The 56,752-nt window shown below is 72.5% G+C and carries 52 protein-coding genes, 1 tRNA gene and 2 riboswitches (1 of these 55 cut by a window edge); of the genes, 26 read left to right on the top strand and 27 right to left on the bottom strand.

Annotated elements, in window-relative coordinates; all coding sequences use genetic code 11:
- Positions 1-84, bottom strand: an 84-nt coding sequence (locus tag ACWDBB_RS15085; RefSeq protein ID WP_449790089.1) for a chitinase C-terminal domain-containing protein, incomplete at its 3' end; no start/stop codon positions are given.
- 113 nt (positions 85-197) lie between these two features.
- Between ACWDBB_RS15085 and ACWDBB_RS15090 the strand changes: the two genes are divergently transcribed.
- Positions 198-779: a CGNR zinc finger domain-containing protein gene (locus tag ACWDBB_RS15090; protein ID WP_449789993.1), complete on the top strand. Its 582-nt coding sequence runs from the start codon at positions 198-200 to the stop codon at positions 777-779.
- Positions 780-837: 58 nt separating this feature from the next.
- Here ACWDBB_RS15090 and sodX read toward each other — a convergent pair whose 3' ends face one another.
- The gene (gene sodX / locus ACWDBB_RS15095; RefSeq protein WP_449790090.1) at positions 838-1,200 is read right to left on the bottom strand and encodes a nickel-type superoxide dismutase maturation protease; all 363 of its coding nucleotides are present in this window, start codon (positions 1,198-1,200) and stop codon (positions 838-840) included.
- Between the two features lie 269 nt (positions 1,201-1,469).
- Here sodX and sodN point away from each other — a divergent pair, with 269 nt between their 5' ends.
- The 8 genes from sodN (at position 1,470) to ACWDBB_RS15135 (ending at position 7,854) form a co-directional block, all read left to right on the top strand.
- On the top strand, positions 1,470-1,865 hold the full coding sequence (gene sodN, locus ACWDBB_RS15100) for a superoxide dismutase, Ni (RefSeq protein WP_045699892.1): 396 nt from the start codon (positions 1,470-1,472) through the stop codon (positions 1,863-1,865).
- An 88-nt stretch (positions 1,866-1,953) separates the two neighbouring features.
- A riboswitch (cobalamin riboswitch) is annotated at positions 1,954-2,102 on the top strand.
- Positions 2,103-2,194: 92 nt separating this feature from the next.
- On the top strand, positions 2,195-3,274 hold the full coding sequence (locus tag ACWDBB_RS15105) for a FecCD family ABC transporter permease (RefSeq protein WP_449789994.1): 1,080 nt from the start codon (positions 2,195-2,197) through the stop codon (positions 3,272-3,274).
- Between the two features lie 5 nt (positions 3,275-3,279).
- The gene (locus ACWDBB_RS15110; RefSeq protein WP_449790091.1) at positions 3,280-4,089 is read left to right on the top strand and encodes an ABC transporter ATP-binding protein; all 810 of its coding nucleotides are present in this window, start codon (positions 3,280-3,282) and stop codon (positions 4,087-4,089) included.
- A 29-nt stretch (positions 4,090-4,118) separates the two neighbouring features.
- Positions 4,119-5,111, top strand: coding sequence for an ABC transporter substrate-binding protein (locus ACWDBB_RS15115; RefSeq protein WP_449789995.1), 993 nt, complete (start codon positions 4,119-4,121; stop codon positions 5,109-5,111).
- 88 nt (positions 5,112-5,199) lie between these two features.
- Positions 5,200-5,583 carry a nuclear transport factor 2 family protein gene (locus ACWDBB_RS15120; RefSeq protein WP_449789996.1) on the top strand — a complete coding sequence of 128 codons (384 nt, stop codon included), beginning with the start codon at positions 5,200-5,202 and terminating at the stop codon, positions 5,581-5,583.
- Positions 5,584-5,593: 10 nt separating this feature from the next.
- Positions 5,594-6,070 (top strand): GNAT family N-acetyltransferase, encoded by a 477-nt coding sequence (locus tag ACWDBB_RS15125; protein WP_392873255.1) that lies wholly within the window; start codon positions 5,594-5,596, stop codon positions 6,068-6,070.
- Positions 6,071-6,260: 190 nt separating this feature from the next.
- Positions 6,261-6,671, top strand: a complete 411-nt coding sequence (locus ACWDBB_RS15130) for an anti-sigma regulatory factor (protein ID WP_449789997.1) — start codon at positions 6,261-6,263, stop codon at positions 6,669-6,671.
- A 169-nt stretch (positions 6,672-6,840) separates the two neighbouring features.
- Positions 6,841-7,854, top strand: a complete 1,014-nt coding sequence (locus ACWDBB_RS15135) for an RNA polymerase sigma factor SigF (RefSeq protein ID WP_449789998.1) — start codon at positions 6,841-6,843, stop codon at positions 7,852-7,854.
- Between the two features lie 71 nt (positions 7,855-7,925).
- On the opposite strand, the gene ACWDBB_RS15140 is transcribed toward ACWDBB_RS15135, so the two are convergent.
- Positions 7,926-8,354, bottom strand: coding sequence for a hypothetical protein (locus tag ACWDBB_RS15140; protein WP_449789999.1), 429 nt, complete (start codon positions 8,352-8,354; stop codon positions 7,926-7,928).
- A 50-nt stretch (positions 8,355-8,404) separates the two neighbouring features.
- Here ACWDBB_RS15140 and ACWDBB_RS15145 point away from each other — a divergent pair, with 50 nt between their 5' ends.
- Together ACWDBB_RS15145 and ACWDBB_RS15150 are read left to right on the top strand one after the other, a co-directional pair.
- On the top strand, positions 8,405-9,376 hold the full coding sequence (locus ACWDBB_RS15145) for a diacylglycerol/lipid kinase family protein (protein WP_449790000.1): 972 nt from the start codon (positions 8,405-8,407) through the stop codon (positions 9,374-9,376).
- A 368-nt stretch (positions 9,377-9,744) separates the two neighbouring features.
- A complete protein-coding gene (locus ACWDBB_RS15150) occupies positions 9,745-9,996 on the top strand; it encodes a WhiB family transcriptional regulator (RefSeq protein WP_014138019.1) in 252 nt (83 codons plus the stop codon).
- 485 nt (positions 9,997-10,481) lie between these two features.
- Here the strand turns inward: ACWDBB_RS15150 and ACWDBB_RS15155 are convergent, their stop codons facing one another.
- From ACWDBB_RS15155 to ACWDBB_RS15185, 7 genes are all read right to left on the bottom strand, one after another.
- Positions 10,482-12,002: a sensor histidine kinase gene (locus tag ACWDBB_RS15155; RefSeq protein WP_449790001.1), complete on the bottom strand. Its 1,521-nt coding sequence runs from the start codon at positions 12,000-12,002 to the stop codon at positions 10,482-10,484.
- Positions 12,003-12,519: 517 nt separating this feature from the next.
- Positions 12,520-13,605 (bottom strand): SIS domain-containing protein, encoded by a 1,086-nt coding sequence (locus ACWDBB_RS15160; RefSeq protein ID WP_449790002.1) that lies wholly within the window; start codon positions 13,603-13,605, stop codon positions 12,520-12,522.
- A gap of 238 nt (positions 13,606-13,843) precedes the next feature.
- A complete protein-coding gene (locus ACWDBB_RS15165) occupies positions 13,844-15,124 on the bottom strand; it encodes an extracellular solute-binding protein (RefSeq protein ID WP_449790092.1) in 1,281 nt (426 codons plus the stop codon).
- 459 nt (positions 15,125-15,583) lie between these two features.
- Entirely contained in the window at positions 15,584-17,137 is a 1,554-nt protein-coding gene (locus tag ACWDBB_RS15170; protein ID WP_449790003.1) for a glycoside hydrolase family 3 protein, read from the bottom strand.
- A gap of 6 nt (positions 17,138-17,143) precedes the next feature.
- Positions 17,144-17,974 carry a carbohydrate ABC transporter permease gene (locus ACWDBB_RS15175; protein WP_392873278.1) on the bottom strand — a complete coding sequence of 277 codons (831 nt, stop codon included), beginning with the start codon at positions 17,972-17,974 and terminating at the stop codon, positions 17,144-17,146.
- Positions 17,971-18,990 carry a carbohydrate ABC transporter permease gene (locus ACWDBB_RS15180; protein WP_449790004.1) on the bottom strand — a complete coding sequence of 340 codons (1,020 nt, stop codon included), beginning with the start codon at positions 18,988-18,990 and terminating at the stop codon, positions 17,971-17,973. The genes ACWDBB_RS15175 and ACWDBB_RS15180 overlap by 4 nt, the downstream gene beginning before the upstream one ends.
- Before the next feature lie 91 nt (positions 18,991-19,081).
- Positions 19,082-20,353: an extracellular solute-binding protein gene (locus ACWDBB_RS15185; protein ID WP_449790005.1), complete on the bottom strand. Its 1,272-nt coding sequence runs from the start codon at positions 20,351-20,353 to the stop codon at positions 19,082-19,084.
- A 335-nt stretch (positions 20,354-20,688) separates the two neighbouring features.
- Here ACWDBB_RS15185 and ACWDBB_RS15190 point away from each other — a divergent pair, with 335 nt between their 5' ends.
- From ACWDBB_RS15190 to ACWDBB_RS15215, 6 genes are all read left to right on the top strand, one after another.
- Positions 20,689-21,480 (top strand): GntR family transcriptional regulator, encoded by a 792-nt coding sequence (locus tag ACWDBB_RS15190; protein ID WP_449790006.1) that lies wholly within the window; start codon positions 20,689-20,691, stop codon positions 21,478-21,480.
- 402 nt (positions 21,481-21,882) lie between these two features.
- Entirely contained in the window at positions 21,883-22,146 is a 264-nt protein-coding gene (locus ACWDBB_RS15195) for a DUF3311 domain-containing protein (RefSeq protein ID WP_392873290.1), read from the top strand.
- Positions 22,143-23,753, top strand: coding sequence for a monocarboxylate uptake permease MctP (gene mctP, locus ACWDBB_RS15200; RefSeq protein ID WP_449790007.1), 1,611 nt, complete (start codon positions 22,143-22,145; stop codon positions 23,751-23,753). Before ACWDBB_RS15195 ends, mctP begins: the two co-directional genes overlap by 4 nt.
- A 154-nt stretch (positions 23,754-23,907) precedes the next feature.
- Complete coding sequence (locus ACWDBB_RS15205) at positions 23,908-24,786, top strand: histidine phosphatase family protein (protein WP_449790008.1); 879 nt, start codon at positions 23,908-23,910, stop codon at positions 24,784-24,786.
- A 128-nt stretch (positions 24,787-24,914) separates the two neighbouring features.
- Entirely contained in the window at positions 24,915-25,409 is a 495-nt protein-coding gene (locus ACWDBB_RS15210; protein ID WP_449790009.1) for a GNAT family N-acetyltransferase, read from the top strand.
- Between the two features lie 151 nt (positions 25,410-25,560).
- Entirely contained in the window at positions 25,561-27,735 is a 2,175-nt protein-coding gene (locus ACWDBB_RS15215; RefSeq protein ID WP_449790010.1) for an acyltransferase family protein, read from the top strand.
- A 36-nt stretch (positions 27,736-27,771) separates the two neighbouring features.
- Here the strand turns inward: ACWDBB_RS15215 and ACWDBB_RS15220 are convergent, their stop codons facing one another.
- From ACWDBB_RS15220 to ACWDBB_RS15240, 5 genes are all read right to left on the bottom strand, one after another.
- Positions 27,772-28,968 (bottom strand): glycoside hydrolase family 113, encoded by a 1,197-nt coding sequence (locus ACWDBB_RS15220; RefSeq protein ID WP_449790011.1) that lies wholly within the window; start codon positions 28,966-28,968, stop codon positions 27,772-27,774.
- A 15-nt stretch (positions 28,969-28,983) separates the two neighbouring features.
- The gene (locus ACWDBB_RS15225) at positions 28,984-30,435 is read right to left on the bottom strand and encodes a glycosyltransferase family 2 protein (RefSeq protein ID WP_449790012.1); all 1,452 of its coding nucleotides are present in this window, start codon (positions 30,433-30,435) and stop codon (positions 28,984-28,986) included.
- 111 nt (positions 30,436-30,546) lie between these two features.
- On the bottom strand, positions 30,547-31,329 hold the full coding sequence (locus ACWDBB_RS15230) for a hypothetical protein (RefSeq protein ID WP_449790013.1): 783 nt from the start codon (positions 31,327-31,329) through the stop codon (positions 30,547-30,549).
- A 169-nt stretch (positions 31,330-31,498) separates the two neighbouring features.
- Positions 31,499-32,953, bottom strand: a complete 1,455-nt coding sequence (locus tag ACWDBB_RS15235; RefSeq protein ID WP_449790014.1) for a glycoside hydrolase family 26 protein — start codon at positions 32,951-32,953, stop codon at positions 31,499-31,501.
- Between the two features lie 180 nt (positions 32,954-33,133).
- Positions 33,134-34,147, bottom strand: coding sequence for a hypothetical protein (locus ACWDBB_RS15240; RefSeq protein WP_449790015.1), 1,014 nt, complete (start codon positions 34,145-34,147; stop codon positions 33,134-33,136).
- Between the two features lie 350 nt (positions 34,148-34,497).
- Positions 34,498-34,623: riboswitch (cobalamin riboswitch) on the top strand.
- Positions 34,624-34,815: 192 nt separating this feature from the next.
- Between ACWDBB_RS15240 and ACWDBB_RS15245 the strand changes: the two genes are divergently transcribed.
- The 3 genes from ACWDBB_RS15245 (at position 34,816) to ACWDBB_RS15255 (ending at position 38,906) form a co-directional block, all read left to right on the top strand.
- Positions 34,816-37,221, top strand: coding sequence for a ribonucleoside-diphosphate reductase subunit alpha (locus tag ACWDBB_RS15245; RefSeq protein ID WP_449790093.1), 2,406 nt, complete (start codon positions 34,816-34,818; stop codon positions 37,219-37,221).
- Positions 37,222-37,241: 20 nt separating this feature from the next.
- Positions 37,242-38,237, top strand: coding sequence for a ribonucleotide-diphosphate reductase subunit beta (locus tag ACWDBB_RS15250; protein WP_392874237.1), 996 nt, complete (start codon positions 37,242-37,244; stop codon positions 38,235-38,237).
- 414 nt (positions 38,238-38,651) lie between these two features.
- Complete coding sequence (locus ACWDBB_RS15255; RefSeq protein WP_449790016.1) at positions 38,652-38,906, top strand: hypothetical protein; 255 nt, start codon at positions 38,652-38,654, stop codon at positions 38,904-38,906.
- A gap of 142 nt (positions 38,907-39,048) precedes the next feature.
- Here the strand turns inward: ACWDBB_RS15255 and def are convergent, their stop codons facing one another.
- From def to ACWDBB_RS15295, 8 genes are all read right to left on the bottom strand, one after another.
- Positions 39,049-39,690, bottom strand: a complete 642-nt coding sequence (gene def / locus ACWDBB_RS15260; RefSeq protein WP_449790017.1) for a peptide deformylase — start codon at positions 39,688-39,690, stop codon at positions 39,049-39,051.
- A 43-nt stretch (positions 39,691-39,733) separates the two neighbouring features.
- Positions 39,734-40,726 carry a tetratricopeptide repeat protein gene (locus tag ACWDBB_RS15265; RefSeq protein WP_392873328.1) on the bottom strand — a complete coding sequence of 331 codons (993 nt, stop codon included), beginning with the start codon at positions 40,724-40,726 and terminating at the stop codon, positions 39,734-39,736.
- Between the two features lie 274 nt (positions 40,727-41,000).
- Positions 41,001-42,263: an HD-GYP domain-containing protein gene (locus tag ACWDBB_RS15270; RefSeq protein WP_449790018.1), complete on the bottom strand. Its 1,263-nt coding sequence runs from the start codon at positions 42,261-42,263 to the stop codon at positions 41,001-41,003.
- A 146-nt stretch (positions 42,264-42,409) separates the two neighbouring features.
- Positions 42,410-43,825 carry an HD-GYP domain-containing protein gene (locus tag ACWDBB_RS15275; RefSeq protein ID WP_449790019.1) on the bottom strand — a complete coding sequence of 472 codons (1,416 nt, stop codon included), beginning with the start codon at positions 43,823-43,825 and terminating at the stop codon, positions 42,410-42,412.
- 414 nt (positions 43,826-44,239) lie between these two features.
- The gene (rsrA, locus tag ACWDBB_RS15280; RefSeq protein ID WP_449790020.1) at positions 44,240-44,644 is read right to left on the bottom strand and encodes a mycothiol system anti-sigma-R factor; all 405 of its coding nucleotides are present in this window, start codon (positions 44,642-44,644) and stop codon (positions 44,240-44,242) included.
- Positions 44,641-45,546 carry a sigma-70 family RNA polymerase sigma factor gene (locus ACWDBB_RS15285; RefSeq protein WP_449790021.1) on the bottom strand — a complete coding sequence of 302 codons (906 nt, stop codon included), beginning with the start codon at positions 45,544-45,546 and terminating at the stop codon, positions 44,641-44,643. Before ACWDBB_RS15285 ends, rsrA begins: the two co-directional genes overlap by 4 nt.
- A gap of 152 nt (positions 45,547-45,698) precedes the next feature.
- Positions 45,699-46,337 carry an alpha/beta hydrolase family protein gene (locus tag ACWDBB_RS15290; protein ID WP_449790022.1) on the bottom strand — a complete coding sequence of 213 codons (639 nt, stop codon included), beginning with the start codon at positions 46,335-46,337 and terminating at the stop codon, positions 45,699-45,701.
- A 20-nt stretch (positions 46,338-46,357) separates the two neighbouring features.
- The gene (locus ACWDBB_RS15295) at positions 46,358-47,110 is read right to left on the bottom strand and encodes an SOS response-associated peptidase (RefSeq protein ID WP_449790023.1); all 753 of its coding nucleotides are present in this window, start codon (positions 47,108-47,110) and stop codon (positions 46,358-46,360) included.
- A gap of 151 nt (positions 47,111-47,261) precedes the next feature.
- Here ACWDBB_RS15295 and ACWDBB_RS15300 point away from each other — a divergent pair, with 151 nt between their 5' ends.
- The 5 genes from ACWDBB_RS15300 to hisN all read left to right on the top strand — a co-directional run bounded on the left by ACWDBB_RS15300 (position 47,262) and on the right by hisN (position 51,798).
- Entirely contained in the window at positions 47,262-47,987 is a 726-nt protein-coding gene (locus ACWDBB_RS15300) for a M50 family metallopeptidase (RefSeq protein ID WP_449790024.1), read from the top strand.
- 90 nt (positions 47,988-48,077) lie between these two features.
- Entirely contained in the window at positions 48,078-49,409 is a 1,332-nt protein-coding gene (aroA, locus tag ACWDBB_RS15305) for a 3-phosphoshikimate 1-carboxyvinyltransferase (RefSeq protein WP_392873350.1), read from the top strand.
- Between the two features lie 15 nt (positions 49,410-49,424).
- Complete coding sequence (rsgA, locus tag ACWDBB_RS15310; protein ID WP_449790025.1) at positions 49,425-50,477, top strand: ribosome small subunit-dependent GTPase A; 1,053 nt, start codon at positions 49,425-49,427, stop codon at positions 50,475-50,477.
- Between the two features lie 152 nt (positions 50,478-50,629).
- Complete coding sequence (locus ACWDBB_RS15315; RefSeq protein ID WP_449790026.1) at positions 50,630-50,953, top strand: DMT family transporter; 324 nt, start codon at positions 50,630-50,632, stop codon at positions 50,951-50,953.
- 47 nt (positions 50,954-51,000) lie between these two features.
- Complete coding sequence (gene hisN / locus ACWDBB_RS15320) at positions 51,001-51,798, top strand: histidinol-phosphatase (protein ID WP_449790027.1); 798 nt, start codon at positions 51,001-51,003, stop codon at positions 51,796-51,798.
- A 99-nt stretch (positions 51,799-51,897) separates the two neighbouring features.
- On the opposite strand, the gene ACWDBB_RS15325 is transcribed toward hisN, so the two are convergent.
- Complete coding sequence (locus tag ACWDBB_RS15325) at positions 51,898-53,373, bottom strand: catalase (protein WP_449790028.1); 1,476 nt, start codon at positions 53,371-53,373, stop codon at positions 51,898-51,900.
- Between the two features lie 104 nt (positions 53,374-53,477).
- Between ACWDBB_RS15325 and ACWDBB_RS15330 the strand changes: the two genes are divergently transcribed.
- On the top strand, positions 53,478-53,891 hold the full coding sequence (locus ACWDBB_RS15330; protein ID WP_449790029.1) for a Fur family transcriptional regulator: 414 nt from the start codon (positions 53,478-53,480) through the stop codon (positions 53,889-53,891).
- A 78-nt stretch (positions 53,892-53,969) separates the two neighbouring features.
- Here the strand turns inward: ACWDBB_RS15330 and ACWDBB_RS15335 are convergent, their stop codons facing one another.
- The 3 genes from ACWDBB_RS15335 to ACWDBB_RS15345 all read right to left on the bottom strand — a co-directional run.
- A complete protein-coding gene (locus ACWDBB_RS15335; RefSeq protein ID WP_449790030.1) occupies positions 53,970-55,946 on the bottom strand; it encodes a tetratricopeptide repeat protein in 1,977 nt (658 codons plus the stop codon).
- A 368-nt stretch (positions 55,947-56,314) separates the two neighbouring features.
- Positions 56,315-56,388 (bottom strand) — tRNA-Met (locus ACWDBB_RS15340).
- A 64-nt stretch (positions 56,389-56,452) separates the two neighbouring features.
- Positions 56,453-56,752 carry the end of a UPF0182 family membrane protein gene (locus ACWDBB_RS15345; RefSeq protein ID WP_449790094.1) on the bottom strand. 2,649 nt of this gene lie beyond the right edge of the window, so only the last 300 of its 2,949 coding nucleotides appear in the window; its start codon lies beyond the right edge, outside the window; its stop codon occupies positions 56,453-56,455.

The raw sequence follows: 56,752 nt of genomic DNA on the forward strand, positions 1-56,752 counted from the left end.
GCCCTTGATCCCGTACAGCGTGCCGCCCACGTTGACCGTCCAGTTCGACGGCGTGGACACCGGCAGGTAGTAGACGAAGTCCATGTCGATCAAGGGCCGGGCGCCGCCTCCTTTCCCGCCGGGGAAAGGAGGCCGGAACGCCGTACGAGTAATAGGCTGGAAGCAGTCAGCCCGTTACCGAATCTGGAAGGACCCCTGTGGAGCTCGCCGCCTACGCCGATCTCGCCGTTCGGCTGGTGAACACCGAGGAGCCCGAGCGCGGCACCGACGCGCTGACCTCCGTGGAGGCGGTGCGCGGCCTGTTCTCCGACTCCTCGCGGGCCGCCGCCCTCGCCGACGAGTCCGACCTGCCCCGGCTGCGGGCGGTGCGGACCAGGCTGCGCGGCGTCTTCGAGGCCGCCGCCGAGGGCGACGAGGTCCGCGGCGTCGACCTGCTGAACAGCCTGCTGATGGAGTACCCCGTCAGCCCGCTGGTCTCCGGACACGACTACCCGGACGACGCCGGGCGGCCGCGCTGGCACCTGCACCTGGCCGACAACTCCCCCACCGCCACCGCGCACTACACCGCGGTCGCCTGCATGGGCCTGGCCGTCCACCTGACCGAGCTGGGCGCCGACCGGCTCGGCATCTGCCAGGCCGCGCCCTGCCGCAACGCCTACCTGGACACCTCGACCAACCGCTCCCGCCGCTACTGCTCGGACCGCTGCGCGACCCGCGCCAACGTGGCCGCCTACCGGGCCCGCAAGCGCCAGGAGGCGGAGGCCGCGGGCCGGGCCTAGGCCCTCGCGAACCCAGGCCCCGGGAGGTCGAGGCCCCGGGAGTCCGGGCCCCAGGGCCTCAGACCTCCTCCACCCAGGCGCCGAGCCGGTGGGCCAGGCCCGGCACCCGGGCCAGCCGCGGGGTGAGCAGCAGCCGCTCCAGCCGGCGCCCCGGCGCCAGCCAGGCCGGGCTCGGGCTCAGCCGCAGCAGCACCCGGCCGAGCACCAGCTCGTCCGGGACGGCGCCGTAACTGCGGCTGTCGCTGTCCACCGGGCGGTTGTCCGACAGCAGCCACCAGCCCTTGGGCCGGCGCTCGGCGGCCCGCTTCACCACCAGCAGGTCCTGCTGGAACGGGTGCCGGAAGACCACCACCGCGCCCGGCCGGATCGGCGCGCCGTACCGGACCAGCAGCCGGTCGCCCTCGCGCAGGGTCGGGACCATCGACGGCCCCGCCACGTCGACCAGCCCGAACGGCAGCACGCCGCCCCGGTCCCCGGCTCCGACGTCCTCCGGTCGCGTGCTCCGCGCCACGACTCCTCCTCCCGCTCCGCCCGTACCCCCAGTCTGCCGTACGGGCCGTCAGCGCTCCGATGTCCGGAATACCCCGGTTCCGGGTCCGTCTTTCGCCCTAGGCCCGCCGCCCGATCGCGAAACCGGGCGGGCGGAAGGGTAATCTCGGGCGCGGGAAGACGATCTAAGGAAGGACTCCCATGTTCTCTCGTCTGTTTGCACCGCGTGCCACCGCCCACGCCCACTGCGATCTGCCCTGCGGCGTGTACGACCCCGCGCAGGCCAAGCTCGAGGCCGAGTCCGTCAAGGCCACCCAGGAGAAGTACCAGGCCAACGAGGACCCGCACTTCCGCGCCCGCGCCATCATCATCAAGGAGCAGCGCGCCGAGGCCGTCAAGCACCACATCTCGGTGCTGTGGAGCGACTACTTCAAGGCCCCGCACTTCGAGAAGTACCCGCAGCTGCACCAGCTGATCAACGACACCCTGAAGGCCGCCTCGGCCGCCAAGGCGTCCACCGACCCGGCCACCGGCCAGGCCCTGCTGGACCTGATCGCCGAGGTCGACAAGATCTTCTGGGAGACCAAGCAGGCCTGAGCCTGACGCGTCGCCACCCGACCGCCCCCGTCCGGACCACCGGACGGGGGCGGTCGTGCGTTCACGCCCGATCCTCGAACGGTAAGGGTTGCCTGCCCTGAGTGGCTGTTATGCTGCCAGGGCGTCCGAGGGGGAAGTCCGGTGTGAATCCGGCGCTGACCCGCAACGGTGAGCACGGCCCGTACCAGCCCGTACGGCCGCGCCAGCCCGATCACCCTCGGCCGCCGAACTCCCGACAACTCGCCGTGGACTGCGAGGGGAACGGCGCCCCGGCACGCCCCGGCCCGCGCCCGCCCCGGCGCACCCCCGGCCCGAGGCAAGGCGCACCCGTGAACCGCGCACCCGCAGACCGTGCAGTCGGCCCGCCCACTCGTCGCACACCCGTCGTCCCGCTCGCCGCCGGCCTCGGCGCCGCCCTCCTGCTCTCGCTGGTCTGCGGGGTCGCCCTCGGCTCCTCCGGGCTCGGCCTGCCCCGGGTGCTGCGGCTGCTGGGCGCCGGGCTGACGGGCGGTCGACTGGAGGCGGACGAGGCGGCCGCGTACGCGATCGTCTGGGAGATCCGGCTGCCGCGCACCGTACTGGCCGCCGTGGTCGGCGCCGGACTGGCCGCCTGCGGCGTCGCCGTCCAGGCCCTGGTGCGCAACGCGCTGGCCGACCCCTTCGTCCTCGGCATCTCCTCCGGCGCGGCCGTCGGCGCCAACGCCGTCCTGCTGTTCGGCGCCTTCGCCTCGCTCGGCGTGTGGGCGATCTCCGCCTCCGCCTTCGGCTCCGCCCTGGCCGCCATGACGCTGGTCTACCTCGCCGCCCGCACCGCGTTCGGGCTCACCCCGCTGCGCCTGGTGCTCACCGGCACGGCCCTGTCCTACGGGTTCTCCGCCGCCACCACCCTGATGGTCTTCGCCGCCGACCGCGGCGAGGCCGCCCGGGACGCCATGATGTGGCTGCTCGGCAGCCTCGGCGGCGCCACCTGGGGCTCGGTGCCGATCGCCGCCGTCACCGTCCTGGCCGGCCTCGCCCACCTGGCCTGCGCCGCCGGACGGCTGGACGCGCTCGCGATGGGCGACGAGACCTCCGCCTCGCTCGGCGTGGACCCGGACCGGCTGCGCCGCGAGCTGTTCGTGGTGACCGCCGCCGTCACCGGCACCGTGGTCGCGGTCAGCGGGGCGATCGGCTTCGTCGGGCTGCTGATGCCGCACCTGGCCCGGATGCTGGTCGGCGCCGGGCACCGCCGGGTGCTGGTGATCGCCCCGCTCGCCGGGGCCCTGCTGCTGGTCTGGGTGGACATCGCCTCGCGCACCCTGCTGGCGCCCGCCGAACTGCCCGTCGGGGTGTTCACCGCGGTGCTCGGCGTGCCCGCCTTCCTGCTGATGATGCGCCGCCGCGGCCAGTCCTTCGGAGGCACCCGGTGACCGACGTGACCGAGGCGGCCGCCGTGGCCGCGCACGCCCAGGACCTCGCCGTCGACGCCGTCTCGGTAGAGCCGGCCGGCACCCGACTGGTCCACGAGGTGAGCCTGGCGGCCGCCGCCGGACAGGTGGTCGGGCTCATCGGCCCGAACGGCAGCGGGAAGTCGACGCTGCTGCGCTGCGTCTACCGGGTGCTGAAGCCGGCCGGCGGCGCGGTCCGGCTGGCCGGCGACGACCTGCACGCCCTCACCGCCCGCGAGACGGCCCGCCGAGTGGCCGCACTGACCCAGGAGCACTCCGCCGAGTTCGACTTCACCGTCGCCGAGGTGGTCGCGATGGGCCGGCTGCCGCACCGCCGCGGCTTCGGCGCCCCCACCGACGGGGACGCGGAGCGCTGCGCCGAGGCGCTGCGCAAGGTCCGGGCCGGGCACCTGGCCGAGCGCGGCTTCCTGAGCCTGTCCGGGGGCGAGAAGCAGCGGGTGCTGTTCGCCCGCGCCCTGGTCCAGGAGCCGCGCCTGCTGGTGCTGGACGAACCCACCAACCACCTCGACATCGCCCACCAGTTGGAGGTGCTGGCGCTCGCCCGCGAGGCCGGCCCGACGGTGCTCACCGCGCTGCACGACCTCAACCTGGCGGCGGGTCACTGCGACCTGCTGTACGTGCTGCGGGCCGGCCGGATCGTCGCCTCCGGCACGCCCGAGGAGGTGCTCCGACCCGCCCTGCTGGCCGAGGTGTTCGGCGTCCGGGCCACCCCGGTGCGGCACCCGGAGAGCGGTGCCCTCCAGCTGCTGTTCGACCGTCTCGACCACCCCGTCTGATCCGCCCTCCCCTGCCCAGAGGAACCACCGTGCGCACCAAGGCCGTTGCCGCCACCGCCCTGCTCACCCTCGGACTCACCGCCTGCGGCGCCGAGATCGCCCCCAAGGAGACCGCCACCGCCTCCGCCCACTACCCGGTGGCGGTGGACAACTGTGGCGAGAAGCTCACCTTCGACCGGAAGCCCGCCCGGGTGGTGACCAACGACGTCAACATCACCGAGCTGATGCTCTCCCTGGGCCTCGCCGACCGGATGGCCGGCTACGTGATGCCCGACGACAAGGGGCAGATCGACAAGGTCGCCTGGAAGGACGGCTACCAGCAGACCACCTGGCTCTCCAAGAAGGTGCTCACCAAGGAGATCGCCCTGGACGCCAAGGCCGACCTGGTCTTCGCCGGCTGGCACTACGGCTTCGACGAGGGCAGCGGCGTCACCCCGCAGGCCTTCAAGGCGCTCGGCGTCGACTCGTACGTGCTCAGCGAGTCCTGCCGCACCGGCAGGGGCACCGTGCGCGGCGTGATGGACCCGCTGGAGGCGCTCTACACCGACCTGGCCAACCTCGGCGAGATCTTCGACGTCAAGGACCGCGCCGACAAGCTGATCGCCGACTTCAAGGCGCAGATCGCCGCCGTCCCGCAGCCCGAGCGCCACCCGTCCGTCTTCCTGTACGACAGCGGGCAGGACAAGCCGTACACCGCCGGGAAGTTCGCCGCCGCCAACGAGATCATCGCCAAGGCCGGCGGGACCAACATCATGGGCGACCTCGCCGACACCTGGGTCACGGCCGGCTGGGAGAGCGTGGTGGAGCGCGACCCCGAGGTGATCGTGATCAACGACTACGCGACGCCCGGGGCCGAGGAGAAGCGGCAGTTCCTCAAGTCCTTCCCGCCGCTGGCCGACGTCGCCGCGATCAGGAACGACCGGATCTTCGTCATGGACTACGTCGACCTGGTGGAGAGCCCGCGCAACCCGGCCGCGGTCGGCGCGCTGGCCGGGTACCTGAGCACCGTCCCGGCCCGCTGACCGGTCCCGCTCCCGCTCCTCCGGCCCCGGGCGGCCGGGCGTACGCTCAAGGTACGAGCCGACGGAACCCGACCGGAGGAGCGAGATCATGACCACCACGGCGACCCCCGCCGCCTTCGACACCCGCGCACTGCGCCAGGGCATCGAGCGCCGCGACGCCGAGACCCTCCTCGCGCTCTACGCGGAGGACGCCGAACTGCGCATGGTCGATCGCAAGACCCAGCCCAGCCACCCCCTGGTGATGCACGGGCGGGAGGAGATCGGCGCCATGCTGGACGACATCTACAGCCGCGAGATGACCCACAAGCTGGAACAGGTGGTGGTCCAGGGCGACCACGTCGCCTTCCTGGAGTCCTGCCGGTACCCGGACGGCGTCCGGGTGCTGATGTCCTCGATGGCCGGGCTGCGGGACGGGCGGATCGTCGACCAGACCTCCGTCCAGGCCTGGGACGAGACCGGTCCCGAGCAGTAGGCTCACTGGCATGATCCGCACCGCTGTCGCCACCGACGTCCCCGTCATCCACGCCATGATCCGCGAACTCGCGGACTACGAGCAGGCACTGCACGAGGCGAAGGCCACCGAGGAGCAGCTGCACCAGGCCCTGTTCGGCGAGAACCCGGCCCTGTTCGGGCTGATCGCCGAGGACGACACCACCGGTGAGCCGGTCGGCTTCGCGGTCTGGTTCCGCAACTTCTCGACCTGGCGCGGCACCCACGGGATCTACCTGGAGGACCTGTACGTCCGCCCGCAGTCCCGCGGCGGCGGCCACGGCAAGGCGCTGCTGCTGGAACTGGCCCGGATCGCCGTCGAGCGCGGCTACTCCCGGGTCGAGTGGTCGGTCCTGGACTGGAACCAGCCCTCGATCGACTTCTACAAGTCCATCGGCGCGGTGCCGATGGACGAGTGGACGGTGTACCGGCTCACCGACGAGGCGCTGGCCGACGCCGGACGGCGCTGAACGGCCCTCCGGAGTCCGGGGAAAGGGTCTGCCACCCTGCGTCGCAATGCCTTACCATGAGTAACTCCCGAACCGGGGTTGCGGAAGGCAGAGCGATGGCGGATCCGCCGCGCCGGCCCCCCTTCGGGGGTAGCAAGCGGTAACAAGCGGGGTACCAAAGAAGGCACGGCGCGTCGCCCAGGAGGCAAGGGTGTCCCAGATCGACGGCGATCTCGGTGTTCAGGACTTCGTGGAGGTCCGGCTGCCCGCAGCGGGGGCCTACCTCTCCGTCCTGCGAACAGCGACGGCCGGGTTGGCGGCCCGGCTGGACTTCACGCTCGACGAGATCGAGGACCTGCGGATCGCGGTCGACGAGGCCTGCGCCATCCTGCTCCAGCAGGCGGTGCCCGGCTCCGTCCTGTCCTGCGAGTTCCGGCTGGTCGGCGACTCGCTGAAGGTCACCGTCTCCGCCCCGACCACCGACGGCAAGGCCCCCGAGCGGGACACCTTCGCCTGGACGGTGCTCTCCGCCCTGGCCGGCGAGGTCGACTCCTCGGTCGGCGAGGACAACACCGTGTCGATCAGCCTGCACAAGAAGCGCGGCGGCTCCGCCGCCCACTAGCCGGGCGCCGAGCCGAACCGCACGACCGAGCAGCACCCGCGCAAGGGCCGTCCGCCGATCCCCGCCCCGGGGCCCGACGGACGGCTCCCGGTACCGCCGCCCACGCGGTACGACCAACGAGACGATTCCGGGGCCGCCGGCCCCGGTGCTCCCGGAACGGAACGGGGGAATGGCCGTGAGTGATCTGGACCGTACCGGCCTCGCGACGGCGGGACCTGCCGTACCGACCCAGGCGAGCGTTCCCGGCCTCGCCGCCAACGACGAAGCGCACCCGAAGGACGCCCAGCGGATGAGCCACCCCACCGAGCCGACGTCCGAGCCGACGCCTGCCGCCGTGCCCCCGCCGGACCCGGCGGACGGGACGGACCCGGCGGACGAGGCCGAGCTGCACGGCACCGTCCCCACCCAGGGCTCGCACCGCACCGGCGCCCCGGACCGGGAGGCCGCCCGCGCGCTGTTCGTCCGGCTGTCCGCGCTGCCCGAGGGCTCCCCGGAGCGAGTCGAGCTGCGCAACCAGCTGGTGCGGATGCACATCCCGCTGGTCGAGCACCTGGCCCGGCGCTTCCGCAACCGGGGCGAGCCGCTGGACGACCTGACCCAGGTCGCCACCATCGGCCTGATCAAGTCGGTGGACCGCTTCGACCACGAGCGCGGGGTCGAGTTCTCCACCTACGCGACGCCGACCATCGTCGGGGAGATCAAGCGGCACTTCCGCGACAAGGGCTGGGCGGTGCGCGTCCCGCGCAGGCTCCAGGAGCTGCGGCTGTCGCTCACCACGGCGACCAGCGAGCTCTCCCAGCGGCACGGCCGCTCCCCCACGGTGCACGAGCTGGCCGAGCACCTGGGGATCTCCGAGGAGGACGTCCTGGAGGGCCTGGAGTCCGCCAACGCGTACTCCACGCTGTCCCTGGACGTGCCGGACAGCGACGACGAGTCGCCGGCCGTCGCGGACACCCTGGGCGCCACCGACGAGGCGCTGGAGGGCGTCGAGTACCGCGAGTCGCTCAAGCCGCTGCTGGCCCAACTGCCGCCCCGGGAACAGAAGATCCTGGTGCTGCGGTTCTTCCGGAACATGACCCAGTCGCAGATCGCCGCCGAGGTGGGGATCTCCCAGATGCACGTGTCCCGGCTGCTCGCCCGGACCTTGGCACAGCTGCGGGAGAAGCTCCTGGTGGAGGAGTAGGACTGACGGCCGCTCAGCTCGGGCGGCCGCGCGTACGACTCCCGGCCCCGCGTGCCCCGGCCCTGTGTGCCCTAGTCCTCGGACGGGGCGTACAGGGCCGCCGTCGACTTCGGGTTCAGCAGGCAGCCGATGCCCACCAGGCCGAGCACGCCGACCAGCGCGCCGACCGCGATCATCGCGCCGCCGCTCTCGACCATGTAGTAGGCGACCGGCAGGCAGATCGAGTTGGTCAGCACGGCCGGGCTGCGGCCCCAGCGGCGCTCCCTGAGCAGCGCGCGGGCGGCCAGCACCGGCAGCACACCGAGCAGCACGATGACCGCTCCGCCGAACTCGTTCAGGGCGAGCTGCTTGGCCTGGCCGGCCAGCGCGGACACCATGTCCGAGACGCCGACGAGGGCCAGCGCGACGCCCTCCAGGGCGGTGATGGCGGCGCCCAGCGTCAGGGAGGCCGGGCGCCCGGAGCCGGCCGAGGGTGCGGGGGCGGAGGTTTCTGCGGTCACTCCAGCAGGGTAGCCGCCGGTTGGTCCGTACCGACCCGTAGGCTTTCCCCATGCGCGCTCTCCTGGTCGTGAACCACAAGGCCACCACCACCAGTGGCCGGACCAGGGACGTCCTGATCCACGCCCTGCGCAGTGATCTCAAGCTGGAGGTCGCCGAGACCCAGTACCGGGGCCACGCGCGCGACCTGGCCCGCGAGGCGGCGGAGGACGGCACGGTCGACCTGGTGGTGGCGCTGGGCGGGGACGGCACCGTCAACGAGGTGGTGAACGGGCTGCTGGCGCACGGCCCGGGCGAGAAGGTCCCGCGACTGGCCGTGGTGCCGGGCGGTTCGACCAATGTGTTCGCCCGCGCGCTGGGCCTGCCCAACGACCCGGTGGAGGCCACCGGCGTCCTGTTGGACGCGCTGGAGCACGGCCGGGAGCGGCCGATCGGGCTGGGCAAGGCGATGACGGAGGGGCTGCCGGACCGCTGGTTCACCTTCACCGCCGGCCTCGGCTTCGACGCCGGGGTGGTCGGCCGGGTCGAGGCACAGCGACGGGCCGGGCGCAAGTCCACCCACGCCCTGTACGTCGGCCAGGCCCTGCGGCACTACTTCACCCAGCGTGAGCAGCGCCGTTCCGGCCCGGTCTCCCTTGAGCTGCCTGGCCGCGAGCGGGTTTCGGGTCTGGTCCTGTCGATAGTCAGCAACACCTCGCCGTGGACCTTCCTCGGCAACCGTCCGGTCTACCCCTCACCGCTCGCCTCCTTCGACACGGATCTGGACGTCTTCGGCATCACCCGGATGACGGCGTTCGGCACGGCTCGAACGGTCCGTCAGATCCTGCGGTCGTACGCGCCTTCGAGCGACGGCGCCCCTCCGGCCGGTCCCTCCGGGAAGCACGTCGTCTCCTATCACGACGTCAGACACTTCACCTTGGTTTCGGAGGAAGCGGCCCCGTTCCAGGTCGACGGGGACCATCTTGGAGACAGGAGTCGCGTCAGTTTCACAGGCGTACGGCGGGCACTGCGTGTGATTGTGTGACTGGAAGGGGGGTTCCTCCTTCTTCTCGAACGCACAAGCCCCCTTCACTCCATAGAAGTACTGGCTGTGAGCTAGGCGACACCGAAGAATCCAAAATTCCTCCCCGAAGGGGGTTGTATCCGAGCCCGAGGTTTGCGAACCTCTACATGGCGATCGGGACACATCGCAGCGACGGCAACTCCGGAACCACAGGAGCGCCGACCGCGGTTCGTCCCTCGAATCGCCGAATCCCCTCAGCACAGACCACCCGGGCCCGGCGGGCCTTTGGTCTCTTTTGCTGTTGCGGGATTCGTGAAAGCGTTCACATTCACAAGCCATTCGATTATGCCGATCGGGCCACCCCCCGCGGCAGGAGGAGTTGGACGACCATGGACTGGCGCCACCGCGCTGTCTGCCGCGAAGAGGACCCGGAGCTGTTCTTCCCGATCGGGAACACCGGTCCTGCTCTGCTGCAGATCGAGGAAGCCAAGGCCGTGTGCCGCCGCTGTCCGGTGATGGAGCAGTGCCTCCAGTGGGCGCTCGAGACCGGCCAGGACGCCGGCGTCTGGGGCGGCATGAGCGAGGACGAGCGTCGCGCGATGAAGCGCCGCGCCGCCCGCAACCGCGCCCGCACCGCCTGATCGCCCGCGATCACACGCCGTAGCACCAGCAGCAACGCAGTACCGATCGACACATGATCAAAGGCTTCCCTGCACCTCCTGGTGAAGCCTTCCGTACAAAGGACCTCGCCCAGCCAGGTCCCGCGACACCGGACCCGCCCAGGCACTTGATACTGTTCACTTAGAGCAATATCGTGGAGCCGTGGCGCTCACCGTGTGCAACGCACCGGCGAGGTGTCGCACCACCCAGAGCCCCCGCTCCGGCCGACTCCCCCCGACGGCCGGAACGGGTTGAGAGGCCCTGTCGACCCACCCCCCCCCGGTCGACAGGGCCTCGTTTCTGTTTCCGCCTCCCGGTTGCGCACCCAGTTGCGCGCCTGCTTCCGCACGCCGGTGCGTGGAGCGTGCACCCGGCGCTTCCGCCGCGTACACGCCCCCGCCACGCACCTTCGCGCACGTCCCACACTTTCGTGCACGCCGCACACCTTCGCGCACTTCGCGCGGCCTCAGCGGACCGGGATCTCCAGGACCACCTTGGTCCCGCCGTTCGGGCCGGCCACCATGTCGAAGGTGCCGCCGAGCTCACCGGTGGCCAGCGTCCGGACGATCTGCAGCCCGAGGTTGCCCGCCGTCTTCGGGTCGAACCCCTCAGGCATGCCGCGGCCGTCGTCCTGCACCGTGATCAGCAGGTACTCCTCCGGCCGGGCGCCGCCGTTCCAGCTGTCCGACCAGCCCTTCCCGGTCGCCGGGGCCCGGCCGCGCAGCGCGCTGACCTCCAGGTTCCCGGAGGCGGTCGGGCCGAACGCGTGCTCCAGGGCGTTCTGGAGCAGTTCGGTCAGCACCATCGACAGGGGGGTCGCCACCTCGGCGGACAGGATGCCGAAGCTGCCGGTGCGGCGGGTCGCCACCCGGCCGTCCTGGGACAGCTCCATCACCATCGCCAGCACCCGGTCGGCGATCTCGTCGAAGGCCACCTGCTCGTCCAGCGCCTGGGAGAGCGTCTCGTGCACGATCGCGATCGAGCCGACCCGGCGCACCGCCTCGTCCAGCGCGGCCCGGCCGGACTCCGAGTCCATCCGGCGGGACTGCAGCCGCAGCAGGGCCGCGACGGTCTGGAGGTTGTTCTTCACCCGGTGGTGGATCTCCCGGATGGTGGCGTCCTTGGTCATCAGCTCGCGGTCCCGGCGGCGCAGCTCGGTGACGTCCCGGCACAGCACCAGCGAACCCGTCAGAGTGCCCTTGGGCTTGAGCGGGATCGCCCGCAGGGTCACCACTCCGCCCTGCGCCTCGACCTCGGTCTGCCGGGGCGCCCAGCCGCTCGCCAGCTTCACCAGCGCCTCGTGGACGGCCGAGCGGGACGGCGGGGCGAGGTCGGCGGTGGCCCGGCCGAGGTGGCTGCCGACCAGGTCGGTGGTGAGGCCGAGCCGGTGGTAGGCGGAGAGGGCGTTGGGGCTGGCGTAGGTGACGATGCCGTCCGCGTCCAGCCGGATCAGGCCGTCGCCGACCCGGGGCGCGGCGTCCATGTCGGCCTGCTCGACGTCGGGGAACGGGAAGGAGCCGGCCGCGATCATCTGGGCCAGGTCGGAGGCGCTCTGGAGGTAGGTGAGCTCCAGCCGGCTCGGGGTGCGGACGGTCAGCAGGTTGGTGTTGCGGGCGATCACGCCCAGCACCTTGCCCTCGCGCCGGACCGGGATCGACTCGACCCGGACCGGGACCTCCTCGCGCCACTCCGGGTCGCCCTCGCGCACGATCCGGCCCTCGTCGAAGGCGGCGTCCAGCAGCGGGCGGCGACCGCGCGGGACGAGGTGGCCGACCATGTCGTCCTGGTAGGAGGTGGGCCCGGTGTTGGGCCGCATCTGCGCCACCGAGACGTAGCGGATGCCGTCCCAGGTGGGGATCCACAGCACCAGGTCGGCGAAGGAGAGGTCGGAGAGCAGCTGCCACTCCGAGACCAGGTGGTGGAGCCATTCCACGTCGGCCCCGGTGAGGGTGGTGTGGCGGCGGACGAGTTCGTTCAGCGAGGGCACATGGCGAGCGTATCGCCGCCGGTCCCGGCGGGGCGCGGCGGACCTGTGAGCGGGCCTGCGGGTACGCCTGCGGGAGGGCCAGGGCGAGTCCGGCGGGAGGCCCGGCGCCGGGCCCTGCCACCCCCGGAGTTGTTTAGACCAATTTTCCGAGAGGCCTGGACAACCGAGATTGGTCTAGTCCACAATGAAAGAGCACCAAGGAGAGGCCCCCGCGCAACTGCCCTGACCGCGCGCGACCCCTCCTCGGTCGGACGCCGCAGATCGAGGACCCCGCACAGTTCTCGATCGACTCCGGCGCCCGACGACAGCTCCGGGCTGCGGTGCCGCACGGGTTGAGGGTCCCGTGTCGGCGCCGTGGCCCGTAGTGCTTTCCACCCCCGGAACCACCTGTCCGCCGCTCAGGAAGTCGGCCCCCGGTCCACAGACCTGTGGACCGGGGGCCGACTCCTCGCCCGGGGTGGGGTCAGGGCCCGTCTCCCGGATCCTTTCCGGGGCCGACGGGATCCAAGAGACGGGCCTACCGCGTCTCGGTGACCTTGGCCAGGGCGCGCGGGGCGTCCGGGTCCTGGCCGCGGGCGATGGTGACCTCGTAGGCCAGCAGCTGCAGCGGCAGGATCTCCAGGATCGGCTGCACCTCCTCGGGCACGCCGGCCGGCAGCGCGAAGCCCGCCGAGGCCGCGTCCACCTGCGCCTGCCGGCCGACCACCACCAGGTCCGCGCCGCGCCCGCGCAGGCGGTCCAGCACCGGCTGGAGGGCCTCGCCGCCCTTGCCGTCCGGGACGATCGCGATGACCGGCGAGACGTTGTCCACCATGGCCAGCGGACCGTGCAGCAGGTCCGCGCCGGAGAACGGGGTGGCCGGGATGTAGGTGGTCTCCATCAGCTTGAGCGCCGCCTCGCGGGCGGTCGGGTAGCCGTAGCCGCGCGAGGTGATCACCAGGCGCTGGGCGAAGCGGTAGCGCTCCGCCAGCGCCTTCACCTCGGCCCCGCGCGCCAGCACCCCGGCGGCCAGCGCCGGCAGCCCCTCGGCGGCCGAGCCTCCCCCAGCCTTCGGCAGGGGGTACCCCCATGCCCCCGCGAGGCCCTCGACCAGCAGGTAGAGCGCCAGCAGCTCGGCGGTGTAGGTCTTGGTGGCCGGCAGCGCCTTCTCCGGGCCGGCCAGCACGTCGATGTGGAACTCGGAGACCTCGGCCAGCGGCGAGGCGGCGTTGTTGGTCACCGCGAGGGTGATGGCGCCGGCCTCGCGGGCGGCCTTGGTGGAGGCCACCAGGTCGGGCGAGCCGCCGGACTGGCTGACGGTGACGACCAGGACGTCGGTGAGGTCCGGCTTGGCCCCGTACGCGGTGGTGGTGGACATCGAGGTCAGTCCGGCCGGCTTGCCCAGCAGGATCTCGATCAGGTACTTGGCGTACAGCGCGGCGTTGTCGGACGTGCCGCGCGCGGTGAGCAGGACGAACCGCGGCTTGCGGGCGGCGATCTGCGCGGCGACCTCGCGGATCTTCGGGGCACCCTCGTCGAGGATGCGCTGGAGGACGGCCGGCTGCTCGGCCATCTCCGCCGCCATGATCCGGCCGGGGACGGGAACAGTCTGCGGGTCGGACATCTGGGTCTGCCTCCGATGAGACGCTTCGACCCCGCCCGGGCGGCTGCCCGGCGGGGACCTCCACGGCGGCGAGTCCGCACACTCGCTGCGGTACTTCGTGCGGCAATCCTACGGTCGCACCTGCCGCCGGGCACTCCGTCCGCGCACCCCGCGCGGACGGACGCGCCCCTCCGGAGGCCGGACGGACGTGCCCCTCCGGAGGCCGGAGGGGCACACCGCGACGGGCCGCGACGGAAGGTCAGGACGCCTTGTTGATCAGCTGGTCGATCGCGGCGTCCGCCTCCTTGGTGGCCTGGTCCACCGACTTGCCCTTGAGGATCGAGGCCAGCATGTCCGGGATGATCTTCTGCTTCTCGATCGCGCCCCAGCCGGGTGCCAGCGGGGTGAACCAGGCGTCCGGGACGGCGTTGGCCGCGGCGGCGGTGGTCGGCTTGTTCTTCAACGGGTTCAGCTGGGTCAGGTTGTTCGGCAGGATGTCCTTGTCGGCCAGCGCCTGCTGGGACTTGGTGCCGGTGAACATCCGGATCCAGTCGGTGGCCGCCGCCGCCTGCTGGGACTTGGCGGTGAGGGCGAGGTCGGAGCCGCCGATGAAGGTCGGCAGCGGCTTGCCGTCCGGGCCGGGCATGGTGGCCACCTTGACGGCGTCCTTGAGGCTCGGGTCGCCGGTGACCGGCGCGGTGACGCTGGCCGCCTCGTAGCCGTTGCCGTAGAAGGACGCGGCGTGCCCGCGGGCCATCGACTCGAACTGGTTCTGCTCGTTGACCGTCAGGTCGCCCTTGTTGTACTTGCGCACCAGGTCGACGAAGTGGGCTATGCCCTGCTGGGACTTGGGGTCGTGCAGGGTGCCGTGCCAGTTGCCGGAGCCGTCGAACTTGGCGATGGCGCCGCCGTACGCGGCCACGTAGCTCATCGCGGCGTACCAGTACGGGCCGGGCAGGTACAGCGGGGAGAAGGTCTTGTCGGCCTTGTTCCGTTCCGCGATCTTGTCCAGCGCGGTCAGCAGCTCCGTCTCCGTCTTCGGGAAGTCGGCGCTGCCGGTGGCCTGCTGGAAGGCGGTGGAGTTGTAGATGGCGACCCGGGAGCCGGCGTAGTAGGGCACGCACCAGAGCTTGTCCTGGTACGTGCAGGTGTTGGCGAGCGCCTTGATCCAGCTGTCGGAGTTGTCGAAGGTGCCGCGGTCCACCGGGGCCAGCGCGCCGGAGAGCACGTACTTCATGGTCTCGGTGTTGCCCAGCTCGACCACGTCGGGGGCGCTGCCGTCGGCGATGGCCTTGTCGAGCTTGCCGACCTTGTCGGCCCAACCCTGGTAGACGAGCTTGAGGCTGATGTTCGGGTACTTCGCCGCGAACTCGTCGTTGACCCGCTGGACCAGGTCCGGCCAGTTCTTCTGGGCGTCGTCCATCAGCCAGACGGTGACGGTGCCGGCGGCGCCCTTCGCGTCCGCGGAGCCGGCGGGAACGCCGCCGCCCGCGGGCTTCGCGGTCGAGGAACAGGCCGTCAGACCGACCGCCAGTGCCATGGTCCCGAGCGTCGAGATGAGCTGACGCTTCTTCACGCCATCCTCCGAGGGTTGTAGAGCCGTGTTGCCCGCCGGCAGCGTGATTGGCGTCGCCCGTGGCGGAGGGTCCGGACAGGGGGCGGCGAAGAGCTTCGGGGAGGGCCGATACCACATCCGGCGAGGTTGAATCTCGAACCGGATGACTGGACTCTGGCCTAGACCATAGGTGGTGTCAACGACCAAAAGCCCTACTCGGGGCGGCCGTTGCAGAGCTGTTGTACCGCGTGGCGGCCAGTCGCCGTTCCGTCACCCCAAGTGAATCTTAAGGTGGATTTAAGGCCTGCTTGAGGGAACACGGTCACCCGGAGGATCCGCAGGTCGACGCCGGGGAAACGGAACGGGCCCGCCATGCGACATGCGCATGGCGGGCCCGTGGGCCGACGCCCACCGGACACGGCCGGTGACGCCTCGTCGGTCGGTTCAGCCGACCGCTCCCGGCTGTCCGGTGAGGACCTCCACGGCCGCCAGTCCGCAGACCCGGGCGGCGCCGTGGGTGGCGATGTGGAGGGCGCCGACCGGTTCGGACTGGGGCAGGCCCATCTCGACCACGGCGGCGTCCGGCCTGGCCGCCACCAGGCGGCCCAGCGCGGCGGACATCCAGGCGTGCCGGTGCGCGTCCCGGACCACCAGCACCAGGCGGCGGCCCTCGGCGCCGGCCACCAGCTCGCCGACCAGGGCGTCCAGCAGCTCCGGCGCGGCCTCGGCCGCCGACACCTCGCGGGTGCGGGTGCCGGGGAAGCGGTCGGCCAGCATGCCGGCCACGCCCCACGGGGTGACGTCGCCGACCGCGATGTTCGGCTCGTCCGAGAACGAGGCCACGTACGGGCGCTCGCTCACCGGGGGCACCGCCAGGCCCGGCGCCCGGACCACCCGGAGCGCCCGGCGCGCGGCCCGCAGGCCGACCGCCAGGTCCGGCTCGATCCGCTCGCCCTGGGCCGCGATCCGGCCCCAACTGCCCAGCGCCCGGACCCGCTCGGCGGCGTCCGCCAGTCGCTCCTCGGCCAGTCGGCCGGAGCGCACGCCCGCCACGATGGCGTCGCGCAGCATCAGCACGGTCTCCTCGTCGGCGAGCCCGCCGCCGACGCAGATCGCGTCCGCGCCGGCCGCCAGGGCCAGCACGGTGCCCTCGCCCATCCCGAAGGTGTCGGCGATGGCGCCCATCTCGATGGCGTCGCTGACGATCAGGCCCTGGTAGCCCAGGCCGCCGTCGGCCGGGGCCGCCCGCAGCAGGTCGCGCAGCACGGCCGGGCTCAGGGTGGCGGGCAGCTTCGGGTCCAGCGCCGGGATCATGATGTGGGCGGTCATCACGGCCTTGGTGCCGGCCGCGATCGCCGCCTGGAAGGGGATCAGGTCGCGGGCCCGTAGCACGTCCAGGTCGACGTCGATGACCGGCAGACCGTGGTGCGAGTCCACCGCGGTGTCGCCGTGGCCCGGGAAGTGCTTGGAGCAGGCGGCCACGCCGGCCGACTGCAGGCCCTCGACCCAGGCGGCGGTGTGCCGGGCGCACAGCTCGGGGTCGGCGCCGAAGGAGCGGACCCCGATGACCGGGTTGCGCGGGTTGGAGTTGACGTCCGCGGTGGGCGCCCAGTTGTAGTTGACGCCGGCCGCGGCCAGCGCCCGGCCCAGCTCGCGGGCGACGTCCCGGGTCAGCACCGGGTCGTCGATCGCGCCGAGCGCGAGGTTGCCGGGCCAGGACGAGCCGGAGCCCGCCTCCAGCCGGGTGACGTCACCGCTCTCCTCGTCGATGGCGATCAGCAGGTCGGGGTTCTCGGCGCGCAGCGCCCCGGTGAGCGCGGACAGCTGGCCGAGGTCGACCACGTTGCGGTCGAACAGCGCGACCGAGCCGAGGCCCGCGGCGAGGTGGCGGCGCAGCCACTCCGGCGGCTCGGTGCCGACGAAGCCGGGCTGGAGGACGGTCAGGGCGTCGCGGTGCAGCTGGTCGCTGTCCGGCACGGTGGGAACGAGGATGCTCACGTGGACTCAGCCCTTCACGGCGCCGTCGGTCAGTCCGTTGACCGCCTTGCGCTGCAGGAAGATGAACAGGATCAGGATCGGTACGGCGAACAGGGTCGACGCGGCCATGGTCGCGCCCCAGTCGGTGCCGAACGCGGTCTGGAACGAGGACAGCCAGAGCGGGAGGGTCTGCGCCGCCTCCTTCTTGTTCAGCATGTTGACCAGCGGGAACTCGTTCCACGCGGTGATGAAGCCGAACAGCGAGGTCGACATCAGGCCGGGGGCGAGCAGCGGGAAGATCACCTTCACGAAGGCCTGGGTGCGGGTGCAGCCGTCCACCATGGCCGACTCCTCCAGTTCCTTCGGCACGGCGGCGATGAAGCCGCGCAGCGTCCAGATCGTGAAGGGCAGCACCATCATCAGGTAGAAGGCGGTCAGCGGCACCAGGCTGTTGAGCATGTCGTTGTCGCGGACGATCAGGTACGCCGCGATGACCATGACCTCCCAGGGCGCCATCTGGGCGGCCATCACGACCAGGACGAAGCCCTTGCGGCCGCGGAAGCGCATCCGGGCGATCGCGAAGGCGGCCAGGGTGGCGATCACCAGCGAGCCGAGCACCGCGCCGACGGTGACGATCAGGCTGTTGGTGACGTACGTCCAGAAGTGCGGGACGTGCACGGCGCGGTCGAAGTGCTCGAACGTGCCGTTCAGCGGCAGGAAGACGGGGTCCCGGCTGACGATGTCCTTGTTCTGCTTGAACGCCGTCGTGAACATCCAGTAGACGGGGAACAGGAAGAAGACGAAGAGGACGACCGCGATCAGGTTCGGCCAGGTGCGTCCGATGAGCGAGCGCCTCACAGCTCGTCCTCCTGCTTGAGAATGATGCGGAAGTAGTAGGCCATCAGCGCGGCCAGCATCAGGATGGTGAGCACCGCGATCGCGGAGCCGACGCCGAAGCGCTGGGAGCCGATGCCCTCGAGGAAGGCGTGCACCGGCAGGGTGCGGGTCAGGCCGTCCGGCCCGCCCTTGTTGATCAGGTAGACCTGGGTGAAGGCCTTGAACACCCAGATGACCTCCAGGAAGGTCGTGGCCAGGAGGAAGGGCTTCATGATCGGGAAGATCACCGCGCTCCAGATCTTGCCCGAGCCGGCGCCGTCCATCCGGGCGGCCTCGTAGAGCTCCTTGGGGATCGTGGTCAGGCCCGCGTACATGTTGAACGCCACGAACGGGACCGACTGCCACACGATCAGCAGGATGATCACGAAGAAGGTGGAGTACTGGCCGCCGGTCCAGTTGAAGTGGGCCATGGAGTGCCAGCCCAGCTTGTCCAGGAACCAGTTGACGACGCCGAAGTTCTGGTCGAAGAGCCAGGTGTAGACGGTGGTCGCGGCGACCACCGGCATCGCCCAGGCCAGCAGCAGGGCGACCGAGAGCGCCAGCCGCATCCACTTGCCGAGGGTGTTGAGCAGCAGGCCGATCAGCGTGCCGAACACCATGATCAGCACGACGTTGACCGCCGTGAAGACCACCGTGCGCAGGGTGATCGTCCAGAACTCCGAGCCGGAGAGCTGGTCCGTGTAGTTGCCGAAGCCGTTCCACTCGGTCAGGTGCTGGATGAACTGCCGCTTGTTGAGGTTCTGGAACGACACCACGGCCGTCTCGACCAACGGCCAGAGCAGCAGGACGAGGGTCACCGCGATGGCCGGCAGCAGCAGCAGGTACGGGGCGAACCTGGACGCCACGCCGGGCCCGTCCGACGGTCTGCCGCCCCTGCTCGGGGTGCGCTCGGCACCGGGGGTGGTGGGCGTGGACGCCACCACGGACTTCGTTGGCTCCGGGGACTGTGTCTGCACCCGTTCCGACTGCGCAGCCATCGCTCTCTCTTCCTTGCAAACCCGACCACGACGGAAGGCGCCGCCCACCGGCCCCCCGCCGGGAGCCGGTGAGCGACGCCGCTCGACTGCCTTACTGCTTCTGGTTGAGACGCTTCGCGATCTCGTCGTCGGCCTTCTTGGCCGCGGCGGCGTAGTCGCCGGTCAGCGCCGAGGTCAGGAAGTCCTTGATCGGGTTCGGCTCGTTCTCGACGTTGGTCCAGGTCGGGACGTTCGGGGTGGTCGCACCGTTGGCGGAGGCCGGCAGGGCGGCCTTGGCGAAGTCGCCGGTGACCTTGTCGTTGAGCGCGACCTTGTTCGGGATGAGGCCGGACGAGGCGATCATGCCCTCGTTCTTGTCGCTCATGGCGATCTTCAGGAAGCCCTTGGCGAGCTCGGGGTTCTTGCTCTGCTGGGCGATCGCCAGGTTCGAGCCGCCGAGGAAGACGCTGGACGGCTTGTCCGCGGTCTTGCCGGGGAGGGCGAAGTAACCGATCTTGTCGGCCGCCAGCTCCTCGGGCTTCGGGACCTCCCAGCCGAGGCCGATGATGGTGCCGATGTCACCCTTGGCGAAGACGTCCTTCTGCTGCGGGGTGGCCTCGTCCTTGTCCTTCGGGGCGGTGGCCGAGTAGCTCTGCAGCTTCTTGTAGGTCTCGAACGCCTTCTGGCCCTCGGGGCTCGACAGGCCGCCGACCCACTTGTCGCCGTCCTTCTTGGCGAGCTTGCCGCCCTCGCTCTGCAGCAGGCCGAAGTAGACGTACCACTCCTGGCCCGGCATGTAGAGGGCGTCGTTGACGCCGGGGACGGCCTTGACCTTGTCCAGGTCCTGGTACAGCTCGTCCAGGGTCTTCGGCGGGGCGGCGATGCCGGCCTTGGTCCAGATGTCCTTGTTGTAGGTCACCACGCGGTTGGTGAAGTACCACGGGGCGGCGTACTGCTTGCCCTCGATGATCGAGGACTCGCTCAGGTTGGCGGCCCAGTCGGCGCCGCCCAGGTCGGCCTTGTCCTTGGTGATGTCGAGCAGACCACCGGTGGCCGCGTAACCCGCGGTCTGGGTGTTGCCGATCTCCAGGACGTCCACCGAACCCTCGGAGAGGGCGGCGGTGACCTTCTGGCCGATGCCGTTCCACTTCTGGGTCTGGATCTCCAGCTTGGCACCCGGGTAGGCGGCGGCGAAGTCCGCCTTGACGCTGTCCTCCCAGCCCTTGGGGGCCGAGCCGTCCATCAGCCACACGGTGAGGGTCTTGCCGTCGTAGTTCTTGGCCGCCGAGGAGGAACCGCCCTCCTTCTTGTCGTCCGAGCCGCAAGCCGCCACACCGACGACCATTGCTGCGACGCCGACCGCCGCGATGAGCTGACGCTTCACGCCATCCTCCTGAGGGATGCCTGGGTTGCCCCCGTCGGGCGGCAGCGGCAGACCCACACAAAGCGGGGGGAATGGTGCCGCGGACCCTTCGAACGGGTGGGGGATTCATAGTTACCGGCCTAGTGGTGTAGACCAGCTGCCTGGAGCTTGGCCTAGACCAATGGGCCTGTCAACGGCTGTTCGACCGTTCTCGACCACCCGTTATCAAGCCGACACCGCACATCGTTCATCGCGTGATGAGGTATTCGTTCCGTAGCCATACATGCAACGATGTGAGCCGTTAACGATGAGGCGGGGTCAGCGAGGACCTCGCGAGAAGCGGGAGAACAGGTCCGATGAGCAGCGACGGGGGATCCACCGCCCAGGTCAACGACCCCGAGGTGAACAACCTCCCGACGCAGGCCGGAACCGATCCGACCGCGCGCGTCCCCAAGTACTACGGCCTGAAGCGGCACCTGCTGCAGCTCACCGAGACCCAGCCCGCCGGCACCCCGGTGCCGCCCGAGCGGGCGCTGGCCGCCCAGTTCGACACCTCGCGCACCACCGTGCGCCAGGCCCTCCAGGAGCTGGTCGTCGAGGGCCGTCTGGAGCGCATCCAGGGCAAGGGCACCTTCGTCGCCAAGCCCAAGGTCGCCCAGGCCCTCCAGCTGACCTCCTACACCGAGGACATGCGCGCCCAGGGCCTGGAGCCCGCGTCCCGGCTGATCGAGATCGGCTACATCACCGCCGACGACCGGCTCGCTCCGCTGCTCGACATCAAGCCGGGCGGCCGGGTGCTGCGGATCGAGCGCCTGCGGCTGGCCAACGGCGACCCGATGGCCATCGAGGTCGCCCACCTGTCCGCCAAGCGCTTCCCGGCCCTGCGCCGCAACCTGGCCAAGCACAACTCGCTCTACGCGGCGCTGCGCGAGGTGTACGGGGTCACCGTGGCCGAGGCCGAGGAGACCATCGAGACCACCCTGGCCAACCCGCGCGAGGCCGGCCTGCTCGGCTCCGACCTCGGCCTGCCGATGCTCCAGCTCTCCCGGCACTCCTTCGACGCCGAGGGCGAGCCGGTCGAGTGGGTCCGCTCGATCTACCGCGGCGACCGCTACAAGTTCATCACCCGGCTGAAGCGTCCGGAGTAGCCGCACCCCCACCGCACTTCGGGCACCGGCGCGCGCGACCCGCGCGCCGGTGCCCTTCGCGTTCCGTGACGGCCCCTCCGGGTCCCGCGCCGGCTGCGCCTCTCCGCCGCACCTCCGCCGCGCTCCCGCCGTGCCTCCGCCGCGCTCCCGCCGCATTTCCGCCGCCCCGACGGCGGACATCGGCCGCTCGCGTCCGACTGGTGGGAAGTTGCGTCAATTCCGGTGACATGGATCACCCCATGCTCTAGATTGCGCAGCCGTACAGACCTGACTGCCGATCACCGATGGTGCTGCTCGGCGGGCCCGTACGGCGCTCGGCGCCGACCGGGCTGCGGCGCCGACGGGGAACCCTCCGGAGCGGAGCCGAAGATGCCGTCTGATCCCCTCACCGTCGAAGATGTCATGCCCGAGCCAGCCGGGAGGCCCGTCCCGGCGGTGACGCCCGAACGGGTGCTGGCCGGCCTGGCCCTGCTCGTGCCGATCGTCGCGATGCTCTGGGTGTCCTCGTACGACAAGAGCGACCCGGCGGCGGCCGGCATGCCGTTCTTCTACTGGTACCAGCTGCTCTGGGTGCCGGTGTCGGCCGTGTTCACCGTCGCCGCCTACCTGCTGATCAACCGGGACGAGAAGGCCCGCAAGGCGGCCCGGAAGGGCGGTGCGCGATGAAGGACGTCAACGTGCCGGCCCTCGTGGTCTTCGTGCTGTTCTTCGCCCTGGTCACGGTGATGGGCTTCCTCGCCTCGCGCTGGCGCCGCGCGGACAACGCGGCGCACCTGGACGAGTGGGGCCTGGGCGGGCGCAGCTTCGGCACCTGGGTGACCTGGTTCCTGCTCGGCGGCGACCTCTACACCGCGTACACCTTCGTCGCCGTCCCGGCGGCGGTGTACGCGACCGGCGCGGCCGGCTTCTTCGCGGTGCCGTACACGATCATCGCCTACCCGCTGGTCTTCCTCTTCCTGCCCCGGCTCTGGTCGGTCTCCCGGGTGCACGGCTACGTGACCCCGGCCGACTTCGTGCGCGGCCGGTACGGCTCGCGGCCGCTGTCGCTGGTGGTCGCGCTCACCGGCATCCTGGCCACCATGCCGTACATCGCCCTGCAACTCGTGGGCATCCAGGCCGTGTTGGACGTGCTGGGGGTCGGCGGTGGGGAGAACGCCAACTGGTTCGTCAAGGACCTGCCGCTGTTCATCGCCTTCGGCGTGCTGGCCGCCTACACCTACTCCTCCGGCCTGCGCGCCCCGGCGCTGATCGCCTTCGTCAAGGACGCCCTGGTCTACATCGTGATCATCGTCGCGGTGATCTACATCCCGATCCGGCTCGGCGGCTACGGGCACATCTTCGAAGCCACCGCCCAGCACTTCAAGGAGGCCAAGGCCGGCTCGCTGACCATCCCCGAGAACAAGCAGTGGACGTACGCCACGCTCGCCCTCGGCTCGGCGATGGCGCTGTTCATGTACCCGCACTCGGTGACCGGCGTGCTGGCCTCCAAGTCCCGCAACACCGTGCGCCGCAACATGGCGATCATGCCCGCCTACTCGCTGATGCTGGGCCTGCTGGCGCTGCTCGGCTTCATGGCGGTCGCGGCGGGCGTCGGCAAGGGCGTCAAGGGCTACAACTCCCAGCTGTCGGTGCCCCAGCTGTTCGCGAACATGTTCCCGGACTGGTTCACCGGCGTGGCCTTCGCCGCGATCGGCATCGGCGCGCTGGTGCCGGCCGCCATCATGTCCATCGCGGCGGCCAACCTGTTCACCCGCAACGTCTACAAGGAGTGGCTCAAGCCCGCCGCCACCCCCGCCGACGAGACCCGGGTCGCCAAGCTGGTCTCGCTGCTGGTGAAGGTCGGCGCGCTGGTCTTCGTGCTCGGCATGGACAAGCAGGCCGCGATCAACCTCCAGCTGCTGGGCGGCCTGTGGATCCTGCAGACCTTCGTGTCGATCGTCGGCGGCCTGTTCACCCGCTGGTTCCACCACTGGGCGCTGTTCGCCGGCTGGGCGGCCGGCATGGTGTACGGCACCTGGAAGGCGTACGGGATCGCCAGCCCCGCCACCAAGCACTTCGGCGGCAACTCGGCCGAGATCCCCGGCATCGGCGAGATCGGCTACATCGGCCTGACCGCCTTCGCGCTCAACCTGATCGTCTCCGTGGTGCTCACCCTGGTGCTGCGGGCGGCCAAGGCGCCGGAGCTCCCGGACGAGACCAAGCCGTCCGACTACAGCGCCGAAGCCGGCGACGACGAGCTGAAGAACGCGCCGGAGCCCGTAGCGGCGCACTGATTGGCGCGGTACGCGCCCTGTGATCGCGCCGCCTTCTCCGTGAACACTGGAGAAGGCGGCGCGATCATATGTATGAACAGGCGTGCACGCCGGGCACCACCAGACCGGACCGGCATCCGGCCGGGACCTGATCGACCACGGGGAGCTCGCGGCCATGGCAGAACTCGGCACCACCCTCAACGGCCAGCACCAGTCCACCCAGAGCCAGCACCACCACGCCACCACGCAGGGCCAGCACGGCACCGCCCCGGGCCAGCACGGCGCCGGCCACGGCCAGCACACCGGCGTTCACGGGCAGCACGCCGCCGCCCACCGCCCGCCGACGGCCGGCCGGCTGCCGTCCGTGCTGATCGCCACCCGGCACGGGGAGTCCACCGCCAACGTCGAGTTCCAGCTCGCCGAGGCCGTCGGCGCCCTCAGCGTCCCGATCAGCTGCCGCGACGCCGACATCCCGCTGTCGCTGAACGGCCGGCGGCAGGCCCAGGCGCTCGGCCACTGGTGGGCCGCTCTGTCCAGCGCCGACCGCCCGCGCAGCGTCTGGTGCTCGCCGTACGTGCGCACCGCCGAGACCGCCCGGATCGCGCTCGCCCAGGCCGCCGGGCTCGGCGCCGTCCCGGTCACCCTGGCCGTCCGCTACGACGAGCGGCTGCGCGACCGCGAGCTCGGCGTCCTGGAGATGCTGCCCAAGGCCGCGATCGAGGCCAAGCACCCGGAGGAGGCGGCCCGGCGGCGCAAGATGGGCGAGCTGTACTACCGCCCGCCGGGCGGCGAGTCCTGGGCCGACGTCGCGCTGCGGGTGCGCAGCCTGCTGCGGGACCTCTGCGAGGAGGAGGCCGGACGGCCCGTCCTGCTGGTCGCCCACGACTGCACGGTGCTGATGCTCCGCTACGCGCTGGACCGGCTCACCGAGGACCAGCTCACCGCGCTCGGGCCGGTGCACAACTGCTCCACCAGCCTCTGGCGGGCCCAGGACGGGCGGCTGCGGCCGGACGGCTGGAACGGGGTCGGGCACCTGGCGTTCGGGGAGGACTGACGGCCGCCCTCCCCGGCGGGCCTCCCGGCCGGCCGTCCAGCGGGCCGTCGGGCCGTCCGCCCTGCCGCCCGCCGGGCCCGTTCGACCCCGCAGAGCCGCCCCGCACCGGGCTCCGGCACACTGGCCCGATGGACTTCCTCATCCGCCAGGCCCTCCCCGAGGACCTCGCCGACGCCGGCCGGATCACCGTCGAGGCCTTCGTCGGCGACGGTTTCACCAACCCCACGGGCAGCTACGTCGAGCTGCTGCGCGACTCGGAGCGCCGGGCCCGGGAGGCCGAGCTGCTGGTCGCCGTCGACGCGGCCGGAGCCGGGGTCCTCGGCTGCGTGACCTTCGCCGTCGGCGGCACCGAGTGGGCGGACATCGCCACCCCGCGGGAGGGCGAGATCCGGATGCTCGCCACCGCCCCCGCCGCCCGCGGCCGCGGCGTCGGCGAGGCCCTGGTCCGCGCCGCCGTCGCCCGCAGCCACGAACTCGGCCTGGCCGGCATGGCCTTCTCCACCCGCCCGGAGATGACCACCGCCCACCGCGTCTACGAGCGAACGGGCTTCCGCCGCACGCCCGAGCGGGACTGGGCCCCGTACCCGGGAATGGACCTGATGGTCTACACCATGGCGTTCTGACCCGGCCTCGGGGCGCCCTCCGGGGTCACCGGCCGTGTTCCCGGCCGGTGACCGACGGACGATCAGCAGACGTCTTTTGATATAAACCACAGATCAAGACGTGCCCATGGACACGTCGCGACAGTCGATCGACCCCGGGGGAACAGACCACATGGACGACGGGCCCGGCATCGGCGCGCCCGCGAGCGGGCCCACGCTCCAGGACATGCGCAGGAGCAGGGGCGTCGAAGCCCCCGCCACCAGCCGCTACGCGATCCCCGCACCGGTCCCGGAGCCCCGCGGACCGCTGCCGCCGTCCGTCCGCTTCAAGGCGGTGGACGGCCTGCGCGGCCTGGCCATCGCCTCGGTGCTGCTGTACCACACCAACTGGTTCCAGAACGGCCTGTTCGGCGTGGACGTCTTCTTCGTCCTCTCCGGCTTCCTGGTCACCCTGGTGCTGGTCCGCGAGCTGGACCGCACCGACGGCATCCGGCTCGGCGTCTTCTACCGCCGCCGGGCCAAGCGGCTGCTGCCCGGCCTGTTCGCCACCATCATCCTGGTGGTGGGGCTGTCCGCCCTGGTCAGTCCGCTACGGGACGTCAGGGACCTCCGCCCGCAGGCCCTGGCCGCGCTCGCCCAGATCGCCAACTGGGCCCAGCTGTCGCGCGGTGACGCCTACTGGCAGCACTTCGAGTCGATCGACCCGCTCGCGGCCATGTGGTCGCTCAGCATCACCGAGCAGTTCTACGCCCTCTGGCCGCTGCTGCTGCTCGCCGTCTACGGGATCTGCCGCCGCTCCGTGCGCGCGGCCGGCTTCGCCACCGCCGGACTGTTCGTCGCCGCCGCGCTGGTCGCCCCGCTGCTGTGGAACGGCCACAACAGCGACCGCCTCTACCTCGGCACCGAGACCCGCGCGGTCGGCTTCGCGGCCGGCGCCACCGCCGCCTTCGGGGTGTACCTGTGGCTGCGCCGCAAGGTGCGCGCCGGGGCCCCCGGCGGGCCGCGCCCCCGCCTGCGCCTGCCGGCCGGCCCCGTGCTGCCCACCCTGGTCGGCACCGCGGCGCTCGGCGGCCTGGTGTGGGCCAGCCTCGCCGTCGGCACCTACCACGAACCGTGGCTCTACCAGGGCGGGCTGGCCGTGGTCGCGGCCCTCGCCGCCGTCCTCACCGTCTCGCTGTGCCAGGAGCGGGGACCGCTGGTGTGGCTGATGTCGCTGCCCCCGCTGCGGCTCACCGGCACCATCTCCTACAGCCTCTACCTGCTCCACCTGCCGGTGTACTGGCTGCTCCAGCACTACGTCGACGACATCTCGCCGAAGAAGCTGCTGGCCATCGGCGCACCCGTCTCCTGGGTCCTGGCCTGGCTGCTGCACACCGGCACCGAGAAGCTGCGGGTGCTGCGCTGGCGGGCCTTCCCGGCCGTCCCGCTGGTGGCCGTCACCGCCGCGGTGGCCACCACCGGCGCCTGGTACCTGCCCGCCTGGGTCACGCACGACATGAAGTCCGGGCCGGACGGCAAGCCGATGGTCCTGCTGCTCGGCGACTCCTTCTCCCAGGACCTCTCCACCGGCCTGTACCGGCAGGGGGACCGCTACCGCGTCGTCGACGGCGGGATCAGCGGGTGCGGGGTGTTCGGCCCGGAGAAGGTGCGCACCACCTCCCGGGAGGAGTTCGAAACCAGCCAGGAGTGCCGCGACCGGAACGCCGCCTGGGACCGGCAGCTCGGCGCCGGGCCGCAGGCCGTGGTGGTCCACCTCGGCTGGGACGCCGCCGAGCAGTACCTCGACGGCAGCTGGCTCAACCCGTGCGACGAGGACTACCGGACCCGCTACGGCGTCCGGCTCTCCCAGGCCGTGGACCAGATCCGCCGCCGCGCCCAGGGCGCCCAGGTGCTGCTGATGAACGAGCGGGTCGAGAACGGCGCCATCAACAAGACCTGGGGCACCTGCTACAACCAGCAGATCGGCGACTTCGTGAAGGCCTCCGGCGGCGCCGTCCGGCTGCTCGACCTCAACGCCTTCTACTGCCCGTACGAGACCTGCGCCTGGAAGGACAAGGAGGGCCACCTGGTCTCCCCGGCCAACGACGGGGTGCACCTCACCCGGGCCGGCATGCGGTTCGTCACCCCGTGGCTGGAGAAGGAGATCGCGGGCGCACTGGCCGGCGCGGCACCGGGTCAGCCCGCCGCGGCGCCGACCCCGACCCCCACCCCGACGCCGACGGCCTCGACCGCCCCGACCCCCGCGCCGACGGCGACCCCGACCTCGTCCACCAAGCCGACGGCCGGCCACACCTCGGCGAAGCCCACCCGGACCCCGAGCACCAAGACGACCGCGCCCCAGGGCTAGGGCGTTGCCCGCCGGAGGCCCGGCGGGCAACATCCCTCAGGAGGGCGGCAGTTCGTAGGTCTGCGCGAAGCAGGTGCGGATCGCCTGCTCGGACGCGGGGCGCCCGGCGAAGTCCATCCGCGGGGTGTCCTGGTTGGTCGGCAGGGTCGGGTCGATGCCGAAGTAGAGCGACCAGAAGTACACCCCGCCCAGCTTGCGCTCCTGCGCCACCTGGCAGACCGCGGTGAACCAGGCGGCCTGGACGGGCTCGTTCAGCTCCCGCTTGGTGTAGAAGTCCCCGGGCGTCTTGTAGGCGCCCTTCTGCGCCGGGATGCCCACCTCGGTGAGCTTGGTGGCGGGCTGCGGCCCCGCGCCCCGCTTGTCGAGCCAGCCGTTCCAGCTGGCCACCAGGTCGGCCACCGGGGCGTCGTCGCCCGCCGACTTGGCGGGGAAGTAGGCGTCCACGCCGGTCCCGTCGGCCGGCAGCGTGAGCGGCCCCTTGGACCAGTTGTCCCAGTTGGCGTCGTAGACGATCTGGCCGCGGAAGGTCTTCCTGGCCTGCTCGATCAGGCCGGCCCAGTGCGGGTCGTTCTCCAGCGAGTTGAACTCGGTGCCGACGGTGAACTCGGTCGCGGAGTGCTCCTGGGCGGTCTTCAGGTACGGCGTCAGGAAGGCGGTGTAGCTGGCGAACCAGGCGTCCTTGTCGGCGGGCGCGATGTTGCCGCGCCACACGCCGGTGGCGGAGTAGTCGAACACCTCCTCGTCCATGATCGGCCGCACCGTGGTGCGCAGGCCGGCCCGGTGGGCGGAGTCCAGCAGCAGGGCCAGTCGCTCCGGGCTCGGGGTGGTCGCCCGGGCGGCGACGGCGTTCGACTTGGGGCCCGTCGTGTAGTACGGGAAGGTCACCGACAGGGAGTTGGCGTTCAGCCCGACCACGTACTTGACGATGCGGTCGACCTTGCCCTGGACGAAGCTCTCCGGGTCCGCCGGGTCGTCCAACCAGTACACCTGCACGCCCCACTCGGGGCTGCCCTTGGTCCACGGACGGGCCACCTTGGGGCCGTCGTCCTCCACCTGCGGCGTGTCCTTGCCGAAGCCCCAGACCCGGCCCTGCTCGGTCGGGGCGCCGGCCCAGTGCACCGTGGTGGGGCGGCGGTGGTCGAACTTGATCGGATGGTCCCCCCAGACCACCGGGATGCCCACGGTGAGGGCGACCACCACGGTCGGGAGGATGAAGATGACGGGGCGCTTCACGGTCGTGCTCTCCGATCAGGCCGGCTTGGCGATGACGACGAACTTGTTCTCCTCGCGCTTCAGGAACTTGATCAGTCCCCGCAGCCCGCCCCAGCCCTCCAGGAAGGAGAACAGCGGAATGGCCGCCACCACCACGATCGGCTCCCACCACTTGCGCCGGTGGTTGGCCGAGGCCACCACGTTGAGCCGCAGGCCCTCCCAGTACGTCCAGATGACGTACGCGAAGTTGATCGACCAGACCAGCACCACGGACTGGGTGACCGGCGAGGTGTTCCAGGTGCCGGTGAACCACGCCACCAGCAGCACCAGGCCGACGTGCTGCAGCGGGCCGAGCACCCAGCTGACCATGCCCATCCCGATGAACAGCCGGTACCGCAGCGGGATGGTCTTGTTGAAGCAGAGCGCGACCAGGCCCCAGGCCCAGCGCTCGCGCTGCTTGAGGAAGTCCTTGACGCCGGCCGGCGAGGCGCCGTAGCAGCGGCCGTTGAACCAGTCGCTGCGGCCGGGGTAGCGCTGGCAGAAGTTGAGCGCCATCTGGGCGTCCTCGACGATGGTCTTCGGGCCGAAGTCCCAGCCGATGGTGGCCTCCACCGAGGAGCGCACGATCAGCAGTTCGCCGTGCACGCCCGCGATCGGGGTGCCGGTGCCGGTCATCGCGCGGAAGCGGGCGATGTCGTCGGCGGGGCGGATCGCGTCGGCGAGCCAGGTGAAGGTGGAGACGGCGTTCTCGCGCGGGTACGTCAGGATGCCCTGCGCCATGTGCTTGGCGTCGTCCCCGGCCCGGCGCTGCCGGTTGACGAACTGCGCGACGGCGGCGGCGGTGTCCGGGCCGACGCCGGTGTCGTCGTCCATGTGCAGCACCCAGACGTCGTCCTCGGCCTCGCCCTCCTCGATCCGCAGCTCGTGCGAGTAGTGGTTGGCGCGGGCCTTGAACTTGGTGCCGTTGGGCGTCTCGTACGCCCTCGGCACGGTCACCACGCGGATCAGCGGGTGGCGCTCGGCCAGCTCGTCGATCTTCTCCGCGGCGGCGCAGCCCTCCTCGGTGAGGATGTCCACCCGCATCCACGGGAAGTACGGCGGGAGGTGCTCCACGTACGAGAGCACCGAGCGCTCCAGCGCGGGGTAGGTGTCGTGGCGGCCGATGGTCGGCACCAGCACGATCAGGAAGTCGTCCTCGACGGGCGCGGCCGGGGTCATCCGGCTGACCTGGCGCAGCCGGCGGCGGACCATCAGCACGCCCTGGAAGCCGATCAGCACACCGAAGACCGGCATGCCCCACAGGATGGTGATCGCCCAGCCCAGCGCGGTGGGGTTGGGCACGTACGCCCACAGCGAGAACGTGAAGATGATCGCGAAGGAGACGTAGAACGGCGTCACCCGGGGCTTCCACGACATCTGTCGCTCGGCGAGCCGGGCGGCCTCGCGGGACGTGGTCAGCACCGTCCGCTCGGCGGTGGTCGATGACATGGCGGTAGCGCTTCCTCGTCTGGTGTCGTCCCGGCCCCGGGCGGGGCGCGGGTCGTTCGTGAGCGTTCAGCCGCGGGGCGGTCGGCCCCCGCGGCGGTCGGCCCCGGGCGGTCAGCCCTGGGGTGGCCGGTCCGCCGGCGGCGGCACGGCCGGGCCGGGCGGCACCTGGCCGGGAGCGACCGGGCCGGGGGCCGGCGCGCCGGGCTGCGGCGGGGCGGCGGGCCACGGCTGGGCGACGGCCGGCGGGTACGCGCCCGGCTGGGCGGGCTGCTGCGGCGGGTACGGCGCCGGCCGGCCGGGCACGGGCTGCCCCCAACCGGGCTGGGGCTGCGGCTGTCCGGGCAGTGGCTGGGGCCACGCGGGCTGCGGCTGGGACAGCGGCTGCGGCTGGGGCTGCGGCCAGGCGGCGGGCTGGGACCACGCGGGCTGCGGCTGCGCGGACGACAGCGGCGCCGGCGCCGGCTGCTCACGCCAGACCGACCGGGCCAGCAGCACGATCAGCGCCGCGGTGACGACCACCCCGAGCCCGAAGGTCGCGAGCTTGAGCCAGCCCTCGGTGGTGCCCGTGAACCACTCCCGCTGCGGCTTGTCCAGCAGCGCGCCCACCAGGCTGCGCACCCGGTTGTACCCCTCGACCAGCGCGACACCGGCCGCCACGCCGAGCGCCCAGTTGCGCCCGCGCAGCAGGAGGATGCCCGAAGCCAGGTACAGCAGGCCGTAGTTGAGGCTCCCGGTCTCGGCGAACACCGAGGAGCCGCCGTAGTAGAAGATGCCCTTGAGGTAGGTGGCGACGCCGACCTGGCCGAAGCAGTTGTACCCGGCCCAGCAGAGCAGCAGCACGCCCCAGCTGACGGCCACGCCGCCGGCCGCGCGCATCGGACCCGTCCGTGTCATCCCGTATCCCCCGCCCCCTCCGGACCCGTCCCGGCCGTCGGCCCACCCTCGGCTTCGCCGCCACAGGATGCCACACGGCGCAACCGCGCCGGAATTCCACCCGTACGGCCGAGCCCCGCGGCACCACCCGCCGCACGGCGCCGGCGGCCACGCCGGAGGTGGCGTCGGCTCAGCGCACGTGCAGGCCGCCCCAGTCGACGTTCGCCCCGAACGGACCGGAGCCGCCGGTGAGCGCCAGCGGGCTGCGGTACGTGGCGGTGACGTCCGCGACCGAGTTGCGCGGCTGGTCCGGGGTCAGGTTGTTCGCGGTGAGGGACTGCCCCCAGACCGTCCAGATCGTCCAGGGCGTGCGCCGCAGGGTCTCCGGCTGGCGGGAGTTGACCGGGACGGCGAAGGACTCGGCCAGCATCCGCGGCTTGCCGTAGGCGGACAGCCCGTCGTAGTACCGCTTGGTCCACACCTCACCGGTGCCGATCGGGTGCGCCGGGCTGCCGCTGTAGTCGTCCACGCCGACCACGTCGACGTACTGGGCACCCGGGTAGTAGTCCCAGGGGTCCACGCCCGGGGCACCGTCCCAGGACACCGGCGTCCAGACGAACAGCAGGTTGTGCAGCCCCCGGGTCTCCACCAGGTACCTGTACGTGATCTTCCACAGCGCCTGGTAGTCGGCCGGCTTCTGGCCCGCCCACCAGAACCGGCGGGAGCAGTCCAGCACGTTCATCTCGTGGTACGGGCGCAGCAGCACCGGCACGTCGTGGGCGGCCAGGTACTCCAGGTGGTCGGCCAGGTAGGACAGGTCGGTGATCAGTGCCCGGTACTCGGGGGTGTCGTGGGCACCGTCCACGACCCGGCCGAACCAGTCGGGGTCCTTCGCCACCGGCGAGTTCGAACAGAGCACCCGGTCGAAGGACTTGACGTCCGAACCGGGGTAGGGCTGGTGGAAGGACATGCCGACGATCCCGGCCGGGCCGCCGCCGTTGTCGGGCAGTTCGGTGCTGCTGCCGTCGCAGTTCTGCTGCACGCCCGCCGCGCCGTAGCCGCCGTCCTCGGCGCGCGGGTGGCCGTTCCAGACGGCGGAGAGCAGGTCGACGGCGTCGTCGGTGTACTGCCAGCCGGCCCGGCAGGTGGGCCAGCGGCCGGCCGAGTAGGACCGGGGATTGCCGACGCCCCAGCCGTTCTGGCCGTAGCCGGGGCCGAGGTCGGTCTCCACGAAGCCGGGCAGCTTGCCGGTGATGTCGGCGGCCTTCTTGTAGTAGTAGCCGACCTGCTTGGTGCCCCGGTAGTCCCCGTACTCGGGGTTGTTGCGCTCGTTGTGCGCCTCGACGTGCTGGCCGATCACCGTGCCGCCGCTCTGCCCGGTGCGGGCCTGGGACTCCAGGTCGGCGAGGAACTGCTGGACGGCGCGGGCGTTCGGCGAGGCCTGCGGGTCCCGGGCGAGCAGGTCCCGGCCCACCTCCGGCGGCAGGGTGCGCCCGGGCAGGCCGACCGACACCGGGACGCGCGGGAGCTGTTCGCCGTCGGCCCGGCCGTCGTGGTCCAGCAGGAGGACCGCTCCCGCGGCGGCGACGATCCCGGCCGCGGCCAGGACGGCGGGCTTGCCGCGCAGGGCTCTGGGCAGGGCCACTGACCGCTCCTCCGGTTGCTCGCCGGCGCCGCCCCCCACGGACGCAACCGGAAACGCGTACGACATGACTGTCCCGAGAGCCTGCCACACTCCCCCCGGCCTGCGCGAACAGTAGGCCGGGGGGCCGGGGTGTCACGGCGGATCAGCCCGCCGTGCCCGCCCGCGGGACGCCCCGGCGGATCAGCCCGCCGAGGCCGGAGCGGTGCCCTGGACGCCGGGCGCGGCCGAGGACGCGGCCTTGGCGCGCTTGAGCAACTGCCCCTTCACGTGCTCCGCGAACCCGGAGGCCGCCGCGGTCGCCGTGGCGTCCGGGGCGTTGCCGCCCTTCGCCGAGCCCTCGACCGTGAAGTAGCCGTACCGGCCCAGGCTGTTGTGGGTGCCGGTGCAGCCGGCGCCGGCGCAGAAGGCCGGCGCCCCGGCCGCCGGCGCGCCCTTGAGCTGCCCGGTGAAGTTCTTCAGCGCGGTCTCGGCCTGGAGCTTGCGGTCGAAGACCGCCACCCCGACGGTGACCGCGCTCTCACCGGAGACGTACGTCGCCCGGAGCACCTGCTGGCACCCCTGGTCGCCGAGCACCTTGCCCAGCCCGCCGGTCGTGGAGTTCCCGTCCCAGCAGGGCGAGTCCAGCGCCACGACGGTCCGGTTCCAGGTGGCGCCGTTGATCGTCACCTGGAGCGCGGAGAACAGTGCTCCCGCGTCCTGCGGCGCCGGGTCGGTGGCGGCCTCCCAGATCGGCTTGGACGGGTCGTCCGGCTGGCCGCCCGGCGTGCCGGACGTACTCGGAGGCACGACCGGCTGGGTGCTCTTGACGGCCGTCGGGGAGCCGTCGTCCTTCTTGCCCTTGAACAGCACCACACCGCCGGCGACCAGGCCGCCCACCACGGCGACCGCGGCCACCACGCCGATGACCCTCATCCGGCGACGGCGCTTGCCCTCGGCCTCGTTGCGGTCCGCCAGCGCGTCCCAGTCCGGCTCGGCCCGCTGCGGCGGGACCGGCTGCTGGGGCTGCTGCTGGAGGTGCCACTGGGGCTGCGGCTGGGGGGCCGGCTGGGGCTGCTGCTGCGCGAAGGGCGGCGGCGCGACGGGCTGCGGCTGGGCGTGCGGCGGCTGCCCGACCGGCGGAGCCGGCTGCGGCGCGGGCGCGACCGGCTGCGGCACCGGCGGGATGGGCTGCGCGACCGGCTGCGCCGCCGGCACGACCGGCCCGTACGAGGCCGGCGGCGGCCCGAAACCCCCGCTCGGCGGCGGTACCGGACCAGGTACCACCGGCTGCTGACTCTGTGCGCCCCCCGGCCCGGCGGGAGGCGTTCCCTGCGGCCCCTGCCCAGGTACGCCAGTTCCGTCGCTCATGCGCCCAGATCGTAGGGCATCCTCGTGTCCGCCGATCCTCCCGGTGACCATTCCGTATCGAAACCAGGACGCCCCCGGCCCGGTTCCGGGGCCTCGCAGGGCCATCCGGGGCCACGTTTCCGGTACCACCGGTCATCGCCCCGACACGCGGCGCCGCACTACATCTGGGGTCGCTTCAGGGAGACACCACTACATGTATGCTCGCTTCTGCTGTCGATGCAGGGGAACCCGGTGCGAATCCGGGACTGCCCCGCAGCGGTGTGCGGGCGGCTCCAGCAGCCGTACCCGCGAGTCCGATGACCTGCCGACAGCGTGCGCCACGGCCCTCCCGCAGAGGCCGCGCCGACACGAGCAGTACCCCTCCGGGCCTCGCGGGCGGGCCGGGGAGTCACCGTCGCGCGACGCCGTCTGCGTTCGTGCCGTGCTCCCCTGCCCCGATCGGCCCGGTGGCCCCCGATCACCGCCGCCGATCGCCGCCAGGAGAGAGCGCCTTGACCACCGCCGCCTCAGCCACCCTGCCCGCCCAGGGCACCGGTACCGCCTTCACCGACCCGACGGTCTCCGACCCCGGCGGCGCCCTGCTGCGGCTGCTCACCGACCGCAGCACCGACCTCACCGAGGTCGACCCCGGCCATGTCGCCGCCGCCGCTCTGCGCGGCCGCCACGCCGGCTCGGACTTCGCCGAGCTGCGCGGGCTGGCCGTGGACGCCGCCGCATCGATGATCGCCGAGGACCCCCAGTACTCGAAGCTGGCCGCCCGCCTGCTCGCCCTGGAGATCGTCGACGAGGCGAACAGCCAGGGCTCGGTGTCCTTCTCCGCCTCGATCGCCGTCGGCCACACCGAGGGCCTGATCGGCGACACCACCGCGGACTTCGTCGCCAAGCACGCCGCCGCCCTGGACGCGCTGATCGACACCACCGGCGACGACCGCTTCGAGTACTTCGGCCTGCGCACCGTGCAGTCCCGCTACCTGCTGCGCCACCCGATCACCCGCAAGGTGATCGAGACCCCGCAGCACTTCCTGCTCCGCGTCGCCTGTGGCCTGGCGGTCGGCGACAGCGAGCAGTCGGTCCGCGAGGTGGCCGAGCTGTACGGCCTGATGAGCCGCCTGGAGTACCTGACCTCCTCGCCGACGCTCTTCAACTCCGGCACCCGGCACCCGCAGATGTCGAGCTGCTACCTGCTCGACTCCCCGCTGGACAACCTGGACTCGATCTACAACCGCTACGCGCAGATCGCCCGCCTCTCCAAGCACGCCGGCGGCATCGGCCTGTCCTACTCGCGCATCCGCTCGCGCGGCAGCCTGATCCGCGGCACCAACGGCAAGTCCAACGGCATCGTGCCGTTCCTGCGCACCCTCGACTCCTCCGTCGCCGCCGTCAACCAGGGCGGCCGCCGCAAGGGCGCGGCCTGCGTCTACCTGGAGACCTGGCACGCCGACATCGAGGAGTTCCTGGAGCTCCGCGACAACACCGGCGAAGAGGCCCGCCGCACCCACAACCTCAACCTGGCGCACTGGATCCCGGACGAGTTCATGCGCCGGGTCAACGCCAACGAGGACTGGTCGCTGTTCTCCCCGGCCGACGTGCCGGAGCTGGTCGACCTGTGGGGCGCCGACTTCGACGAGGCCTACCGCAAGGCCGAGCAGGCCGGCAAGGCCGTCCGCACCATCCCGGCGCAGACCCTGTACGCCCGCATGATGCGCACCCTGGCGCAGACCGGCAACGGCTGGATGACCTTCAAGGACGCCTCCAACCGCGCCGCCAACCAGACCGCCCTGCCGGGCCGCACGGTGCACTCCTCCAACCTGTGCACCGAGATCCTGGAGGTCACGGACGACTCCGAGACCGCCGTCTGCAACCTGGGCTCGGTCAACCTGGGCGCCCACGTCGCCGCCGGCGCCTCGGCCGACGACCTGATCGGCGCGATGGACTGGGATCGGCTGGACGCCACCGTGCGCACCGCCGTCACCTTCCTCGACCGCGTGGTGGACATCAACTTCTACCCGACCACCGAGGCCGGGACGTCCAACTCCCGCTGGCGCCCGGTCGGCCTCGGCGTGATGGGCCTCCAGGACGTCTTCTTCAAGCTGCGGATCGACTTCGACTCGGCCGAGGCCAAGACCCTCTCCACCCTCATCGCCGAGCGCATCATGCTCACCGCCTACGAGCGCTCCGCCGACCTGGCCGAGCAGCTCGGCCGCCACGAGGCGTACGGCGAGACCCGCGCCGCCCGCGGCGAGCTGCACATCGACCACTTCCCGACGGCCGCCCCGCAGTGGGCCGACCGCTGGACGGCGCTGCGCGCCCGGATCGCCGAGACCGGCCTGCGCAACTCGCTGCTGCTGGCCATCGCGCCCACCGCGACCATCGCCTCCATCGCCGGCGTGTACGAGTGCATCGAGCCGCAGGTGTCCAACCTGTTCAAGCGCGAGACGCTGTCCGGCGAGTTCCTCCAGGTCAACCCGTACCTGGTGCGCGAGCTCAAGGAGCTCGGCGTCTGGGACCAGCAGACCCGCGACGCCCTGCGCGACGCCAACGGGTCCGTCCAGGAGCTGAACTGGCTGCCGGCCGAGGTGCGGTCGCTGTACCGCACGGCCTGGGAGCTGCCGCAGCGCGCCCTGATCGACCTGGCCGCGGCCCGCATGCCGTACCTGGACCAGAGCCAGTCCCTGAACCTGTTCATGGCGGCGCCGACCATCGGCAAGCTCAGCTCGATGTACGCCTACGCGTGGAAGGTCGGTCTGAAGACCACCTACTACCTGCGTTCGCGCCCGGCCACCCGCATCGCCCAGGCCGCGTCCGGCACCGCCAGGGCCGCCGCGCCGGTGCCCGTGAACACCCCCTCCCTCACCCCGGAGCAGGAAGCCGCCATCGCCTGCTCCCTGGAGAACCCCGAGTCCTGCGAGGCCTGCCAGTGAGCACCCCCGAAGACCGCAAGATGCTGCTCGACCCCGGCTTCGAGCTGACCCTGCGCCCGATGCGCTACCCGTCGTTCTACGACCGGTACCGGGACGCCATCAAGAACACCTGGACGGTGGAGGAGGTGGACCTGCACTCCGACGTCGCCGACCTCGCCAAGCTCAGCGAGGGCGAGCGGCACATGATCGGCCGCCTGGTCGCCTTCTTCGCGACCGGTGACTCGATCGTCGCGAACAACGTGGTGCTGAGCCTCTACAAGCACATCAACTCGCCCGAGGCGCGGCTGTACCTCTCGCGGCAGCTGTTCGAAGAGGCCGTCCATGTGCAGTTCTACCTGACGCTGCTGGACACCTACCTGCCCGACCCGGAGGACCGCGCGGCCGCGTTCGCCGCCGTGGAGAACATCCCCTCCATCGCGCAGAAGGCCAAGTTCTGCTTCAAGTACATGAACGCGGTCGACCACATCGACTCGCTGCAGACCAAGGAGGACCGCCGCGCGTTCCTCCTGAACCTGATCTGCTTCGCGGCGTGCGTCGAGGGCCTGTTCTTCTACGGCGCGTTCGCCTACGTGTACTGGTTCCGCAGCCGCGGCCTGCTGCACGGCCTCGCGACCGGCACCAACTGGGTGTTCCGCGACGAGTCCATGCACATGGACTTCGCGTTCTCCGTGGTCGACACCGTCCGCGAGGAGGAGCCCGACCTCTTCGACGACGAGATGGCCAAGCAGGTGACGGAGATGCTGGAGGAGGCCGTCGAGGCCGAGCTCCAGTTCGCCCAGGACCTGTGCGGTGACGGCCTGCCCGGCATGAACACCGCCTCGATGCGCCAGTACCTGGAGGCCGTCGCCGACCAGCGCCTGGCCCGTCTGGGCCTGCCGATCCGCTACGGCTCGACGAACCCGTTCGGCTTCATGGAGCTCCAGAACGTCCAGGAGCTGACCAACTTCTTCGAGCGTCGCGTCTCGGCGTACCAGGTGGCCGTCGAGGGCTCGGTTTCCTTCGACGACGACTTCTAAGCAGTACAGAACAGGGGTGCCCCGCACGGCCACAGCCCGTGCGGGGCACCTGCACATGTCAGTCGGTCGAAAACTCCCCGGACTTGACCCCGGTGATGAACGAGGCCCGGGCATCGGCAGCGAACGCCAGAGCTGGCCCACTCGAGTCCTTCTTGCGCCACCCCTGAGTGGCACTGTCCGGCACAGTCACGCGCTCACACATCTTCTGATCGTCATGTCGGCGCGGCGAGGGCCGCGATCATATCCAGCGACTCCTTGGGGTTCGCCCTCGCTCCGCCCCGCCTCCACCGCCGCCGAGACCGGCCAGGGCCTGCTCCTCGTCCAGAAGTTGGCCACCCAGTGGGGCTGTTGCCCGCGCGAGGGCGGCATCGGGAAGGTCGTCTGGTGCCGCATCTCCCCCGAGCGGGCCGCCGCGTGAGCACCGTCCGGACCGACCCCGGCAACGCGCCCGACCAGTCCACCGCCGCCCTGCTGCACGACTTCAACTCGACGTACAGCGCCATGCTGACCTCCCTCGAACACGCCTGGGGCGGCAACCCGAACGAGCTCTTCACCGCGATCGGGAACATGAGCGACCTGGCCGACACCGCCCAACGGATCAACGCCGTCAAGCTCCCCGCGGACCCCCGTTTCACCTACGGCCCGGAGTGGCTCTTCGTCACCGGCTGACCGCACGCGGGCGGAGGGCTCCGGTTCACGGGGCGGAACGGTCCGCTGCACGGGCCGAGCGTCCCCTGACACCCGGGCCGATACGAAACGCGGGGGCCGGCCCGGGATTTCCCCGTGCCGGCCCCCGACTCGCCTCCGGGCGTTACGCGTTCGGCACCGTCGCGTACTTCGGGGTGCCCTCGGCCATCTGCCGCAGGGCGTCCTTGCGGTCCCGCTTCGACAGCTTGTCGATGTAGAGGGTGCCGTAGAGGTGGTCGGTCTCGTGCTGCAGGCAGCGGGAGAAGAAGCCGGTGCCCTCGACGCGGATCTCCTTGCCGTTCTTGTCGACGCCGGTGACGGCGGCGTAGTCCGGGCGGGCCAGCTCGGCGTAGGCGGTGGGGACGGAGAGGCAGCCCTCGTTGCCGTCGTCCAGGACGCGGCGGCGGTCGGCCGGGTACTCCTCCAGCACCGGGTTGATCACGTGGCCGATGTGGCGCACGCCGTCGTCGTCCGGGCAGTCGTAGACGAAGACCTTGAGGTCGACGCCGATCTGGTTGGCGGCGAGGCCGACGCCCTCGGCGGCGTACATCGACTGGAACATGTCGTCGATCAGCGCGGACAGTTCGCCGTCGAAGACGGTGACGTCCTTGACCTCGCGGTGCAGGACCGGGTTGCCGACGACGGTGATCGGACGCGCGGTGCCCTTGCTGAGGTCGGGCTCCTCACCGATCACCTTCACGGGCGTCTCGGGCGCCGTCCCCTCCACGTCGTGCTCGTGCTCGTGCTGCTCGGCCTGCTCCGCCATGTCTTCCGCTTCCGTAGGTGTACGCGTTACCTCACCAGGGTACTCAGCACACCTCTTCGAGGTCCCGGTACGCCCGGCTTCCCGGGGCCGCCGCGACCCAGCGGTCCAGCAGGGTGCGCACCAGGTGCGCCGGGGCGGCGATCCCGCACTCGCGCTCGACCAGCCAGGACATCCCGGCCGCGCCGCCCTGGCTGAGGTGGCTGAGGTGGCCGGGATGGGCGGCGTCGCCGTCGTCGTGGGGGTCGTGGTGGGCGGCGACGCCGTCGTCGGAGGCCATCCGGCTTTCCGAGCAGGCCCGGCAGAGCAGCCGCACCGAGGACGTCCAGTCCTCGGCCGCGTAGCCGGCGTCGGCCACCAGCCGCTCCAGCGCGTCCCGGTCACCGGCGGTGGCGGCCTGGAGCAGCACCACGTACGTCGGCACCGGGGAGGGCGCCCACAGCTCGATCTCGTCGAACACCGGGTAGGCGACGCCGTCGGTGACCCGCTCGCCGTGCGGGGCACCGTCGTGCAGCACCACCTCGCCCCAGCGGCGGCCGGAGGAGGGCAGCGGGATGGACAGCACCTCGATCCGGGCCGGGTCCAGCCGGCGGCCCCAGACCACCTCGGACTCGCCGTCCGGGGAGAGCCGCACCGGGGTGGTGCCGAGGTCCAGGCTGACCGGGCCGTCCTGCTGGGCACCGGGGCCTCCGGGCAGTTTCAGGCCGTACGCCTGCCAGGCGCGGCGGGCCAGCGGCCAGTCCTGGAGGGCGGTGGCGGTGATGCCGAGGTTCCACCAGTCCGGGGCGCCGTGTTCGCGATCCAGCAGGGCGACGGCGCGCAGGCCGGCCGAGCGGGCCTGTTCCCAGTCCCGGCGGAACTTGTGCAGCAGGGCGAGGTTGAACCAGGAGTCGGAGAGCCACGGCTCCAGGTCGGCGGCCATCACCAGCAGCGCGCCGGCGTCCTCGTAGCGGCCGTCGCCGATCAGCGTGAAGGCCCGGTCGGTCGTCTGCCGCCAGGTGGCGGACGGCCGGTGCCGTGCCCGGTGGAAGATCCTCACGTTCGTCCCTGCCGTCGTCGTCCGCTCAAGTCCCGTGCCACCGTGCCCGTACCGCCTCCGACGTGTGCGGGGCCCGGTGCCCCGGGTCGGTGTTCCACGCTACGACCGCATCCAACCACGCCCGCCCCCGCCCGCGCTCCCCACCGCCGAGGTTGGGGCCCGCCCCTCCCCAGCCTGCCTGTCCGATCCCGACCGCTCAACCCCTGACGGCCGCGGCCCGGGTCCCGGGGGCCGCGACGGCGGGCCCGGCGGGCCCGACGGCGGCCCCGGCCGTTCAGCGGCGGCCCCGGCCGTTCAGCCTGGCCAGGGCGTCCACCACGCGGGCGTCGTAGACCCGGCCGCGGCCCAGTCGCAGCACCTCCAGCACCTCCAACCGCCCGACCGCCTCGCCGATGCCCCGGCCGCGGGCCGCCGTGAGCAGGTCGTCGTAGGCGTTGGCGACCCGGATGATCCGGGACGCGAGCGGCACCTGGCCCTCGCCTGAAGCGGGTCCGGTCCAGGGGTCGGCCAGCCGGGCGACCTGCTCGGCGACCTGCCGGGGCACCCTGGTGCGGCTGATCACCTCGCTGCCGAGGCGCGCGATCCGCTGCTGCTCGGCGCCGGGCAGCAGCGCGGTGGCGCCGTCCGGCACCGGCTCGACCAGGGACAGCTGGCCGACGTCGTGCATCAGCGCGGCGTACTCCAGCAGAGCGAGCTCGTGGGTGCTCATGCCCAGCTCGCGGCCGAGCGCGCACGCCGTGTCCGCGACCCTGCGCGCGTGCCCGTGCGGGGTGTAGCCGGCCACTTCGGTGGCCCGGGCGAGGCTGGCGATGGTCTGCCCGGTGGTGGCCCGTACGGCGGCGGCGCGCCGGAAGGACACCTGGGCGAGCAGCAGCGGGGTGCAGAACAGCGGCAGCGCCCACAGCCCGACCTCGCCGGCCGCCAGGCTGACCAGCATCCCGGTCGCGACGATCGCCGAGCCGATGCCGAAGAGCGAGCGCAGTTCGTCCTCCAGCGCGGCCGGGAACCGCGGTCCGCCGCCGGAGCGGCGCAGCAGCGCCGCCAGGGTGGCGTCGCAGAGCGCGGCCAGCCCGGCCACGGCGGTCAGGAACACCCCGTACGCCGGGCCCTCGGGCGAGAAGCGGTCGACCATGCCGCTGTTGTAGAGCGGCTGGAAGAGGGCGGCCGCGAAGCCGACGGCGAGCAGCCTGCGGGCGGCGCCGTCGCGGCGGGCCGGGTCGGCCCAGGGCGGGCGGCGGTGCGGGTGACCGGCGCCGCCGACCAGCCAGCCCAGCAGCAGGCCGGCCCCGGTCACCGCGACCACCTGGAGCGTCCCGGGCGCGGTCGGCACTCCGCGCAGCGGCCCGAGCACGGCGTACGCCAGCGCGGCGGCCGCGCCGATCGGCGCCTGCTCCCGATCGCCCGGAAGGGTGATGCGGACGCACTCGCCGAGCGTGATCAGCGCGGTGAACGCCAGCGCGACCCCCGGCTCCGCGACCCCGCGCACCGCGACCGCGCCCAGCGCGAGCGCCAGCAGCGCGGCGGCCGCGGCATGCACCCCGCGCGTGGTGCGCCCTCGGGGCGTGCACCCCAGGACCACGCGCCCCAGCCTCCGGAGCCCGAACACCCCGGCCCCCGGCGCCGCCCGCCCGGCGGCCGTCCGCCCGGCCGCGGTACGGCCCACGTCGCCGCGCCCGGCGGCCCTCACGGCTGCCCCACCGGGGGGAAGCTCCCGCCCTGGGGCGGTACCCGGCCCGGCGGTACCCGGCCCGGCGCCGCCCGGACCGGCTCGGGCACCCCGAGCGGGATGTCCGGCACCGCCTGGATGGAGTCCTCGGAGTGCACCACCGGCTGCCAGTCGTGCCCGGCCAGCGCGTCGATCAGCGCCCGCACCATCACCGGGTCGAACTGGCTGCCCGAGCAGCGCTCCAGCTCCGCGACCGCCTCGCGGACCGGGCGTCCGCGCCGGTAGGAGCGGGTGGAGGTCATCGAGTCGAAGGCGTCGGCGACGGAGATGATCCGGGCGAACTCGGGGATCTGTTCGCCGGCCAGCCCGCTCGGGTAGCCCCGGCCGTCCATCCGCTCGTGGTGGTGCAGGATCCCGGCGTGCGCCTCGCCGAGGAAGTCGATCCCGCGCACCAGCTCGTACCCGTACACCGGGTGGATCTCCACCGCCCGGCGCTCCGCCTCGGTGAGGGGACCGTTTCTGCGCAGCAGCTCGGTGGCCACCCCGAGCTTGCCGACGTCGTGCAGGATGCCGGCGAAGCGCAGGGTGCGCAGCCGCTCGGCCTCCATGCCGAGCTGAGTGGCGATCAGCACCGAGGCCAGGCCGACCCGTTCGCTGTGGCCGCGGGTGTAGGAGTCCTTGATCTCCACGGCCTGCACCAGCGACTGCACGGTCGCCTGGTGGGCGTCGCGCTCGCGCTGCCCCTGGGCGAACACCCAGGCCGAGATGGACAGCGGCAGCAGGGCGAGCAGCGCCGCGAACGCGCCGTACGGGCCCTGCCAGAGCACCGCGACCATCAGCCCGCCGGCCGCGTGCACCAGCACCGGCAGCCCGCACACCGAGTGCGCCCCGCGCAGCAGCACCCACGGCCCGCGGCCCTCGCTGAGCATCAGCATGACACCCACCACCACCCCGTTGACCAGGCAGAACACCGCGACGGCGGCGAATCCGGGCAGCAGCGCGGCCGGGAAGCGGGAGCCGAGCAGCAGTTGCGGGCCGCGCAGCAGGTGGAAGGCGGCCGAGGAGGCGAAGGCGCACAGCGCGAGCTGGGAGCCGTTGAACAGCTGGCGCGGGCGACAGCCGCGCCCGTTCGGTCCGCCGAGCACCGCGGCCGGGGCGGCGACCAGGGCGGCGGCGGCCGGCGGGAGCATCAGCACCCCGGCGAACAGCACCGGGAAGAAGGCGTTCACCCCGGGCCGGGCGGGCACCCGCTCGGGCAGCGCCGGCCGGCGCAGCAGCCGACGCACCAGCACCAGGCAGGGCGTGGGCAGGCCCTGGGCCAGGGATTCCCAGCAGCCGTGCAGGAAGGCCAGCAGCGCGACCTTGGGCCAGTCCACCGGCGCGCCGAGCCAGTGCGGCACCCCGGGGGCGGCCGCGGCGGGCAGCAGCGGCACCAGGCAGCACAGCGCCGCCGCCGGGACGGCCGCCAGGTAGCGCGCCGCCCCCCGCGGCAGGGCCGATCCTCCACAGTCGGTAGCGATCTCGACCTCCCCGCCGTACGGACCCCGTGCTGCCTCGACCCGCCGGACGGACCGACGGTGAGTGACCGTCAGGAGAATAGGCGGCCACCCGGGCATGGGGACGCATGATGCCGCAACGGCACAGGCGGCGCACCGCCGACTCACCCGAACGAGTGAGGGCGGCTCGCGGGCGGAAACGGCAGCGGCCCCGGGAGCTCACGCTCCCGGGGCCGCTGCACTCCTTGCCCGAACCACCGACCCCCGCCCTCGGCGGCGGGCCGGTGGACTACCGCTCCCGGTCGTCGACCGACCGGTCGACCCCCGTGCGGACGTTCGACCGACGGGCCGTCACTCCGCCTGGGCGCCGGCCTCGACCGGTGCGCCGGGGTGCGCCGGCTCCTGTCCGGCCGCTCCGCCCGGTCTGGGCGCCGGCCGCGCCGACTCGGCGTGCACCTCGACGGGGGTCTCCACCGCGACCACCTGCTCACCCGAGCGCTGCCCGGCCCGGATCGAGTCGATCCTGGCCAGCACCTTGCTGCGCAGGTCCGTCGGCGTGTCGTCGCACCCGCAGGAACGCTTGATCAGCGCCTTGATCGCCTGCTCCAGCCCGTACTGCTTCAAGCAGGGCGAGCACTCCTCGAAGTGCACCCGCAACTTTACGCAGTCGCCCTCGGGCATCTCGTTGTCGAGGAATTCATAGAGGTGGTCGAGGACCTCGCCACACTCGGTTTCGTGCGGATCGCCGCAGCTCATGAGCCCGAGCCCTTCGCTTCCTGCCCTGCCCCGCTGCCGGCCGGGACGAGCCCGCGCTCACGGGCGTAATCCTCCAGCATGCCGCGCAGCTGACGGCGGCCGCGGTGCAGCCGGGACATCACCGTACCGATGGGAGTACCCATGATGTCGGCGATCTCCTTGTACGCAAAGCCTTCTACGTCCGCGAGATAGACGGCGATCCGGAATTCCTCCGGGATGGCCTGGAGCGCGTCCTTCACATCGCTGTCGGGGAGGTGGTCGAGCGCCTGGGTCTCGGCCGAACGCAGACCGGTCGACATGTGCGACTCGGCCCGGGCCAGCTGCCAGTCCTCGATCTCCTCCGCCGCGGTGCGCTGGGGCTCCCGCTGCTTCTTGCGGTACGAGTTGATGAACGTGTTGGTGAGGATGCGGTACAGCCAGGCCTTGAGGTTCGTGCCCTCACGGAACTGGTGGAACGACGCGTACGCCTTGGCGAACGCCTCCTGGAGCAGGTCCTCCGCGTCGGCCGGGTTGCGCGTCATGCGCAGCGCCGCCGAGTACATCGGATCCAGGTAGCCCAGGGCGTCGCGCTCGAAGCGCCCCCGCCGGGCCTCCTCGCTCTCCTGCGCCGACACCCGGTAGGTGTCCTCACCGATCGCCTCGGCCAGCTCCTCACCGGTGAGCGCCTCGCCCGCGGGCATGGCGTCGCCCGGGCCACGGCCCGGATCGGCCTCGTGCTCGGTCCCGACGACCGGACCCACCTCCTCGGCATGACGGGAACGGCCCACGGCGGGCCGCCCAGAAATGGAGGATATAGGGCTGACGGGCTTCTCGCCCGCGTCGAGCCACTCCGACCAGGAGGGGGCGAACGCCGCGGTGGCCTCGCGCTCCTCAGGCCGTTCCGGGCACGCGATCGAACCCATCTGCCCTGCCTCTCTCACCGGTGACTCATGCTGACGGACACGACAACCACCCCGGCCCCGCCCGCATTCCCGCCCCCCGACACCATTCACTCGCACGAGTGATCGAACGGAACCGGTCCGCGCACGGCCCGCGGCCCCGCCACCGCCCGGCCTCACACCAGCCGCAGCACCCAGTCCCCCACCGACGAGCAGATCAGGTCCAGCACCTCGTCCCGCCCCACCGGCGCCCGCTTGGGCACCTCGAACCCGTGGCTGCCGTACGGCACCGCCACCAGCTCGTGCCCCGCCGGCAGCTCCGGGAACTCCCCCGGCCCGCCGAACGGATCCGCCGCACCCTGCACCACCAGCGTCGGCAGCCCCGACCCCAGCAACTCCTCGGCCCGGCTCCTCTCCGGCCTGCCCGGCGGGTGCAGCGGGAACGCCAGCGCCACCACCCCCACCGCCCCGCTCGCCGCCCCCGTCCGGCAGGCCACCCTCGCCCCGGCGCTGCGCCCGCCCACCACCAGCGGCAGCCCCGCCCCCGCCAGCCGCTCGGCCACCGGCCGCCAGCCCAGGTCCAGCGTCCTCGGCGCCGGGGCGAGCCGCTTGCCCGCCACCCGCCAGGGCTGCTCGACCAGCGCCACGGTGACCCCCCGGGCCGGCAGCGCCCCGGCCAGCGCCACCAGGTCCCCGGCCTCGATCCCGCCGCCCGCGCCGTGGCCGAGCGCCAGCACCGCCACGGGCTCCGCGGCCCGGTGCCAGGTGATCCGGGCCTCCCCGGCGTCGGTGGGGACCGGTTCGGTGGTGCTCATCTCGGCGACTCCAGAAGTGGTCAGAACAGCGTGGTCTCGTACTCGGCCTCGGCCCACGGCTCCTTGAGCCCGGGACCGTTGTTGCGGATGCTGCCGACCGCCGGCGACACCGGGGTGGCCAGGAGCGCCCCCGGCGGCGGGGGCGTCAGCAGCCGGCGCACCCCGTCCGGGTCGGTCAGCCGCGGGTCCAGCCACTCGTCCCAGTCCGCCCGGTCCAGGAACAGCGGCATCCGCTCGTGGATCGGCGCCAGCGCCTCCTCGGCGTCCGTGGTGACGATCGTGAACGTCACCAGCCACGCCTCCGGATGCCCCGGCGGCACCGCCCGGTTTCGCCAGAACTCGTACAGCCCGGCCAGCGCCAGCGGGCTCCCGTCCACGCGGGAGACGAAGTACGGCTTCTTGCGGGCCTTCCCCCGCTCCCCCGGCACCGTCTGCCACTCGTAGTAGCCGTCCACCGGCAGGACGCACCGGCGCGCGGCGAAGGCCTGCCGGTACGAGGGCTTCTCGTGCACCGTGTCCGACCGCGCGTTGATCATCTTCACCGCCGTCTCGGCGGAGTCCGACCACTGCGGCACCAGCCCCCAACGCAGCACCCGCAACTGCCGCACCGGCCGCGGCTGCTCCCGGCCCAGCCGCTCCAACACCACGAAGGCGCTGTTCGTCGGCGCGACGTTCCAGTTGGGGTCCAGGGTCTCCTCGGGGTCCCACTGCTCGACGCCGAACAGCTCGACGATGTCCTCGGGCTTGCCGCTCGCTGCGAACCGACCGCACATGCGGGCCAGCTTGCCATGCCGCCCGTCCTCAGGGCTTCCTCATCCTCCGGCCAGAACCACCCGCTCCCTCCCAACCGTCCCCACATGGGAGGCTGCCCCGAACGGCCCAACGCGACGGCCCAGTGCGACGGACGGAGGCGGAGAGACACCGATGAACGCGAACGACCGGACCCTCGGCGACCTGTGGACCCAGGTGACCGGCACCCAGACCGCCCCGCCCGGCTGGCTCGTCCTGGCCACCGGCGCCGCCGCCCTGCTCACCGTCCTGGCCCGCCCCCTGTGGCACGTCGCCCGCAACGCCGTGACCATCGCCCACGAGGGCGGCCACGGCCTGGCCGCCGTCGCCACCCGCCGCAAACTGGCCGGCATCCGACTGCACTCGGACACCTCCGGACTCACCCTCTCCTACGGCCGCCCCACCGGCCCCGGCATGGTCCTCACCGCCGCCGCCGGCTACACCGCCCCCGCCCTGCTCGGCCTCGGCTGCGCCGCCCTGCTCGCCGCCGACCGGATCACCCTGCTGCTCTGGCTGGCGATCCTGCTGCTGCTCGCCCTGCTCCTGCGCATCCGCAACGCCTTCGGCTTCCTCAGCGTGCTCGTCGCCGGCGGCGCCTTCTTCCTGGTCTCCTGGTTCGGCAGCGCCGAGGTCCAGGCCGGCTTCGCCTACCTCGGCTGCTGGTTCCTGCTGTTCGGCGCCGTCCGCCCCGTCCTGGAGCTCCAGCACCAGCGCCGGATCGGCTGGGCCCGCGACTCCGACGCCGACCAGCTCGCCCGGCTCACCCACGTCCCCGCCCTCGCCTGGGTCACCGTCTTCCTGCTCGTCGCCCTCGCCTGCCTCGCCCTCGGCACCGCCTGGCTGCTCCAGCCCCTCCAGTAGGCGCCGCCGTCTCCGGCAGGCGTCCCGCCGTCCGACCGCCGCCAGGACTGTTCCGGCAAGGGTCCACAAGACGAGCCCTAGACTTGCCCCATGACCGAGACCCTGTGGCCCGCCCCCGTCGCGACCAGCCCCGTCGACGCCACCGTCACCATCCCCGGCTCCAAGTCGGTCACCAACCGGGCCCTGGTGCTGGCGGCACTCGCCGACGGACCGGGCTGGGTGCGCCGCCCGCTGCGCAGCCGCGACTCCCAGCTGATGGCCGACGGCCTGCGCGCCCTCGGGGTCACCATCGAGGAGAAGGTCAACAACGACTCCGGCGGCACCGGCGGCGGCGAGGCCTGGCGGGTCATCCCCGCCCCCGCCCTGCTCGGCCCCGCCTCGGTCGACGTCGGCAACGCCGGCACCGTCATGCGCTTCCTGCCCCCGCTCGCCGTCCTCGCCGACGGCCCGGTGCACTTCGACGGCGACCCGCGCTGCTACGAGCGCCCCCAGCACGGCGTGATCGACGCCCTGCGCGCGCTCGGCGCCCGGATCGACGACGGCGGCCGCGGCGCCTTCCCGCTCACCGTGCACGGCACCGGCTCGCTGGACGGCGGCCCGGTCGAACTGGACGCCTCCTCCTCGTCCCAGTTCGTCTCCGCCCTGCTGCTCTCCGGCGCCCGCTACAACCACGGCATCGAGGTCCGCCACGTCGGCGGCCCGGTCCCGTCGCTGCCGCACATCCGGATGACCGTGGAGATGCTGCGGCTGGCCGGCGCCCAGGTCGACGCCCCCGAGGACGGCGGCGAGAAGGACGTCTGGCGGGTCACCCCCGGCGCCCTGATCGGCCGCGACCTGGTGGTCGAGCCGGACCTCTCCAACGCCGCGCCGTTCTTCGCCGCCGCCCTGGTCACCGGCGGCCGGGTCACCGTGCGGGACTGGCCCAGGCACACCACCCAGCCCGGCGACCAGCTGCGCGAGATCTACACCCGGATGGGCGGCGCCTGCGAGTTCACCGACGAGGGCCTCCAGTTCACCGGCACCGGCCGGATCCACGGCATCGAGGCCGACCTGCACGACGTCGGCGAGCTCACCCCGGTGATCGCCGCCGTCGCCGCGCTCGCCGACTCCGAGTCGCACCTGTACGGCATCGCCCACCTGCGCCTGCACGAGACCGACCGGCTCGCCGCGCTCGCCAAGGAGATCAACGACCTGGGCGGCGACGTCACCGAGACCGAGGACGGCCTGCGGATCCGCCCCCGCCCGCTGCGGGGCGGCATCTTCCACACCTACGAGGACCACCGCCTCGCCACCGCCGCCGCCGTGCTCGGCCTCGCCGTGCCCGGCGTGGAGGTCGAGAACGTCGCCACCACCGCCAAGACCCTCCCCGACTTCCCGGCGATGTGGGCCGAGCTGCTCGGCGAAGCGGCGGCGGGCGCCTGAGCGGAGACTGAGCACATGCGCCGCTACGGCAAGGACGCCGACGAGGACGACATCCGCAACCGCCCCGCCCGCCGGGGATCCCGGCCGCGGACCAGGATCCGGCCCAAACACGAGGACGCCGCCGGGGCGATGGTGCTGACCGTCGACCGCGGTCGGATCACCTGCCTGGTCGACCCGGGCACGAAGCAGGAGCGCCAGGTCGTCGCCATGAAGGCCCGCGAGCTGGGCCGCAAGGGCGTCGTCGTCGGCGACGTGGTCAACCTGGTCGGCGACCTCTCCGGGGACGCCGACACCCTCGCCCGGATCGTCCGGGTCGAGGAGCGCAGCTCGGTGCTGCGCCGCACCGCGGACGACGACGACCCGTACGAGCGGATCGTGGTCGCCAACGCCGAGCAGCTGGCCATCGTCACCGCGCTGGCCGACCCGGAGCCGCGCCCGCGACTGATCGACCGCTGCCTGGTGGCGGCCTACGACGCGGGCATGGAGCCGCTGCTGGTGCTCACCAAGTCCGACCTCGCCCCGGCCGCGACGCTGCTGGACTCCTACGCCCCGCTCGGCATCAAGTACGTGGTCACCCGCCGCGACGAGCTGGAGACCACCGGCGCCGAGGCCGTCCGCGAGCACCTGCGCGGGCTGTCCACGGTGTTCATCGGCCACTCCGGCGTCGGCAAGACCACCCTGGTCAACGCGCTCGTCCCGGACCGCCGGCGGCAGACCGGGCACGTCAACGCGGTCACCGGCCGCGGCCGGCACACCACCGTCTCCGCCCTGGCGCTGCGGCTGCCCCCGCCGGCCGGCGCCAAGCCGGGTTCGAAGAAGGCCCTGAACCCCGGCTGGGTGATCGACACCCCCGGCTTCCGCTCCTTCGGACTCTCGCACATCGACCCGTCCCGGGTCATCCACGCCTTCCCCGACCTGGAGCCCGGCACCGTCGACTGCCCGCGCGCGTGCAGCCACGACGAGCCGGACTGCGCGCTGGACGCCTGGGTCGCGGACGGCCACGCGGAGGCCGCCCGGCTCTACTCGCTGCGCCGGCTGCTGGCCAGCAAGGAGGGCGAGGCCGACTGAGTCGGGCCCTGCTCCGCTCTTCCCCGGGGTTGGTGGCCCATTCTTCCCCGGGGTTGGTGGCCCGTTCGAGGTGTCGGAGCGGTCCCTCCTGGCGATCATAGGAAAGTCGGGCTATCCACGGTCCGACCGTCGATCGACAGGGAGGGCACCCGATGGCATGGGCCCTGGTGGTCCTGGCCGGCCTGCTGGAGACCGGCTTCGCGGTCAACCTCAAGCTCAGCGAGGGTTTCACCAAGCTCTGGCCCACCATCAGCTTCTGCGTGTTCGCCCTCGGCAGCTTCGGCCTGCTCACCCTCTCGCTGAAGACCCTGCCGGTGGGCCCCGCCTACGCGGTGTGGACGGGCATCGGCGCGGCCGGCACCGCGATCTACGGCATGCTCTTCCTCGGCGAGAGCACCTCGGTGCTCAAGCTGGTCTCGATCTCCCTGGTGATCGCCGGCGTCATCGGCCTCCAGCTCAGCGGCACGGCTCACTGAGACCGGGCACGGGCACCGCGGCGCACCGACCGGCTAGGGTTTCCGGCATGGCCGACTACCACGACGATCTCCGACTCGCCCATGTCCTCGCCGACTCGGCCGACTCGGTCACCCTGGAGCGCTTCCGCGCCCTCGATCTGAAGATCGAGACCAAGCCCGACCTCACCCCGGTGAGCGACGCCGACAAGGCCGCCGAGGAGCTGGTGCGCAGCGTGCTCCAGCGCGCCCGGCCGCGCGACGCCGTCCTCGGCGAGGAGTTCGGCCTGCAGGGCTCGGGCCCGCGCCGCTGGGTGATCGACCCGATCGACGGCACCAAGAACTACATCCGCGGCGTCCCGGTCTGGGCGACCCTGATCGCCCTGCTGGAGGACGGCCCGGACGGCGTCGAGCGCCCGGTGGTCGGCATCGTCTCGGCCCCGGCGCTGCAGCGCCGCTGGTGGGCGGCCAAGGGCCTGGGCGCGTTCGGCGGCCGCGGCCTGGCCAAGGCCTCCCGGCTGCACGTCTCCGGCGTCTCCCGGATCGAGGACGCGTCCTTCTCGTACTCCTCGCTCACCGGCTGGGAGGAGCGCGGCCGCCTGGACCCGTTCCTGGACCTCACCCGTGCCTGCTGGCGCACCCGCGCGTACGGCGACTTCTGGTCGTACATGATGGTCGCCGAGGGCGCCGTGGACATCGCCGCCGAGCCCGAGCTGTCGCTGTGGGACATGGCGGCCAACTGCATCATCGTCGAGGAGGCCGGCGGCCGTTTCACCGGCCTGGACGGCGTCCCCGGCCCCGGCGGCGCCGACGCCGTCGCCTCCAACGGGCTGCTGCACGAGGAGGCCCTGCGCCGGCTGAGCGTCTGAGCGGACGGGGCTTCGGAGGCCCGAGCGCCCGAGAGACGGTCGCGGCCCCCTGACCGGTGGGAGCCGGTCAGGGGGCCGCCGTCGTGCCAGGCCCGGCGCCTACTGCTTGCGCAGCTCCCGGACCGCCGCGTCCAGCCGCTGCCCGAAGTCGGCGTCGGCCTTGCGGAAGTTGTCGACCGCGCGCTCCACGACGTCCTCGCGGTCGGCGGAGACCTTGGCGATGAAGCCCGACAGGTTGCCGATCAGGCGCTGCTTCTCCTCCTCGGAGAGCAGCCGGTACAGGTCGCCGGCCTGCACGAAGTCGTTGTCCTCGGCGTGCGAGGGCGCGGCGTGGGTGCCGGTGGAGCCGTCGACGGCGGTCGCGGCCCACAGCGGGCGGCCGGTCTCCACCGGGCCGCCGAAGCTGTTCGGCTCGTAGTTCTTCTGCCGGCCGTGGCGGCCGTCGTACAGGTAGCCGTCCCGGCTGTTGGTGCGGGCCTCGGTGGCGTGCGGGCGGTTCACCGGCAGGTGGTCGGCGTTGATGCCGACCCGGTAGCGGTGGGCGTCGGCGTACGCGAACAGGCGGCCCTGGAGCATCTTGTCCGGGGACGGGCCGATGCCGGGCACGAAGTGCGCCGGGGAGAAGATCGACTGCTCGACCTCGGCGAAGATGTTGTCGGGGTTGCGGTTGAGTTCCAGCTTGCCGATCTCGATCGGCGGGTAGTCGGCGTGCGGCCAGACCTTGGTGAGGTCGAAGGGGTTGAAGCGGTAGTTCGCCGCGTCGGCCGCCGGCATGATCTGGACCTGCACCGTCCAGCTGGGGAACTCGCCGCGCTCGATCGACTCGCGCAGGTCGCGCTGGTGGCTGTCCGGGTCCTGGCCGGCGAGGGTGTTGGCCTCGTCCTGGGTGAGGTTGCGGATGCCCTGGTCGGTCTTGAAGTGGTACTTGACCCAGAAGTGCTCGCCCGCCTCGTTCTGCCACTGGTAGGTGTGCGAGCCGTAGCCGTTCATGTGCCGGTACGAGGCGGGGATGCCGCGGTCGCCGAAGAGCCAGGTCACCTGGTGGGTGGCCTCGGGCGACAGGCCCCAGAAGTCCCAGACGTTGTCCGCCTCCTGGGAGCCGGTGTACGGGTCCCGCTTCTGGGTGTGGATGAAGTCGGGGAACTTCAGGGCGTCCTTGATGAAGAAGACCGGGGTGTTGTTGCCGACGAGGTCGTAGTTGCCGTCCTCGGTGTAGAACTTCACCGCGAAGCCGCGCGGGTCGCGCACCGCGTCGGCCGCGCCGAGGTTGCCGGCCACGGTGGAGAAGCGCAGGAAGACCTCGGTCTGCTTGCCGACCTCGGACAGGAAGGCCGCCCGGGTCCAGGGCGTCACGTCGGCGGTCACGGTGAAGGTGCCGTACGCGCCGGCACCGCGGGCGTGCACCACGCGCTCCGGGATCCGCTCGCGGTTGAAGTGGGCGAGCTTCTCGAACAGCTGCTGGTCCTGGATGAGCGCCGGGCCGCCGGTGCCGGCCGTCTCGGTGTTCTGGTTGTCGGCGACGGGGGCACCCGCCTCCGTGGTCAGGGTCGGGCGCAGCTCGTCCTGGGTCGTCATGGGTGTGCCTCCGCGATGTCCGGTCGTAATGACACGATCCTAACTTGGACTTTGTCCAAGTCAACACTGGAACCAATCTCAGAGCTTGACCTACTCTGGATGACATGAGCGACCTGCTGGAGAGACTGCGCGGAAGAGGCTGGCGGCTGACCTCGCAACGCCGGGTCGTGGCCGAGGTCCTGGACGGCGAGCACGTCCACCTCACCGCGGACGAGGTACACGCCCGCGCGACGGCCCGGCTGCCGGAGATCAGCCGCGCCACCGTCTACAACACGCTCGGCGAACTCGTCGCCCTCGGCGAGGTCATGGAGGTCGCCACCGACGGCCGCGCCAAGCGCTACGACCCCAACGCGCACCGCGCCCACCAGCACCTGGTCTGCTCGGGCTGCGGCGCGATCCGCGACGTCCACCCCCAGGGCGACCCGCTCGCCGCCCTCCCCGCCACCGAGCGCTTCGGCTTCGCCGTCACCGCCGCCGAGGTCACCTACCGCGGCCTGTGCCCCGACTGCCGGCCCTGATCGGACTCCCGCCCCTGAGCGAACCGCCGGATCCGGCCGAACTCCCGCCACCAGCCCGGGACTTGGCACGACCGGCCGCTACGCGCTCAACTCCGCGTCGAGCGCGCCCAGCAGCCGCCCGGCCCGCTCGGCCACCTCGGCCGGCCCGGAGTCGATCGCCCGCCGGCACCAGTTCTCCGCCTGCACCGGCTCCCCGCGCCGCAGCGCCAGCAGCGCCAGACGCAGCGCCGCCCGACCGTGCCCGGCGTCCGCGGCCCGGGTGTACCAGAGCATCGCCTCGGCCTCGCTGTCCTGGCGGGCCAGCAGCAGCCCCAGGTTGAACGCGGCACTGCGGCTGCCCGCCTCGGCGGCCCGCCGGTACCAGCTCTCGGCGATCTCCAGCGCCCCGCGCTCCGCCGCCCGCACACCCATCCGCACCTGCGACCGGCGGTGCCCGGCGTCGGCCGCCAGCGCGTACCAGTGCTCGGCCTCGGCGTCCGCGTCCCCGCGCCGGTCCAGCAGCGAGGCCAGCCGGAACGCGCCCTCGGCCGAACCGCCCGCCGCCGCCTGCCGGTAGCGCTCCAGCGCCCCGGCCAGGTTGCCGCGCTGCTCCTGGACGACCGCGAGCTGCAGCGCCGCCTCGCCGTGCCCCTCGGCCGCGGCCCGCGCGTACCACTCGTGGGCCTGCTGCTGCTCGCCGCGCCCGGCGTGCAGCACCCCGAGGTTGAACGCGCCGTCCACGCTGCCGGCCTCGGCCGCCTTGGAGAACCAGGGCTGGGCGCCGGACTCGTCGCCGCGCTGCAGCAGCACCACGGCCAGCGCGTTGCAGGCCTCCCGGTGCCCGGCGTACGCGGCCCGGCGGTACCACTGCTCGGCCTGCTGCTCGCGGCCGGTGCCGGCGCAGAGCAGGCCGAGGTTGAAGGCGCCGTTCTGGTCGCCGGCGTCCAGCGCGACGCGGTACCAGCGCTCGGCCTCGGCGGCCTCGCCGCGGCTCGCGTGCAGCGCGCCCAGCGCGTTGGCGGCATTGCCGTCCCCGGCCTCGGCGGCCTCCTGCCACCACTCGGCGGCGGCCGCCAGGTCCCCGGAGTCGCGCAGCAGGAAGCCCAGCGCGCACGCCGCGCGCGACTCCCCGTTCTGCGCGGCCTGCCGGTACCAGCGGGCCGCCTCGTCCAGCAGCGACCGGTCGGTGCGGGCGCGTTCCTCCAGCAGCACGCCCAGGCGCAGCGCGGCGCGGGCGTGGCTGCGGGCGGCGGCGGTGCGGTACCAGGTCTCGGCGGTCTCCTTGTCCCCGGCGGCCTCGCGCATCCGGGCCAGCCGGTAGGAGGCCTCCCGGTGCCCGGCGTCGGCGGAGACCTTGAACCAGCGTTCGGCGCGCACGTCCCGCCGGTGCTCCATCAGGTCGCCCAGCGCGTACGCGCCCAGCGGGTGGCCGTGGTCGGCGGCGAAGTGCAGCCAGTACTCGGCGGCCTCCTCCTCGCCCTGGTCGCGCAGTTGCAGCCCGAGCGCGTGCGCGGCCGGCGCGCTGCCGGCCACGGCGGCGTGGCGCCACCACTGGCCGGCCTCGGCCCGGTGGCCCTGCTGGTGCAGCAGCACGCCGAGGTTGTTGGCGGCGGCGCGCACCCCGGCGGCCGCGGCGGCGCGCAGGTACGGCTCGGCCTCCTCCAGCTCCCCGCGGCGCAGCAGCAGGGTGCCGAGCCGGCAGGCGGCGTCCGGGTCGCCGCCGTCGGCGGCCTGCCGGTGGCGGGCCTCCAGGGCGGCGGACTCGCGAGCGGCCAGGGCGGTCTCGAAGCTGGTCGAGTCGAGGCCCGCCGGGTCGAGCGCGGCGCCGGCGGCCGACTTCCCGCCGGAGTCCTCCCCGTACGCGCCGACGGCGGCGGCGAACTGACGGGTCGACACGTGGACCAGACTGTCCGGCCCGTAGCCCGGGGCCGGGGGGCGTTCGGACAGTCCGCTGGTGCGCTGGGCGGGCAGGGCTCCGGGGTGGTTGGCGGTGGCCTCGGCGCTCTCCGCCCAGGCGTCGGTGTCCGCCTCGGCGGCCGCCGAGGACCTGGCGCCTGACTTGCCGATCAGCCTCATGCCGACTCCCGCTCCCCCAGAGTGTCGCGGCATCGTGCCCCGGCGCGCGGCCGGGGGGACTCCCAGGAGAGGCGCCGGACCCGACGGCCGGTCAGCGGCCGTGCACCGTCCCCCATGTGTCCCATCGTCGCATCACCCAGTACCCGCGTACACCTGCCCCGGCCGAATTCCGGCGGGGCCGACCCGAAGCCGACGGAATTGCTTCGGCGCTTTGTCGATTTCCCGACACTTCAACCCCACAAACCCCGCTGCCGTCGTCCTTGGCGACGGTCGATAGTACCGGAGCGGTTCCTGCCGCTTCCGGGGCGAGAACGGCACGGAAAACACCAGAGGCCCGGAGGAAGTATCCTCCGGGCCTCTGGCCTTTGTAGCGGGGACAGGATTTGAACCTGCGACCTCTGGGTTATGAGCCCAGCGAGCTACCGAGCTGCTCCACCCCGCGTCGGTGATTGAACCCTAGCACGGACGCGGGGTGGAACGGAAAACGGTTGCCGCAGCTCAGCGGCCTACGGCTGCGGAGCGGGCGATCCGGCGCCGGTGGCACCGGGGGCGGGAGCGCCACCCGGAGCCGGCGCGGCGCCGGCGCCGCGCGCCGCCTCGGCGGCCTTCAGGGCGTCGCCGAGCGCCTTCTGGGCGTTGCCGTACGCCACCCAGTCGCCGTTCTTGAACGCCGTCTGGCTGTCGCCGTACGCCTTCTCCGCGTCCGTGAGCGCCTTCTGGAGCTCCGGCGAGATCGTCCCGCCCGGCGCCGGCGTGGTCGGCGTGGTCGGCGCGGTCCCGGTACCGGGCGTGGACGGCACGGTCGG

The organism is Kitasatospora sp. NPDC001095 (genome assembly GCF_053598615.1).

What these genes read in the sequence shown, in the direction of transcription:
- ACWDBB_RS15315 (WP_449790026.1), top strand. Translation starts at nt 50,630, where the DNA reads ATGGCATGGGCCCTGGTGGTCCTGGCCGGCCTGCTGGAGACCGGCTTC.
- ACWDBB_RS15250 (WP_392874237.1), top strand. Translation starts at nt 37,242, where the DNA reads ATGCTGCTCGACCCCGGCTTCGAGCTGACCCTGCGCCCGATGCGCTAC.
- rsgA (WP_449790025.1), top strand. Translation starts at nt 49,425, where the DNA reads ATGCGCCGCTACGGCAAGGACGCCGACGAGGACGACATCCGCAACCGC.
- ACWDBB_RS15325 (WP_449790028.1), bottom strand. Translation starts at nt 53,373, where the DNA reads ATGACGACCCAGGACGAGCTGCGCCCGACCCTGACCACGGAGGCGGGT.
- ACWDBB_RS15150 (WP_014138019.1), top strand. Translation starts at nt 9,745, where the DNA reads ATGGACTGGCGCCACCGCGCTGTCTGCCGCGAAGAGGACCCGGAGCTG.
- ACWDBB_RS15225 (WP_449790012.1), bottom strand. Translation starts at nt 30,435, where the DNA reads ATGTCATCGACCACCGCCGAGCGGACGGTGCTGACCACGTCCCGCGAG.
- def (WP_449790017.1), bottom strand. Translation starts at nt 39,690, where the DNA reads ATGGCGGAGCAGGCCGAGCAGCACGAGCACGAGCACGACGTGGAGGGG.
- ACWDBB_RS15335 (WP_449790030.1), bottom strand. Translation starts at nt 55,946, where the DNA reads ATGAGGCTGATCGGCAAGTCAGGCGCCAGGTCCTCGGCGGCCGCCGAG.
- ACWDBB_RS15295 (WP_449790023.1), bottom strand. Translation starts at nt 47,110, where the DNA reads ATGTGCGGTCGGTTCGCAGCGAGCGGCAAGCCCGAGGACATCGTCGAG.
- ACWDBB_RS15145 (WP_449790000.1), top strand. Translation starts at nt 8,405, where the DNA reads ATGCGCGCTCTCCTGGTCGTGAACCACAAGGCCACCACCACCAGTGGC.
- sodX (WP_449790090.1), bottom strand. Translation starts at nt 1,200, where the DNA reads ATGGTCCCGACCCTGCGCGAGGGCGACCGGCTGCTGGTCCGGTACGGC.
- sodN (WP_045699892.1), top strand. Translation starts at nt 1,470, where the DNA reads ATGTTCTCTCGTCTGTTTGCACCGCGTGCCACCGCCCACGCCCACTGC.
- rsrA (WP_449790020.1), bottom strand. Translation starts at nt 44,644, where the DNA reads ATGAGCTGCGGCGATCCGCACGAAACCGAGTGTGGCGAGGTCCTCGAC.
- ACWDBB_RS15195 (WP_392873290.1), top strand. Translation starts at nt 21,883, where the DNA reads ATGCCCGAGCCAGCCGGGAGGCCCGTCCCGGCGGTGACGCCCGAACGG.
- ACWDBB_RS15160 (WP_449790002.1), bottom strand. Translation starts at nt 13,605, where the DNA reads ATGTCCGACCCGCAGACTGTTCCCGTCCCCGGCCGGATCATGGCGGCG.
- ACWDBB_RS15125 (WP_392873255.1), top strand. Translation starts at nt 5,594, where the DNA reads ATGATCCGCACCGCTGTCGCCACCGACGTCCCCGTCATCCACGCCATG.
- ACWDBB_RS15210 (WP_449790009.1), top strand. Translation starts at nt 24,915, where the DNA reads ATGGACTTCCTCATCCGCCAGGCCCTCCCCGAGGACCTCGCCGACGCC.
- ACWDBB_RS15230 (WP_449790013.1), bottom strand. Translation starts at nt 31,329, where the DNA reads ATGACACGGACGGGTCCGATGCGCGCGGCCGGCGGCGTGGCCGTCAGC.
- ACWDBB_RS15330 (WP_449790029.1), top strand. Translation starts at nt 53,478, where the DNA reads ATGAGCGACCTGCTGGAGAGACTGCGCGGAAGAGGCTGGCGGCTGACC.
- ACWDBB_RS15205 (WP_449790008.1), top strand. Translation starts at nt 23,908, where the DNA reads ATGGCAGAACTCGGCACCACCCTCAACGGCCAGCACCAGTCCACCCAG.
- ACWDBB_RS15290 (WP_449790022.1), bottom strand. Translation starts at nt 46,337, where the DNA reads ATGAGCACCACCGAACCGGTCCCCACCGACGCCGGGGAGGCCCGGATC.
- ACWDBB_RS15165 (WP_449790092.1), bottom strand. Translation starts at nt 15,124, where the DNA reads ATGGCACTGGCGGTCGGTCTGACGGCCTGTTCCTCGACCGCGAAGCCC.
- hisN (WP_449790027.1), top strand. Translation starts at nt 51,001, where the DNA reads ATGGCCGACTACCACGACGATCTCCGACTCGCCCATGTCCTCGCCGAC.
- mctP (WP_449790007.1), top strand. Translation starts at nt 22,143, where the DNA reads ATGAAGGACGTCAACGTGCCGGCCCTCGTGGTCTTCGTGCTGTTCTTC.
- ACWDBB_RS15180 (WP_449790004.1), bottom strand. Translation starts at nt 18,990, where the DNA reads ATGGCTGCGCAGTCGGAACGGGTGCAGACACAGTCCCCGGAGCCAACG.
- ACWDBB_RS15120 (WP_449789996.1), top strand. Translation starts at nt 5,200, where the DNA reads ATGACCACCACGGCGACCCCCGCCGCCTTCGACACCCGCGCACTGCGC.
- aroA (WP_392873350.1), top strand. Translation starts at nt 48,078, where the DNA reads ATGACCGAGACCCTGTGGCCCGCCCCCGTCGCGACCAGCCCCGTCGAC.
- ACWDBB_RS15135 (WP_449789998.1), top strand. Translation starts at nt 6,841, where the DNA reads ATGGCCGTGAGTGATCTGGACCGTACCGGCCTCGCGACGGCGGGACCT.
- ACWDBB_RS15215 (WP_449790010.1), top strand. Translation starts at nt 25,561, where the DNA reads ATGGACGACGGGCCCGGCATCGGCGCGCCCGCGAGCGGGCCCACGCTC.
- ACWDBB_RS15190 (WP_449790006.1), top strand. Translation starts at nt 20,689, where the DNA reads ATGAGCAGCGACGGGGGATCCACCGCCCAGGTCAACGACCCCGAGGTG.
- ACWDBB_RS15300 (WP_449790024.1), top strand. Translation starts at nt 47,262, where the DNA reads ATGAACGCGAACGACCGGACCCTCGGCGACCTGTGGACCCAGGTGACC.
- ACWDBB_RS15285 (WP_449790021.1), bottom strand. Translation starts at nt 45,546, where the DNA reads ATGGGTTCGATCGCGTGCCCGGAACGGCCTGAGGAGCGCGAGGCCACC.